Source organism: Paenibacillus sp. BK720 (assembly GCF_011761545.1).
In the GTDB taxonomy this organism is placed as follows: Bacteria; Bacillota; Bacilli; order Paenibacillales; family Paenibacillaceae; genus Pristimantibacillus.
In genome coordinates, this window is sequence record NZ_JAASRQ010000004.1 from 1 (window position 1) to 57,671 (window position 57,671).

The 57,671-nt window shown below is 51.8% G+C and carries 47 protein-coding genes and 1 riboswitch; of the genes, 11 read left to right on the forward strand and 36 right to left on the reverse strand.

Going from position 1 to position 57,671, the window contains the following annotated elements; all coding sequences use genetic code 11:
- Positions 1-697: 697 nt before the first annotated feature.
- Positions 698-6,391, forward strand: a complete 5,694-nt coding sequence (locus tag FHT67_RS15665) for a carboxypeptidase regulatory-like domain-containing protein (RefSeq protein WP_208403326.1) — start codon at positions 698-700, stop codon at positions 6,389-6,391.
- Between the two features lie 124 nt (positions 6,392-6,515).
- Here FHT67_RS15665 and queF read toward each other — a convergent pair whose 3' ends face one another.
- From queF to FHT67_RS15690, 5 genes are all read right to left on the reverse strand, one after another.
- On the reverse strand, positions 6,516-7,013 hold the full coding sequence (gene queF, locus FHT67_RS15670) for a preQ(1) synthase (RefSeq protein WP_015845875.1): 498 nt from the start codon (positions 7,011-7,013) through the stop codon (positions 6,516-6,518).
- 19 nt (positions 7,014-7,032) lie between these two features.
- Complete coding sequence (gene queE, locus FHT67_RS15675) at positions 7,033-7,761, reverse strand: 7-carboxy-7-deazaguanine synthase QueE (RefSeq protein ID WP_167199768.1); 729 nt, start codon at positions 7,759-7,761, stop codon at positions 7,033-7,035.
- Positions 7,754-8,197, reverse strand: coding sequence for a 6-carboxytetrahydropterin synthase QueD (gene queD / locus FHT67_RS15680; protein ID WP_132307185.1), 444 nt, complete (start codon positions 8,195-8,197; stop codon positions 7,754-7,756). Before queD ends, queE begins: the two co-directional genes overlap by 8 nt.
- Positions 8,194-8,859 (reverse strand): 7-cyano-7-deazaguanine synthase QueC, encoded by a 666-nt coding sequence (queC, locus tag FHT67_RS15685; protein WP_132307186.1) that lies wholly within the window; start codon positions 8,857-8,859, stop codon positions 8,194-8,196. Before queC ends, queD begins: the two co-directional genes overlap by 4 nt.
- A gap of 92 nt (positions 8,860-8,951) precedes the next feature.
- Positions 8,952-8,995, reverse strand: a riboswitch (PreQ1 riboswitch).
- Between the two features lie 75 nt (positions 8,996-9,070).
- Positions 9,071-9,748, reverse strand: coding sequence for a sulfite oxidase-like oxidoreductase (locus FHT67_RS15690; RefSeq protein WP_167199771.1), 678 nt, complete (start codon positions 9,746-9,748; stop codon positions 9,071-9,073).
- Between the two features lie 233 nt (positions 9,749-9,981).
- Between FHT67_RS15690 and FHT67_RS15695 the strand changes: the two genes are divergently transcribed.
- Positions 9,982-11,358 carry a hypothetical protein gene (locus FHT67_RS15695; RefSeq protein ID WP_167199774.1) on the forward strand — a complete coding sequence of 459 codons (1,377 nt, stop codon included), beginning with the start codon at positions 9,982-9,984 and terminating at the stop codon, positions 11,356-11,358.
- Positions 11,359-11,415: 57 nt separating this feature from the next.
- Here the strand turns inward: FHT67_RS15695 and FHT67_RS15700 are convergent, their stop codons facing one another.
- The 13 genes from FHT67_RS15700 to FHT67_RS15760 form a co-directional block, all read right to left on the reverse strand.
- The gene (locus FHT67_RS15700) at positions 11,416-11,877 is read right to left on the reverse strand and encodes a MarR family winged helix-turn-helix transcriptional regulator (protein ID WP_132307189.1); all 462 of its coding nucleotides are present in this window, start codon (positions 11,875-11,877) and stop codon (positions 11,416-11,418) included.
- A gap of 70 nt (positions 11,878-11,947) precedes the next feature.
- Positions 11,948-12,814 (reverse strand): urease accessory protein UreD, encoded by an 867-nt coding sequence (locus FHT67_RS15705; RefSeq protein WP_208403327.1) that lies wholly within the window; start codon positions 12,812-12,814, stop codon positions 11,948-11,950.
- Between the two features lie 2 nt (positions 12,815-12,816).
- Complete coding sequence (gene ureG / locus FHT67_RS15710) at positions 12,817-13,530, reverse strand: urease accessory protein UreG (protein WP_167199777.1); 714 nt, start codon at positions 13,528-13,530, stop codon at positions 12,817-12,819.
- A gap of 26 nt (positions 13,531-13,556) precedes the next feature.
- The gene (locus tag FHT67_RS15715; protein WP_243867251.1) at positions 13,557-14,222 is read right to left on the reverse strand and encodes an urease accessory protein UreF; all 666 of its coding nucleotides are present in this window, start codon (positions 14,220-14,222) and stop codon (positions 13,557-13,559) included.
- A 42-nt stretch (positions 14,223-14,264) separates the two neighbouring features.
- Positions 14,265-15,977, reverse strand: a complete 1,713-nt coding sequence (gene ureC / locus FHT67_RS15720; RefSeq protein ID WP_167199780.1) for an urease subunit alpha — start codon at positions 15,975-15,977, stop codon at positions 14,265-14,267.
- Positions 15,974-16,342, reverse strand: a complete 369-nt coding sequence (locus FHT67_RS15725; protein WP_132307193.1) for an urease subunit beta — start codon at positions 16,340-16,342, stop codon at positions 15,974-15,976. Before FHT67_RS15725 ends, ureC begins: the two co-directional genes overlap by 4 nt.
- A 28-nt stretch (positions 16,343-16,370) precedes the next feature.
- The gene (locus FHT67_RS15730; RefSeq protein ID WP_167199783.1) at positions 16,371-16,676 is read right to left on the reverse strand and encodes an urease subunit gamma; all 306 of its coding nucleotides are present in this window, start codon (positions 16,674-16,676) and stop codon (positions 16,371-16,373) included.
- 254 nt (positions 16,677-16,930) lie between these two features.
- Complete coding sequence (gene mglC, locus FHT67_RS15735; RefSeq protein ID WP_132307195.1) at positions 16,931-17,947, reverse strand: galactose/methyl galactoside ABC transporter permease MglC; 1,017 nt, start codon at positions 17,945-17,947, stop codon at positions 16,931-16,933.
- Between the two features lie 30 nt (positions 17,948-17,977).
- Positions 17,978-19,495: a sugar ABC transporter ATP-binding protein gene (locus FHT67_RS15740; protein WP_132307196.1), complete on the reverse strand. Its 1,518-nt coding sequence runs from the start codon at positions 19,493-19,495 to the stop codon at positions 17,978-17,980.
- Between the two features lie 138 nt (positions 19,496-19,633).
- Positions 19,634-20,650, reverse strand: a complete 1,017-nt coding sequence (locus tag FHT67_RS15745; RefSeq protein ID WP_132307197.1) for a galactose ABC transporter substrate-binding protein — start codon at positions 20,648-20,650, stop codon at positions 19,634-19,636.
- Between the two features lie 141 nt (positions 20,651-20,791).
- On the reverse strand, positions 20,792-21,775 hold the full coding sequence (locus tag FHT67_RS15750) for a substrate-binding domain-containing protein (protein WP_167199785.1): 984 nt from the start codon (positions 21,773-21,775) through the stop codon (positions 20,792-20,794).
- Complete coding sequence (locus FHT67_RS15755) at positions 21,772-23,532, reverse strand: cache domain-containing sensor histidine kinase (RefSeq protein ID WP_167199787.1); 1,761 nt, start codon at positions 23,530-23,532, stop codon at positions 21,772-21,774. Before FHT67_RS15755 ends, FHT67_RS15750 begins: the two co-directional genes overlap by 4 nt.
- On the reverse strand, positions 23,529-25,181 hold the full coding sequence (locus tag FHT67_RS15760) for a response regulator (RefSeq protein ID WP_167199790.1): 1,653 nt from the start codon (positions 25,179-25,181) through the stop codon (positions 23,529-23,531). The genes FHT67_RS15755 and FHT67_RS15760 overlap by 4 nt, the downstream gene beginning before the upstream one ends.
- A 243-nt stretch (positions 25,182-25,424) precedes the next feature.
- Here FHT67_RS15760 and ilvD point away from each other — a divergent pair, with 243 nt between their 5' ends.
- Positions 25,425-27,095, forward strand: a complete 1,671-nt coding sequence (ilvD, locus tag FHT67_RS15765; protein WP_132307998.1) for a dihydroxy-acid dehydratase — start codon at positions 25,425-25,427, stop codon at positions 27,093-27,095.
- Between the two features lie 507 nt (positions 27,096-27,602).
- On the opposite strand, the gene FHT67_RS15770 is transcribed toward ilvD, so the two are convergent.
- Positions 27,603-29,006, reverse strand: coding sequence for a polysaccharide deacetylase family protein (locus FHT67_RS15770; RefSeq protein WP_167199792.1), 1,404 nt, complete (start codon positions 29,004-29,006; stop codon positions 27,603-27,605).
- A gap of 141 nt (positions 29,007-29,147) precedes the next feature.
- On the opposite strand from FHT67_RS15770, the gene FHT67_RS15775 reads away from it, so the two are divergent.
- Complete coding sequence (locus FHT67_RS15775) at positions 29,148-30,299, forward strand: AI-2E family transporter (protein ID WP_132307202.1); 1,152 nt, start codon at positions 29,148-29,150, stop codon at positions 30,297-30,299.
- Here FHT67_RS15775 and FHT67_RS15780 read toward each other — a convergent pair.
- From FHT67_RS15780 to cymR, 14 genes are all read right to left on the reverse strand, one after another.
- Positions 30,285-32,114, reverse strand: coding sequence for a peptidoglycan D,D-transpeptidase FtsI family protein (locus tag FHT67_RS15780; RefSeq protein WP_167199795.1), 1,830 nt, complete (start codon positions 32,112-32,114; stop codon positions 30,285-30,287). The two genes, FHT67_RS15775 and FHT67_RS15780, sit on opposite strands and share 15 nt — an antisense overlap.
- Before the next feature lie 93 nt (positions 32,115-32,207).
- Positions 32,208-34,364 (reverse strand): methyl-accepting chemotaxis protein, encoded by a 2,157-nt coding sequence (locus FHT67_RS15785; protein ID WP_243711650.1) that lies wholly within the window; start codon positions 34,362-34,364, stop codon positions 32,208-32,210.
- A gap of 195 nt (positions 34,365-34,559) precedes the next feature.
- Complete coding sequence (gene mltG / locus FHT67_RS15790; protein WP_167199798.1) at positions 34,560-35,657, reverse strand: endolytic transglycosylase MltG; 1,098 nt, start codon at positions 35,655-35,657, stop codon at positions 34,560-34,562.
- A 272-nt stretch (positions 35,658-35,929) separates the two neighbouring features.
- A complete protein-coding gene (locus FHT67_RS15795) occupies positions 35,930-36,244 on the reverse strand; it encodes a DUF1292 domain-containing protein (protein ID WP_132307205.1) in 315 nt (104 codons plus the stop codon).
- A complete protein-coding gene (locus tag FHT67_RS15800) occupies positions 36,244-36,537 on the reverse strand; it encodes a DUF1292 domain-containing protein (RefSeq protein WP_132307206.1) in 294 nt (97 codons plus the stop codon). Before FHT67_RS15800 ends, FHT67_RS15795 begins: the two co-directional genes overlap by 1 nt.
- Before the next feature lie 8 nt (positions 36,538-36,545).
- Positions 36,546-36,962 carry a Holliday junction resolvase RuvX gene (ruvX, locus tag FHT67_RS15805; protein WP_015845906.1) on the reverse strand — a complete coding sequence of 139 codons (417 nt, stop codon included), beginning with the start codon at positions 36,960-36,962 and terminating at the stop codon, positions 36,546-36,548.
- A 16-nt stretch (positions 36,963-36,978) separates the two neighbouring features.
- The gene (locus tag FHT67_RS15810; RefSeq protein ID WP_015845907.1) at positions 36,979-37,236 is read right to left on the reverse strand and encodes an IreB family regulatory phosphoprotein; all 258 of its coding nucleotides are present in this window, start codon (positions 37,234-37,236) and stop codon (positions 36,979-36,981) included.
- 59 nt (positions 37,237-37,295) lie between these two features.
- Positions 37,296-39,929 (reverse strand): alanine--tRNA ligase, encoded by a 2,634-nt coding sequence (gene alaS, locus FHT67_RS15815; protein ID WP_167199801.1) that lies wholly within the window; start codon positions 39,927-39,929, stop codon positions 37,296-37,298.
- Positions 39,930-40,469: 540 nt separating this feature from the next.
- Positions 40,470-41,540 (reverse strand): AI-2E family transporter, encoded by a 1,071-nt coding sequence (locus tag FHT67_RS15820; RefSeq protein ID WP_132307208.1) that lies wholly within the window; start codon positions 41,538-41,540, stop codon positions 40,470-40,472.
- Between the two features lie 112 nt (positions 41,541-41,652).
- A complete protein-coding gene (locus FHT67_RS15825; RefSeq protein ID WP_132307209.1) occupies positions 41,653-43,377 on the reverse strand; it encodes a methyl-accepting chemotaxis protein in 1,725 nt (574 codons plus the stop codon).
- Between the two features lie 171 nt (positions 43,378-43,548).
- On the reverse strand, positions 43,549-43,746 hold the full coding sequence (locus FHT67_RS15830) for a hypothetical protein (RefSeq protein ID WP_015845916.1): 198 nt from the start codon (positions 43,744-43,746) through the stop codon (positions 43,549-43,551).
- 3 nt (positions 43,747-43,749) lie between these two features.
- A complete protein-coding gene (locus FHT67_RS15835) occupies positions 43,750-44,295 on the reverse strand; it encodes a PRC-barrel domain-containing protein (RefSeq protein ID WP_132307210.1) in 546 nt (181 codons plus the stop codon).
- 17 nt (positions 44,296-44,312) lie between these two features.
- Positions 44,313-45,470 (reverse strand): cysteine desulfurase family protein, encoded by a 1,158-nt coding sequence (locus FHT67_RS15840; RefSeq protein WP_167199804.1) that lies wholly within the window; start codon positions 45,468-45,470, stop codon positions 44,313-44,315.
- Between the two features lie 12 nt (positions 45,471-45,482).
- Entirely contained in the window at positions 45,483-45,902 is a 420-nt protein-coding gene (gene cymR / locus FHT67_RS15845; protein ID WP_132307212.1) for a cysteine metabolism transcriptional regulator CymR, read from the reverse strand.
- Positions 45,903-46,150: 248 nt separating this feature from the next.
- On the opposite strand from cymR, the gene mnmA reads away from it, so the two are divergent.
- Positions 46,151-47,284, forward strand: a complete 1,134-nt coding sequence (gene mnmA, locus FHT67_RS15850) for a tRNA 2-thiouridine(34) synthase MnmA (RefSeq protein ID WP_167199806.1) — start codon at positions 46,151-46,153, stop codon at positions 47,282-47,284.
- A 48-nt stretch (positions 47,285-47,332) separates the two neighbouring features.
- Here the strand turns inward: mnmA and FHT67_RS15855 are convergent, their stop codons facing one another.
- Complete coding sequence (locus FHT67_RS15855; protein ID WP_167200700.1) at positions 47,333-48,685, reverse strand: hemolysin family protein; 1,353 nt, start codon at positions 48,683-48,685, stop codon at positions 47,333-47,335.
- 243 nt (positions 48,686-48,928) lie between these two features.
- Here FHT67_RS15855 and FHT67_RS15860 point away from each other — a divergent pair, with 243 nt between their 5' ends.
- Both FHT67_RS15860 and FHT67_RS15865 read left to right on the forward strand, forming a co-directional pair.
- Positions 48,929-49,543 (forward strand): copper resistance CopC family protein, encoded by a 615-nt coding sequence (locus FHT67_RS15860; protein ID WP_132307213.1) that lies wholly within the window; start codon positions 48,929-48,931, stop codon positions 49,541-49,543.
- Entirely contained in the window at positions 49,540-50,625 is a 1,086-nt protein-coding gene (locus FHT67_RS15865) for a copper resistance D family protein (protein ID WP_167199809.1), read from the forward strand. Before FHT67_RS15860 ends, FHT67_RS15865 begins: the two co-directional genes overlap by 4 nt.
- Positions 50,626-50,675: 50 nt before the next feature.
- Here FHT67_RS15865 and FHT67_RS15870 read toward each other — a convergent pair whose 3' ends face one another.
- Positions 50,676-51,692 (reverse strand): ABC transporter substrate-binding protein, encoded by a 1,017-nt coding sequence (locus FHT67_RS15870; protein ID WP_167199812.1) that lies wholly within the window; start codon positions 51,690-51,692, stop codon positions 50,676-50,678.
- 193 nt (positions 51,693-51,885) lie between these two features.
- Here FHT67_RS15870 and FHT67_RS15875 point away from each other — a divergent pair, with 193 nt between their 5' ends.
- From FHT67_RS15875 to FHT67_RS15890, 4 genes are all read left to right on the forward strand, one after another.
- Positions 51,886-52,872 carry a FecCD family ABC transporter permease gene (locus FHT67_RS15875; protein WP_167199815.1) on the forward strand — a complete coding sequence of 329 codons (987 nt, stop codon included), beginning with the start codon at positions 51,886-51,888 and terminating at the stop codon, positions 52,870-52,872.
- On the forward strand, positions 52,869-53,912 hold the full coding sequence (locus FHT67_RS15880; RefSeq protein WP_167199818.1) for a FecCD family ABC transporter permease: 1,044 nt from the start codon (positions 52,869-52,871) through the stop codon (positions 53,910-53,912). Before FHT67_RS15875 ends, FHT67_RS15880 begins: the two co-directional genes overlap by 4 nt.
- A gap of 21 nt (positions 53,913-53,933) precedes the next feature.
- On the forward strand, positions 53,934-54,725 hold the full coding sequence (locus tag FHT67_RS15885; protein WP_132307218.1) for an ABC transporter ATP-binding protein: 792 nt from the start codon (positions 53,934-53,936) through the stop codon (positions 54,723-54,725).
- Positions 54,726-54,989: 264 nt separating this feature from the next.
- The gene (locus tag FHT67_RS15890) at positions 54,990-56,228 is read left to right on the forward strand and encodes a GHKL domain-containing protein (protein ID WP_243867253.1); all 1,239 of its coding nucleotides are present in this window, start codon (positions 54,990-54,992) and stop codon (positions 56,226-56,228) included.
- 39 nt (positions 56,229-56,267) lie between these two features.
- Here the strand turns inward: FHT67_RS15890 and FHT67_RS15895 are convergent, their stop codons facing one another.
- Complete coding sequence (locus FHT67_RS15895) at positions 56,268-57,578, reverse strand: replication-associated recombination protein A (RefSeq protein WP_132307220.1); 1,311 nt, start codon at positions 57,576-57,578, stop codon at positions 56,268-56,270.
- Positions 57,579-57,671 lie beyond the last annotated feature (93 nt).

Sequence of the window (57,671 nt, forward strand, 5' to 3'; positions counted from 1 at the left end):
AAAGTGTTTGACTTGCTCATTCATTTAAAAAATCGCTTTTCCGTTATTTCTAACGGGGCAGTTTCGCTCGTTGTTCAGTTTTCAAAGAACAATTTTCATGACAACGCGAAGTATCTTATCACGCTATCACTTTCAGTGTCAAGCTTTATTTCTCATCGACATTGTTCGATGAGATCAGCTTTTCTTCCGAACCGCTTGTCTCTCGCGGCCGGAATAAGAATATACCATGGATCGAAATAGAATTGCAAGCTTTATTTTTCGGACGGTGTAATCCCTCGTCAGCTTGCGCTCTAGCCACAGGAAAAGAATGAATCGAAGCCATATTTGTAAAAACGAAAAAATTGCGTAAAATAACGCCGTTGGCATACACCCAGCCTTCAACCCAAAGCATGCAGGAGGTGACACAAATGGCTAAACAGCAAGGTCATGCAAATAAAAATACGCAAACCAAATCATCGGATAAGAAAGGCAATTCTTCCGGGAACAACCACTAAAGGATCAAATAACGATTAACCGGCAACGGCCTTCGAGCAGAAGACCGTTGCTTTTTTACACCTGCATCTTATTACGTACATGTTCCCAAAAAGGGCGGAATTCATATACATGGAAATAGTATCTCTTCCCGCAATACTATAAACCCTTGTTATGGAGGTTTAGCCCCAGGATGCCATTTCCTAGCAACGCGCAGTTTGTTCCCTTGAAACAAAACAACATTAATGTTGTTGATCCAATCCGTGACGTTAACCCGGATGAAACGGACATTGTTGGTGACGCTCAGTTTCCGGCCGCTTATTACGCGTACGACGGAACTAACGTATATTTTCGCATGCGCCTTAACGCCGACCCCAGGTTCAAGAACAATTTCAGCAATTTCGCATGGGGCGTATTGTTCGACACCGATAACAATCCGGCTACCTACGAATGGGAACTGGTCGTAAACGGGTTGGAAAACGAAGTACAGCTTATTGTCAACTCGGTTAAGCTGCCAAATGTTATGACGGACCAAGCGGAAGGAACGGACGGCAAAGGAAAACCCAGTTATAGCGAAACCATTTGCAACTTCGATATCGCAAGGGCGCAACCTACCGATGATGGCTCTCAGCTAGGCAGCGCAACCAACTATTTTATCGATTTCTTTGTTCCTGCCGGAACCTTGTTCTCCCTCCTTGGCATCACCGATCAGTCTGCTATTCGCTTCTTGTTCTTCACGGCAACGAATAACAACATTTTCAATAAGGACTTTATTGGAACCGGACAAACGTTAAGCACTCTGTTTTGCGATCCGGTTACCATTGCCGGAGGCGACGTAAGAGCCAAGTTGTCCGTCACGCAAACGGTAAGCTCCTCTACAACCCCCATTATCGCCGGGCAAGCTTCTACCTTTACGGGAACGATAAATGTTACGAATACGGGACGAAGCCAGGCATCAACGATTTTCCTGCAGGTGCCGTTCTTGTTTGATAAGACTATATCCTTGTCCGCTACTCAAAAAACGCAAGGAACAACCGCATTCAACAGTACAACAAGAACACTGACCTGGAACGTCGGCAATCTTAACGCAGGCGTTACGGCTTCCCTGTCTTATCAGGCTTCCGGCCAATTCAATACATCCGGCTCAAGGACCGTGGACACCAAGACGGTAACTGCGGTCGACAGCTTTACGGGGGGAGACATCACCGCGCCCGCTTCCTCCGCAACGGTATCCGTTATAGCCATTGGAGGAGTAACCGGAACGATCATTGATAAATCAACCGGACTGCCGCTTTCAGGAGTTTCGGTTCAGGCTGCAACCGTGCCCGGAGGTGCAAATGTTGGACTGACCGTCTCTAACGGCGGCGGTCTGTATGGACTTCCCCAGCTTCCTGCGGGAAGTTACAATCTCACCTTCAGCCTAAACGGCTATCAAACGACAACGGCTGCTGCAACGGTTGCCGCGGGCACAGTTCAAACCGTAAACATAACTCTGGTACCGGTTCCTGCCGTTATTCAGGGTACGATTATTGCGTCAGTCGGCGGGAATCCAATTGCCGGCGCCGTCGTGCATGTCACGGATTCCATTGGTGTACTGACTGCTCAGGCAGTAACCAACGCGGCTGGCGCTTACGCAGTGACCGGGCTTACCCCCGGATATTACCGGGTCAGTTTTTCCGCTGATCAATTTCAGGCACGAGACTTTCCGGTAACCTTGTCGATCGCGGAGACCCTCACATTGAATGCCGCACTGGCACCGAATCCGGGAGCCCTTACCGGTACTATCACAAATGCGCAAACAGGCGACCCGTTAGCGGGCGTACTGATTGAAGCCCTGGATAATCGCAACAGCATCCTAGCCACGGCAACGACGAATGCTGCGGGCGTTTACACGCTATCTTCCCTGTCTCCAGCTACAAACGACCGGCTTCGATTATCCGCCGACACGTTTGTAGCGCAGGTGATAGGTTTCTCCATCGCTGCGGGTCAAACGAAAACAATTAATGCGGCCTTATCCCCGGTTGCGGGAGCGCTGTCGGGCATTATTACGGATGCCGTAACAGGAGCACCTCTTGCGGGAGCAAGCATCCGCGTTTTTACCTCGGAAGGAATAACGCTTCAGACCACTTCAACGGCTGCAGACGGAAGCTATACGATTCCTTCCCTCTCGCCAGGCTCTTATTCGATTGTCATTGCCGAAGAGGGATATGCGGGTCAAACGATCGGAGCCATGATTAATGCCGCTGCAACAACAAAACTAAATGTCGCGCTTGAGCAGCTTGCCGGAGCAGTCGCCGGACGGGTGACGGATTCGGTTACAGGAGCCCCTGTGGAAGATGCGATTATCCGCGTTTTTTTAAATAACATTATCGTTGTCAGAGTCGCCACACTCGAAGACGGAACATACGATATCGGCAATCTGTCGCCCGGGGTTTATTTCGTGACCATCCGGGCAGACGGATACGGCGGACAATCGTTTAGCGTTACGATTAATCCAGGTCAGACGACGTCCGAGAACTTCGTTCTTTTCCCCACTCAAGGCTCTCTTACGGGGATTGTAACGGATCCGTCGGGCACTCCCATTGTTGGTGCAATCATCTCCCTGAATGTTAACGTTGCAGGAGGCGGCTTGCTGCTTACCCGCTTTGTCACCCAAACGGATGGCCGTTATGTCATCGAAAATTTGCTGCCTTTGCAATACCTCGTAACCGCCGCTGCCAATCCTTATCAAAGCAGCTTCCAAAGCGTTGCCGTTGCGGCAGACACACGCTCGACGCTTAATTTCGTGCTCCAGCCAAACCCCGGGATTTTAAGCGGAACCGTCGTAGACTCGAACGGGGTACCGGTAGCCGGTGCTGCTGTCGCAGTCAAGATGCTGTCGGGAACAGGCGTTGTCATTGCGACCATTTTCACCGACAACGACGGGCATTTCCAAGTCAGCAGCCTGACTCCAAGCATTTATACCATTCTTGCATCGGCGACGGATTTCCAAACGGCATCTGCTACCGTTAGCGTTGCTTCAGACCAAACGGCAAACGTTATGCTCGTCCTCCTGCCGGATCCGGGAAGCATTGCAGGGCAAATTACGGATGCCTTTACTGGCGGTATCGTATTAGGAGTGGCCGTAACCCTCACCGACAGCAACAACTTCCTCATTGCTTCATTATTTGCCGATACGAAAAGCGGTTACCAGTTCAACGGCCTGCCTCCGGGCAGCTACACCGTGGCTGTTCACGCGCTGAATTATGAAGGAGAAGTGCTTGGCGGTATCGTCCATTCCAACTCGATTACTCCCGTTAATTTCGCTCTTCAGCCAAATCCGGGCACGCTTGTCGGCGAGGTTTCTCCGGCAATCGGCGGAGCGGTCGTTCAGTTATTCAATAACAACAATATCCTCATATCCTCAGTCTTTACGAGATCCGACGGGACATTTACTTTCTTTGCAGAAAAAACCGGCTCTTATTATGTAACGGCCGTCGCCATGGGGTATTCCTCGCAAGTCGCCGGAGCGACCATCCTTAGCGGACAAACGACCCAAGTGTCGATAAACCTGTCGCCAAACCCCGGTCAAATAACCGGAATCGTCGTTGATCCTGCGGGCAATCCGATACCAACGGCTGTAGTTAAAATATTGAACAGCAATGAGTCAATCCGCGGGATAGGCCCTGCGCAAGGAAACGGGAGTTATGTCATAGACGCCATTCCGGCCGGCGCCAAAACCGTCATTGCATCAGCTCCTAACTTCAGCACGCAGGTGAAGGGCACTTTCATCGATCCGGGCGAAATCGTAACCGGTGTCGACTTCGTGCTTAGTCCGGATCCGGGTACGATCAGCGGACAAATTACCGACCAATCGACCGGATTGGTTATACCCGGCGCAAGCATAGAAATTCGGATGGGCGAGGCTACAGGTCTGTCCGTCGCTTCCGCAACAACAACTCCGTTCGGCAACTTTCAAATTAGCGGCTTGCAGCCCGGTTCGTACACCGTCATTGCCAAAACCAATCAGTTTGCGACCGGCACAATCGGAACCTCCGTGGAAAGCAACGGCTTCTCTATCGCGAACCTGGCATTAAATCCTCTTTTTGGGGTAATCAGCGGCAGCGTAACGGATACAGCCGGCAATCCAATTGGAGCAAATGATACTAGAATTAAGCTCTACACCAAGGACGGAACTCTGATCGAGACCGCGTTTGTCGAAGTAGACGGAAGCTTCTTCATAAACGGCGTCTCTCCCGGTGAATATATTATTTCGGTTTCCTCTCCATTCTTCGAAACGGAAACCGTCGGTATTACGATTCGAGCTGGCATCACTACCTCTGTACAGATTCAATTAATCCCGCAGACGGCGACGGTTATCGGAACGGTCAAAAACAGCTTCACGTCAGCGCCGGTGAGCGGCGGTCTCATCATCCTTACGGATGTTGACGGTTTGCCTATCGATACGGCATTCACCGATGATACAGGCAGTTTCATTATATCGGGCATACCCGCCGGCAACTTCGCGATTTCTGCCGTGGCGCCGGGCTTTGGGACGGGAATTGCCGCTGTCGTTACGCGAAGCGGTCAAACTTCCGTTGCGGTATTGCTGCTGACTCCGCTGCCGGGGGGAGTCGTAGGATTCGTCAGCGACCTGACTAACGGAGCAAACATTGCAGGAGCGGAAATTCGAATTACCGACGCAACTACCGGCGCGGTCGTTGGTACTGTCCTTAGCGATAACGGCGGACAATATTCATTCCCGGCATTAGCTCCCGGCAGCTATAATGCGATCGTCACCGCGTCCGGCTATGCCGCAGAGTTTGGCGGCTTCACTATCGCATCGGGCGAGACTACCCGCTTCAGCTTTGCGCTGCAGCCGCTGCCCGGACGGTTAATAGGAAGCGTGTCTAATAAGGCAACAGGAGCACCTCTCCCAGGCGTTACCGTCCAATTGCTGCAGTATAACAATTTTGGGCCGGCACTTTCCACCTTGCTAACCGATACCAACGGCTTGTTTGATCTCGGCGAAGTCGCCCCGACCAACTATGCCTTGACGGCCTCGCTGCAAGGCTTCATTACCCAGCAATCCTCCACCCTGGTCAACCGGGGCGAGACAACGGTAGTTGCCTTTGCACTCCTTCAAATTAAAACATCCGTAGGCGGAACGGTTACGACTGAGCCTGGGCGCCAACCGCTGCCAAACACTTCGGTTACCATCATTGACAACAACGGAGTCATTGGCGGAAACGGGATTACCGACAGCAACGGCGAATATGTCGTACCTAGCATCCCGGCGGGTGAACAGACGATTATCGTGAGCCCACCTTCTGCAGGCACTTCTACAACCGTCATTCCGGAACAGCTTGGTCAAACCCAAACAGCAAACGTGACAATCCCGGCGATAGGTCAATCCTTCCCGATTACGGGCACCGTCACGAGCAATGTGGACGCATCACCGATTCCGGGCTCCGTTATTCATGTGCTGGATGCCTCTACAAAATTGTCCCTGCAAACGGCAATAACGGATCTTAACGGAGCGTATATAACGGATCCCGTAGCGCCCGGCACTTATACCGTAACGGGCTCCGCGCCTTCGTACGGTTCTGCGGCCCACTCCTTAACAACAAACGCAGCAGCCGCTGCAAGAGCCGACCTCACGTTAAGCGCAGCTTTCGGAACGCTTCGCGGAACCATAAGGGATACTTCGGGCAACCCGCTTGACATGGCGCTCGCCGAGATTGTTACGACCAACCGCGAATTGATTCGCCAAATCATTAGCAATAACAGCGGCCAATACGCTTTCACAAATATTGCAGCCGGCATGCCAACAGCCGAATTCTCCTTCCCGGGCAAGCAAACCGCGGTGCGTATGCCAACGATTTTTGACGGGCAGACGACCATTCTGGACATTGTGCTTATTGACGAGGAAGAGGAATAAGGAAAAGTTAATCGCGTAGGGATCAAATAGAAGGACCGGGAGTCCCCCATAAACAAAAAGAAGGACCACGAATACAAATCGTGGTCCTTCTTTGGCCTACCCCTCTTGAGATTTGCCCCTCCGATTATCGATTATCCACCTTCTCCGGATACATATCATGATTAAACAGCCGCTGCTCGGCCATTTGCTCATATTTGGTACCCGGCTTGCCGTAATTGCAATACGGATCGATCGAGATGCCGCCGCGCGGCGTAAATTTGCCCCATACTTCGATATAGCGGGGCTGCATCAGCTCGATCAAGTCGTTCATTATGATGTTCATGCAGTCCTCATGGAAATCGCCATGGTTGCGGAAGCTGAACAGGTACAGCTTGAGCGACTTGCTCTCCACCATTTTTACGTCGGGGATGTAGGAAATATAAATGGTCGCGAAATCCGGCTGGCCCGTCATTGGACATAAGCTGGTAAACTCCGGACAGTTAAACTTTACGAAATAGTCCCGGTAAGGATGTTTATTGTCGAAAGCCTCCAGCACCGCAGGCGAATATTCCATCGGGTAACGCGTTCCCTGATTGCCAAGCAGGCTGATTCCTTGCAATTCCTCTTCGTTTCTTCCAGACATCAGTTAGTCCTCCCTCTGCTTACACGCCGCGTTTGTTGCCCCATACCAGGGCATGAAGCTGCGGCAGCACTCTTACGTTCGTCATATCCTCGCGCTTCATCACTTGATCGATTAGCCATTCGTAACGTTCAATCAGCTTGGCCGCGAGCCTCCCGTTATCTCCCTCAACCAGATCGTCATTGCCCGTCTGCACAAAAAACGACACGTTCGGATAACGGTTATGCACCTTGGCGGCATAAGCCAAATCTTCTTCGTCAAACACAACAACCTTCAAGCTGAACGGGTTGCTTCCGTCCGATACCTTCGCAACGATCTCATCAAGCACTTCCCAATTCGTCGTCATGCCGGAGCTTGGCGGCTTAGGCGACAGGGTCAGCTCATCAATAGCAAGAAGCCAGTCCTGCCAGCGGCTGCCTTGCGTTTCCACCGCCACTCGAACGCCGTCTCGATGAAGGGCATCCACCAGTTCATCCGCATTTTTCAGCAGAGCGGGATTCCCCCCCGACAAGGTGACATGAGAAAAGGCATTCCCTCCGAGCTCCCGGAGCTCGCTTACAATCTCGCCTGCCGTCAGCATGCGGATATCGTCTTTCCCCGTTCCGTCCCACGTAAATGCGGAGTCGCACCACGAGCAGGAATAATCGCAGCCCGCCGTACGGACGAACATCGTCTTTTGCCCGATCACCATACCTTCGCCCTGAACGGTTGGCCCGAATATTTCCATCACCGGAATTCGTTTCTCAGCCATGTGTTACAACCTTCTTCGGACGGTAAATGCAATAGCTGGTTGGCGTCTCCCGCAGGAAAACCTGTACGCAGGTCGCCTTATTCGGCGTTTCGTCGAGAAAAGCTTGGACAATCTCGTAAATCGTTCGGGCGACAACCTCTGTGGTTGGAAAACGGTTCGGGTCGTTATTGTCGAATACGTCTGTATGATCATTCAAATACGTATGGTCAAAGCGGTTATGAATCAGCTTCTTCACCGCTGCGAAATTCACCAGAAATCCGGATGAATCCAGCTCATCGCCGGCAATCGTCACGTTAGCGAAATACGTATGGCCGTGCACGCGGGCGCAATGCCCCGCTTCCTCGGAAGGAATGGAATGCGCGGCCGCAAATTGCATATCTTTATTTAATTCATATTGAAAGGAATGCGGGACGCTTGGATAAATTTGCTGAATCATTCCGCTCTTCCCTCCTCTTTGGAGGCCAAGTAACGGTTCAGCCCCTGGCTCCGCAGCTTGCAGGCCGGACATTCCCCGCAGCCGTCCGCAATGACGCCGTTATAGCAGGTTAAGGTCTTGGTCCGCACGTAGTCAAAGGCGCCAAGCTGGTCAGCCAGTTCCCATGTCTGGGCTTTATCCAGCCACATGAGAGGCGTCTCGATCACAAACGGATAATCCATCGACAGATTAAGCGTTACGTTAAGCGATTTGATAAAAATATCCCGGCAATCCGGATAACCGCTGAAATCCGTCTCGCATACGCCGGTAACGATTGCTCTTGCTCCAATCTGCTTCGCGAGCACCCCCGCAAAGGAAAGGAACAATAAATTTCGACCGTCTACAAACGTAGACGGCAGGCCGCCTTCCTGCTGCTCGATCTCGATATCCGAGCGGGTCAGCGCGTTAGGGGCCAGCTGGTTAAGCAGGGACATATCAAGCACATGATGCTTGACCCCAAGCTCTTCGGCAATCTGCGCGGCGCATTCCAGCTCGAGCGCATGACGCTGCCCGTAGTTGAAGGTGACTGCTTCCACCTGTTCGAAGCGTTCCAGAGCCCAGAACAGACAGGTTGTGCTGTCTTGCCCGCCGCTGAATACGACTACCGCTTTTCCTTTTTTCATCTTTCTTCTCCTCCCTTAATGAAGGAGAGACCCTTCGAACAAAACCCTGTACACATGTCTCAAAACGAAAAAAATGGAATCAGAATAGATTCCAGTTCTTAGTTTTTTATAGAGGGAGTTCGCGAACCTCTCCTGAAGCTTGAAGCTTCAGCATTTATTCGAATGTACCTACGTACTATACCATATCTCTGGTTATCCGGCTATATGCCAATTAATCGAAATCCTTGTGATGCCATTCGTCTTCCGGCAAGCCAAGATCCTCGCCCGAGAAGCGCTGCTCGCGGAACGGGTCGGCATAATTGTGAAAGCCGTTTCTTTCCCAGAAGCCAGGGCGGTCTTCCTTCATAAATTCAATCCCTCTGATCCACTTGGCGCTCTTCCAGAAATACAGATGCGGCACAAGCAGCCGCAACGGCCAGCCATGCTTGGCAGTCAGCTGTTCGCCGTCGAAGCTGTGAGCCAGCAGGATGTTGTCATGCATAAGATCCTCGAGCGGAAGATTCGTCTCGTAATCCTGATCGGCATGAATCATGACATATTTGGCATCCGGGCTCACGTTAACCAGCTTCAACAGATCCGTGAAGCGTACGCCTTCCCATTCGGTATCCAGCTTCGACCAGCGGGTAACGCAATGAATATCGTTTGTCTGTTTGATTTGGGGAAGAGCCATGATCTGCTCGTAGGCAAGCACCTTTTCCTCTTCAACTTCCCCAAATATGCGCAAGGTCCATTCGGACATATCGTACTCCGGCACTTCTCCTTCATGCAGGATCGGGAAGCGGTCCGTCGTTGTCTGTCCGGGCGGTACGCGATGCGCCAGCTCGGGCGCGACATTCGCCTTGAGCGCAGGAGCTTTCTTCAAACGCTCAGCCTTCTTGCTTGTATTCATGTTGTTCCAAGCCTCCTGAAAAGAATGATCACACGAACAGCCATCGTTAGACTGTTCGCGATGATTCTTGCTGCCTAAGCCTAAGCTTATGTATTTCCATTCTACTATAGCAAGCAAAACAAGACCTGCGCCTTTCGGCTATTGACACCAATTTGTAACAATGATAATATTTCCATACAATTCCGAGTGGATTAATTGAAATAATCAATCTTTTATATCAATGGAGGTTTTGAATGATGAATTTGCGCAACAAATGGCTCCTTTCCGGGTCGCTCGCTTTATCCCTTCTTTTCACAGCAGCTTTACCCCTGTCCGCAGCCGAAGCCGCAGCAGTGACAACTTCCGCGGTCGTGCAGTCCTCCTCTACATTAATAACAGAATATGAGCAGTTCTTGCAAGAGAAATACGGCATTACTTTCCAGCAAGGGACGGTTACTAGGGGACAATTCCTTCAGGAGGTAGCCAAGGTTCTTCATCTCGGGCCTGCCGAGTCCAAACCGGTCTTTAGCGATCTCGGAGCCGACAGTCCTTATTATTCATCCGCAGCGGCATTATATGAGCAGGGTATCATCACTTCTCTAAAAATCGAGGCCGATAAGCCGCTCCAAGCGACCAGCGCGCTTTATATCGCCGTTAAAGCAGCCGGTCTGGCCGAGCTTGCCCATTCTTACCCGCTAAGCAAAACAACCGATGCGCTGAAGCAAATTGGCTACTCCCACGCAGGACTAAGCCTGTCCGCGTCGCAAGAGCTTGCGGCTGCCGTTCATAGCGGACTGCTCCCTTCTTCCTTCTATAAAGAAGTGAAAGGAAAAGCCGCATCTTCCGATCTGGCGGAAGCCCTTCTCGTACAGATTCTTTCCATTAAAGGAGAGTATAAGCATTATATCGGTTATACCTCCGATGCCGATATCTACGGCAAGCTCGCGGATGCCTACAACACCTCCGACATCATTCAGTCGCCTGAGCTTCAAACGGTAGTGGACACGGCATTGAAGCAAAATCTCGTTACCGGCTACAATCTGAAGGATAACCGTTTCGACGCCAACTTCGTCGATTCGCTCACTCTTACATACGGCCACGACAACTTGAAGCATGCGGTTCAGCTGATCGGCTTGCTCCGCAGCGAAGGAATCCGCGCCAAAGTACAGTTCGAGCCTAAAACTTCCGCGTTTATTTATTTGAAGGAGTGGGGCGAGCCTGTTCAAACGGAGAACTATAAGGTCGTCCAAATCGAGAACGGCAATTATATCGCTTACGCCAAAGAATACGATCTGAAATTCGAATTCGCGAATGCCGCGGACAAAGCCCGCTTCCAGCCGGTTATTCTGCAATACGCAAAGAAAAACAGCGAGGACCAGACCGGCCTTATCGCCAGCTCCTGGTGGCAGCCGCTTTATTACTCCTCGACCAAGCTCGATGATTATATCCAGATCACGAACAACAAAATTACGGGCGCCGGCCACTACTACGCGCAATCCTTCTCGTTAAACGAGCCTTCGGCCGCTATTGTAGAAGGATTCAAAAAACTTGGCACAGGACTCGACATCCAATCCTATTCGATCTGGGTCGATAAACCATTCTTTAATTATCTGAATGGCGAATCCCTATAAAGAGTAATGCAAAAAAAGGTCTGCCCCCAGCCACGTAACTAGGGGCAGACCTTTTGTCTATTCTTCCGTCGCATCGCTCTTCGGATCCAGATTCGCTGCCATCCGCATGAAGATGTCCGTTGCTTTCTCGATATCGTCAAGCTCGAAGCCGTCATACAGTTTAAACATAATGCGCTCGCGCATTTCCATCACATGATCCACCAGCTTGCGGCCTTCGTCGGTTACGCTAAGCATAACGATACGACGATCGTACTCGCTCCGCGAGCGCTCCACATAGCCAAGGTCGATCAAGCGATCCGAAATCCCCGTTACGGCGCCGCTTGTAATACGCAGCCATTCTGCCATGGCAGATGCCTTCTGGGGTCCATGCTGCGCAAGAATAATAACCATCTTGCCTTCCGTCATCCCAAGGCCGTGAACATTAAACCGGTTATATTCCGCGTTAATCAGCCTGCGGAGCTTGCGGAATACGTCATCCATCTCTCTTAGTTTAAGTAGTTTCTCCTGATCCAGGTTCATCCATCCACCCTCGCTAATACATTCATATCTATAAATATATCGTGTTTTGAACGCATAGCCAAGTCCAGCCCTAAGAATTAAGCAAATCAACCGATTCTTTGCCCAATACAATTTTCCTTGCTCCTTGCCAGAGAAAGCGCATAGCCTCTTGCAGCGGCCATGCCGCGGTAGAAGCAGCTGCAGCGACAAGACCGTGACGGTGCGTGTCGGACAGTCCTATCGCAACCGGATGAGAGCCGTATTCAGGCATCTCCTGAACAAGCTCTTTCATGGACTCAATCTGTGAAGCCGTTAATTGATCGGTAAACAGACAAAAGGTCGCCATATGCGTCATCTCCTCCCAACAGCCGGGAGCCGCAAGCATATGGGCGCTAGGCACAATCCGCTGCCGCTGGGCGAAGATCAGCTCATCCTCATAGTAAACGGACAAGCTGTTCCGAAACTCTGCGTATTGGAACTGCTCTTCGCGCAGCGTGCGTCCCGGACAAAGAATATCCGCCTGCATCCACACGGCTCCCGTTTCCAGATAGACATTTGTCTCGCTGCGCAGTCTCGCATCCTTATACAGCATAACCGGCTCCGGCATATGTTCAATAACCGCGTAATGACCAAGCCGGAAGGTCTGACAAATCGAGGATCCCACCGCCCCGCCCCCAAGCGGACTGGGATGAACCTTCAAATAAGACTGTGTCGTGATATAAGCCTGCGAGGAACCGTGCGCCTGCCATTCCATTTCGTAACGGTCCCCCTCCAGCAGACCGGGAGATGCATCCATTATCATGACGGCCAGTTGTTCTTGAAGCGGAAAGCTCTTGGCGATCTTGATAGGCGCGGTGTGATACTTATCCGAAAGACGGGTTACGCCTTCCGCACAATGAAAGCAGGCGCGCAGCACAGAGCTTCGTACCGCGCGCTCTTCCCGTAAATCCGCCGCCATTCCTAATGCTTATGAGGCATGGAGCCAAGCTGCGCGATATGGGTATGCGCCTCGCCACGCGCATGCGCAAGCTCATGCTCCAGCCAGCCAACGATTTCGGCTACCCCATCGCCGCCGAACATATTGGAGAAGACAAACGGACGATCGCCCCGCATCCGCTTCGAATCCGCATCCATCACTTCCAGGCTTGCACCTACGTACGGGGCAAGATCGATCTTGTTAATCACGAGCAGATCCGAACGCATAATGCCCGGGCCGCCTTTGCGAGGAATCTTCTCGCCTTGCGCAACGTCGATAATATAGATGAAGAGATCCACCAGCTCCGGACTAAAGGCAGCGGCCAGATTATCACCGCCGCTCTCGATAAAGATCAGGTCCAGCTTCTCGAATCTGCTCTGCAGCTCTTCAATGGCTTCGAAGTTCATCGACGCATCCTCCCGGATAGCCGTATGCGGGCAGCCGCCCGTCTCTACTCCAAGAATTCGTTCCTCGGGAAGCACTCCCGTATTGACGAGAATTCTTGCGTCTTCCTTGGTGTAAATATCGTTCGTAATAACGGCTAAGCTGTATTTATCGCAAAGCTCGCGTGACAGCTGCTCCACCAGCGCCGTTTTGCCCGAGCCAACCGGACCTCCGATTCCAATCCGGACCGGACGCGAAGAGTCGATAACCGGCTTCACCCATTCCTTATGCGTATGACCTTGACCTTGGCACATTGCAATTCCCCGCTTTCCTATTATGGTTATGACATAAATAAACGCGAATACAAACCTTCATGCCGGATCATGGCCAGCTCCGCCATCGGCATATTGGAATAGGCCTCCTCGGGCAGCATCGACATGGCCAGCTCCGTCGCTCCGTCTATCCCTAAAGACAGCCTTGCGATCAGCGATTGGCCTTCGGTCTGCCCGATGGACATCAGCCTTAGAGCGCTATTCACGCAAGTAACGACGCAGGTGTATAAATAGCCTTGAATAGCCCGTTCTTCCTCTACGCCAAGACGCCAGCATAGATAACCGTGCACCAGCGGATGGGTAGCCTGACATTCTTTTCGCCGTAATGCCTCATTTAATAAAGACCAATCCAGCTGAGGATGAATGGCAGCCGCAAGCTGCAGCAGACGCCGCCCCATCTTCTCCATGCCAACTCTCGTCTCTACCGCAATCCGCTGCACATGCACAAGCCGCTCGACTGCAAACAGCCTGCTCCAATCCCCATGCGGAGCATCCCTGTATACGGCCCGGATGATCATCGCATCGGAAGTCGCCCAGCTTTGCCGCATCATAACCGAAGCATACTCATATAGCTGCGCGCTATGAACGACCCGCCCTTCCTGAACCATCGTCTCGAGACCAAACGAGTGGGAAAATCCTCCGATCGGCAGGGCAGAGTCCAATAGCTGCTGCATGGCGAGCCAAGCTGCAGAGTACCCCATCAGCCACCGCCCTTCCTAGAATAAAAAGTAACGCTGAGCCATCGGCAGCGAATCCGCCGGCTCGCAGGTCACAAGCTCGCCATCCACGGTTACCTTATAGGTCTCGGGATCAACCTTTATCGTCGGCGTTGCGTCATTATGGATCATGTCCTTCTTCGTAACCGACCGGCAGCCCTTCACCGGCTCGATCCGTTTCTGAAGTCCAAGCTGCCGATCAATGCCGTTGTCAAACGCCGCCTGCGAGACAAACGTAATGGAGCTGCCGTAAACAGCCTTGCCAAAGGAAGCAAACATCGGCCGGCCGAACACCGGCTGAGGGGTTGGAATGGAGGCATTCGGATCGCCCATTTGCGCGTAGGCAATGCTTCCGCCCTTCAGTACCAAATCCGGCTTTACGCCAAAAAACATCGGCTGCCAGAGCACCAGATCCGCGAATTTCCCCACCTCGACAGAGCCTACCAAATGCGAAATGCCATGCGTGATGGCCGGATTGATCGTATACTTCGCCACGTAACGCTTTATGCGGAAATTATCGCTTTCCGTATCGGGAGACAACGGCCCGCGCTGCCGCTTCATTTTATCCGCCGTTTGCCATGTCCGTATAATGACCTCTCCAACTCTCCCCATAGCTTGGGAATCCGAGCTGATCATGCTGAAAACGCCAATATCATGAAGGATATCTTCCGCCGCTATGGTCTCCGGTCTGATCCTGGAATCCGCAAAGGCCACATCCTCCGGAATGCGACTGTCCAAATGGTGGCAGACCATCAGCATATCCAAATGTTCTTCAATCGTATTAATCGTAAAAGGCCTTGTCGGGTTGGTGGAGGAAGGGAGTACGTTCAATTCCCCAGCCGCTACGATAATATCCGGCGCATGGCCGCCGCCCGCGCCTTCCGTGTGGTAGGTATGAATCGTGCGGCCGCCAATCGCTCTCAGCGTATCCTCCACAAATCCCGCTTCATTCAACGTATCCGTATGAATGGCCACCTGAATATCGTAGCGGTCGGCAGCCTTCAGGCATGCGTCGATCGCCGCGGGAGTGGTTCCCCAGTCTTCGTGAAGCTTCAGCCCAATGGCTCCCGCCTCAATCTGTTCAATTAAAGGAGCCGTAAACGAAGCATTTCCTTTGCCCGTAAAGCCCAGGTTCATCGGAAAATGCTCCGCCGCTTCCAGCATTCTGCGCATATGCCAGGCACCCGGGGTAACGGTTGTCGCATTGGTTCCCGTTGCCGGCCCGGTACCGCCGCCAATCATCGTAGTAACCCCGGAGGAAAGCGCCGTCTCGATCTGCTGGGGACAAATGAAATGAATATGCGCATCCACGCCGCCGGCCGTAACCATCTTCCCTTCGCCCGCAATAATTTCCGTGCTTGCCCCTGCGATCATGCCCGGCGTAACCCCGTCCATAATGTCCGGATTGCCTGCTTTGCCAATCCCGACGATAAAGCCGTCTTTAATCCCGATATCCGCCTTCACAATCCCCCAATGATCGATAATAACAGCGTTTGTTATTAGAGTATCCAGCACGCCTTCATCCCTTAGAGCGCCGCTTGATTGCCCCATGCCGTCACGGATGACCTTACCGCCGCCAAATTTGCACTCGTCGCCGTAAACGGTATAATCCTTCTCGATCTCAGCCCATAGCTCGGTATCCGCCAGCCTTACCGCATCTCCTGTCGTTGGGCCGAACATGGCCGCGTATCTATGCCTGTCAATGACGCTCATCCGCCTTCTCCTTCCCATGCGTTAAGACGCGCCCGGACTTCCTCCGGCAGCTTGCCCGCCTCCGCCTTCCCTTGGGATAGTCCGTTTAACCCGTAGGACAGCTTGGAACCGCCAAGCTCAACCAGCGTGACCGGCTTTTCCTCCCCCGGCTCGAACCGGATCGCCGTTCCGGCGGGAATATGAAGACGCATGCCAAAAGCCGCTTCGCGGTCAAACGATAATGCCCGGTTTACTTCAAAAAAATGAAAATGCGAGCCTACCTGAACGGGGCGGTCGCCTGTATTCGCAACGATCGCTTTTACTGTCCGGCGTCCGGCATTAAGCACGATGGAACCGGGCGTAACCCGGTATTCTCCCGGTATCACTTAAGCATTCCTCCTTGGCACCGTCAGACTAGCCGGAGATGGGGTGGTGGACCGTCACAAGCTTTGTTCCGTCCGGGAAGGTAGCCTCTACCTGAACCTCATGGATCATTTCCGGAATCCCGCTCATGACATCTTCACGCCTCAACACCTTGGTTCCGTATTCCATTAGCTCCGCTACGGTCTTGCCGTCACGGGCGCCCTCCATAATCTCGGAGGTAATGAGCGCTACGCTTTCCGGATAATTCAGCTTAACTCCCCGGTTCAACCGTCTTCTGGCCAAATCTGCTGCTATGGTAATAAGAAGCTTCTCCTTCTCGCGTTCCGTCAGTTGCATGCTTACCACCTCTCCCAAATGTATTAGTTTCATTATAGACAGCCGCCTGTTTGAAGTAAATGGAATTATGTTAGGTAATATGACATATTAATGATCGTCACCAATGAATAAACTCCTTTTAATTCGACATATCTCACCTTTACATGACATATCCACGTCGTATCCATGGTTTTTTTGTCAAAAATAAAAAGAACCCGCAGGTTACGCGCTTTATGTAAGCACGTCCCTGCGGGTTCTCGTCGCAAATATTTGAACTATTTCTTCGCTACATATTTACGGATATCGAATGCTACGGCAACCACGATGATTGCACCCTTGATGATCAGCTGCCAGTAAGGGCTCACGCCGATGTAAGTCAGACCGTAGTTGATTACCGTAAAGATCAATACGCCCGCGATAACGCCTTTCACCCGGCCAACGCCGCCTGTCGTGGACACGCCGCCGACTACGCAGGCTGCGATCGCGTCAAGCTCGTACATGTTACCGTAGTTGTTTGTCGCGCCGCCCGTACGCGCTGCCTCAAGAACGCCGGCAAGGCCGTACAGAGCGCCTGCGATACCGTAAATCCACATGAGGCATTTGGCTACATTAATACCGGATACGTGAGCGGCTTGAATGTTGCCGCCGATCGCGTACATGTTTTTGCCAAGCGTTGTTTTGTTGAAGACAACCCATACGATAAACGCGACAAAGATCGCGATCAATACGATGTAAGGCAGAGACCAGTCACCGCTGCCGATGGAACCCGTGCCAAGATCGGAGAAATCTTTGCGAAGACCGCCGATTGGCTGCGATTGGTTAGGAGGCATATCGAAGTACAGGGAGTTCGCGCCGTATACGGCAACCATGGTACCCAGCGTTGCGATAAACGGCGGAACATTAAACTTCGAAACGATAATGCCGTTGATCAAGCCGACAATGAGACCTACAACGACCGCGATTAGGATCGGAAGAATCAATGGCAGATGCGGCAGGTTCGGGAAAAACTTGTTCGCGTAATCCGCGCTTTGCAGCATCGATGCGGATACAACCGCCGTCAAGCCTACCACGCGGCCGGCCGACAAGTCCGTTCCGGCCGTAATCAGGATAAACGCAGCGCCTAGCGCGATGATTAGACGCGTCGACGATTGAACGAGCATATCCCGGAATGTCGTAACGGACAAGAAATTCGTGTCCATGATGGTTATCGCAGCGATAAGAAGAATCAGAACGATCCAGATCGCGTTTTGTGAAAACATACTTCTAGCTCTTGAACCTTTTGTAGCTTCCATGAGTGTTAATCCTCCTTCAAATCCTCATCATTAGCCCGTCTGAGCGGCCAGCCTCATAATGCTTTGTTCTGTCGCGTCTTTGCCGTCGAGGATACCCGTTGCGCGGCCCTCCGACATAACCATAATCCGGTCCGACATACCAATAAGCTCCGGCATTTCAGACGAAATCATAATGATGCTCTTCCCTTGCTTCGCAAGATCGATAATGATCTGGTAAATCTCGTATTTGGCGCCGATATCGATGCCGCGTGTCGGCTCGTCCAGCAGCAGAATGTCCGGATCCGTCAACAGCCAGCGGGCGAGAAGCACCTTCTGCTGGTTACCGCCCGACAGGTTGCGGATCAGCTGGTTGACCGAAGGCGTTTTGGTTCTGAACTTCTCGACGCCTTTTTTCGCTTCAACGCGCATTTTCGATTCGTTCAAGAGGCCAAACGGCCCTTTGTACAAACCAAGGTTGGCGATCGCCGTATTCTCGGTAATGTTGAGCACCGGGAAAATACCGGTTACGCGTCGTTCCTCCGTCAATAGCGCAATCTTATGCTTTTTCGCATCGATCGGTGATTTGATCGTAATTTGCTTGCCGTCTTTGTAGATCGCGCCGGATTTCACGGAACGAAGTCCGAACAAAGCTTCGATCAATTCCGTACGCTGAGCGCCGACAAGGCCGCCAACACCAAGAATTTCGCCTTTGCGAAGCTCGAAGCTTACGTCTTTGAAGGATTTTGGATTAATGGACGTCAGGCCTTCGACCTTCATCATCACTTCCCCAGGTACGTTTGTACGCTCAGGGAAACGTTCGGACAAATCGCGGCCGACCATCCGCTGAATGATCATGTCGATCGTCAGCTCCTTGGATTCCCAAGTGCCGATATATTTGCCGTCGCGCATAATCGTTACGTCATCCGAGATCCGCAAGATCTCTTCCATTTTGTGGGAAATATAAATAATGGCTACGCCGCGTGCACGCAGCTTGTTAATTATCGCGAACAATTGCTCAACCTCGTTGCCCGTCAAGGAAGAAGTAGGCTCGTCCATGACGATGACTCTCGAGTTGAACGACACGGCTTTCGCAATTTCGAGCGATTGAATTTTGGACACCGACAATTCGCCGACAAGCTGGTTCGGATCAATGTCCATGTTCAAATCTTCAAACAAGGCGACTGTGTCTTTGTACATCTTTTTATGGTCAATAAACCGCAGCGGACGAACGCCCGTCATCGGAAATCTGCCAAGCCAAATGTTCTCCATCACGCTGCGCTGAGGCACCGGATGAAGCTCCTGGTGAATCATGGATACGCCGCTGTTCAGGGCGTCCTTCGAGCTTTTAATGTCTGCCTTTTGTCCATCGAGGAAAATCTCGCCCGCGTCCGGATGATAAATCCCGAACAAGCATTTCATTAGTGTTGATTTGCCCGCGCCGTTCTCGCCCATCAAGGCGTGAACCGTACCCGGCCGAACCTTCAGCGTTACGTTGTCAAGCGCTTTAACGCCAGGGAACGTCTTCGTAATATTGTTCATCTCAAGCAAATAAGGATGCTGCTCTGCCATTAATATAGCCTCCTTTAATCCGGCTCCCATCCAAGAAGCAAGGTACAAAAAAAACAGGGGGCGACGGAAGTGCGGTTGTCGCTCCCTGTTTTGTTTCGTTATTTTTATTTTTCTGATGCGGTGTTCGTGTCTATGCGATTACTTCGCGGACTCTTGCGTTACCTTTTGGTAAGGGATCCAAACGTACTTGCCGTCCGTGATGTCGTAGCCCGTGTTTTCTTTCGTAGGCGTTTCGCCTGCTGCCAGAACCTTCATCAGCATAACGGTTGCTTTGCCTTGGTTTTCGGCATCGTTCAGAACCGTACCAAGCATCGTGCCGTCTTTCAGAGCTTGCATGGCAGGGTCCGTTGCGTCAACGCCTACAACCGGCATTTTCTTGTCGCCTTTGAAGTAGCCAGCCGCTTTCAGAGCCTCGATTGCGCCAAGAGCCATGTCATCGTTGTTTGCGATAACCGCTTCGATCTTGTCGCCATGGGAACCAAGGAAGGCTGCCATTTTCTCTTGGCCTTTAACGCGGTCCCACATTGCTGTATCTTCCGCCAGCTTTTGAACCTTGATGCCAGCGTCTTCGATAGCTTGTACGGAGAACTTCGTGCGAAGCTCGGCATCTTGGTGGCCCGGCTCGCCTTTCAGCATAACGTACTGCAGAACGCCGTCGCCGTTTTTGTCGGCTTCAGGATGCGATTTCCAGTAGTCGGCAATGATTTCGCCTTCCATTGTGCCGGACTCTTCCGCTTTCGCGCCTACGAAGAACGCTTTGTCCCATTTCGCCAGATCGTCTGCCAGCGGCTCGCGGTTGATGAATACGACCGGAATGTCGGCTTTTTGCGCTTTGTCGATGATAACGCCAGCTGCCGTACGGTCAACCGGGTTAATCGCCATTGCTTTTACTTTTTTCGTGATGAACAAGTCAACTTTATCGTTCTGAGTCGGCTGGGAATTCTGGCTGTCAACGATATCGACCTTCACGTTGCCTTCAGCCGCTTTGCTGATCGCGTTGCGCACGCCGCTCATAAATGTGTCGTCAAATTTGTAAATCGCCACACCCGTTTTAGGAAGGCTTCCGCCGCCGGAACCGCCGTTATTCGAGTTCGAGCAACCTGCTGCCGTAAGTGCCATTGCTCCCGCAACGAGAGCCACTGTCCATTTTTTCATCTCTGTAATACCCCCCGAGTGAATTAAGTAATGCGAGCTTGCCGTATTGTTTGCTTGCTGCATCCTTATTATGTCGAAATTTGAAATGGATTCGAATCTAATATTCTCATCTTTTTTATTAATATTCTCATCAGTTTCTAATCATTGCACGACAGGGAACAACAGCTTCTGGTTGTCCTTCCAGAACATGTTTTTCTTGTCGATCAGCTTGTTTCGAATCTCGACACGGGATGGGACTTTATGACCAAGGGCGGCTTCCATTGCATATTTCATGCCGAGATACCCCATACTGAAAGGATTTTGTACGATAAGCTTCTGAAGCTGATTCTCCTGCAGCAGCTCCAGCAGCTCCGGCGAGCTGTCAAAGCCGATAAGCTTGATCCGGTCGGCTGCCTGCTCGTTCCTCAGCTCCTTCGCCGCGCCAATCGAGGCTTCCGTATTTAGCGCAATGATGCCGTCCAGCTGACGCTTATGCAGCTCCACTGCTACGGCGTTGCTGCAAACGTCATGATCGCCGCTGCATGGCACCTGGTCGACAATGCGGATATTCGGATATCTGGCGGCAGCATCAATAATCCCCTGGGCTCTAAGCCTGCCGTTAATCCCTCCTGCCGCATGGGAGACTATGGCGATTTCGCCTTGCCTTCCGAGCTGTTCGGCCAATTCGCGGAGTGCTTCCCCGCCCGCCTCGTAGTTGTCCATGCCGATATACGATCTCGTCTTCCCCGAAGTGAGCACGCTGTCGATGGCAATAACCGGAATATGCCGTTCGGCCGCTTCTTTCAGGAATGGGGCAAACAGCTCGTCATCGCTGGCGGCAAGCACAATCGCATCCGGCTTTGCTGCAAGCGCCTGCCTTGCGGCCTGCATCTGCCCGTCAGCATCCGTCTCATCGTACGAAGCGGTCGTATACATCGTAATGCCGAATTCCTTGACCGCAGCTTGTGCGCCAAGCATGACATTTTCCCAGTAATCGCCCTCGCTTGACCGCAAAATAACTTGAATGGCGATATCGGAAGGCTTCTTCTTCCTCTCCAGAAATCCGGGGTTAAACGCCGAAATCAGGAGAGCCAGGGCAGAAACCGCTAGCAGTATGCCAACAATCATTCTTTGTCTCCGGCTCATTCCCCCTGCTCCCTCCCTTCCGCCTGCTTCAATTCCATCGCCGGGAAACGAATCGTAACGGTCGTCCCTTCCTCAAGCTCGCTTTCGAACCGCAGGCCATACGTCGGTCCGTAAAACAAACGGATCCGCTCCTGCACGTTCATCACGCCCACTCCCGAGCCCTTGGAGCTGGTCACTTGACCGTCGTTCACCTGCTTCAGCCGCTCCTCGCTCATGCCAAGACCGTTGTCCCTTACTTCAATCACGATATCCCGGCCGTCCAGCTTAGCGTTAATCCGAATATGACCTTTATCAACCGAAGGCTCGATACCGTGGACAAGAGCGTTCTCAATGAGGGGCTGAACGATTAGCTTCAGAGTGGCGTAAGTCAAGACTTCCTCATCCGCCTCAATCGAAAAATCGAACTTGTTCTTAAACCTCATCTGCTGAATAACGAGGTAGTTCCGGGCATGCTCAAGCTCATCGGCTATCGTAATGACGCTTTTCCCTTTGCCAAGACTAATTCTGAAGAGCCTCGATAAGGAGGTAATCATCGTGGTCACTTCCTCGTTCTTGTTCATCCCGACCATGCGCACAACCGAATTCAGGGTATTGTATAGAAAATGCGGGTTAATCTGGGCCTGCAAAGCCTCAAGCTCATAGGTACGTTTGCTCTCCTGCTCGGTGACGATCTGCTTCATCAGCTTCTTGATCGTGCCGATCATAATGTTAAACCGGTCAGCCAGCTGCCGGACCTCGAGCGGTCCTTCTCCTATGGCCGTCTGCTCGAAATGGCCATGCTCCACATTTTTCATGGACAGCTCCAGCTGCTTGATGGGCTTTGATATCCGCCGCGAGACGATGCTCGACAGCAGCACAACAATAAAAATTAAAGCAAGAAGAAGCTGAAACATGGATCTGTTCAGCTCCGAAATGGAGGTCATGGCTTCATTCCTGTAGGATACGCCTACAACCTTCCAGCCTACGTTGCCGATCGTCTGAACGCTGATGATTTTGGGAGCGCTGGACGTTTTGTCGATATAGCTGCCATACGTATGTTTGAGTGCAAGCTCAACGTTCTCGTTTTTTAGCCCCGCGTAAATAAGCTGCAGCTGGGGGTGGTAAACAATGTTGCCGGCCGACTCGTCCAGAATGTAAACATAGCCCTTCTCGCCTAGACTAACCCTGTCGGAAAGCTCGTCAATCGTGTTGAAGTTAACGTCCAGCAGCAGAACGCCTTGGATGGGCTTGCCGTTATGGATAATCGTAATACTCTTGCTGAGCGAAACGACCCATCTGAACTGCTCCTTGTACAGGTTCTGCACATGCGGCAGCGAGATGGATAGATGGCCCGGCGTATCCAGCGCGCTTTGGAACCAGCTTTCGCTTGTTACATCAAGCGCCTTCTTCATCTCGACGGCCGGAAGATCCATAACAAGCTGTCCCTTATCATCAAACAGGGCTAGCGAGACCGTATCCGCGCGGGTAGACATCATTGTCGCCAGCTGCCGGTGCAGACTCTCCGAGTCCACGTCGCCGCTCTGCGTGATGGTATGGTACATCATGTTGAACAGGTCGGACGTTGCCTGCACGTTATTTTCCAGACTGTAGCTGACCTGATCGACAATCTGCTGCGAATTGCGGAAGGCGTTCTCCTCCGCCGTAGCGGCAAACCGGCTGTACAGCACCGTGCTGACGACGATAATAATAAAGACCGAGAATAAGATGAGGGAGACGGACAAAATGTATTGGATGCTTTTGCTGCTCCCGCTCTTCATCTGGAAGACTCCGTTAAGCCGCTTCGGTATTCCTTGGCGGATACTCCAGCGTATTTCTTGAAGCAAAGACTGAAATAGTTCGGGTCGGCGAAGCCAACCTTCTCCGCAATCTCGAAGGTCTTCAGATCGGTCGTTCTCAGGTATTCCTTCGCCGCTTCCATGCGAAGCTGCAGGAGGTAAGCGCCGTAGGTCATCTTCACTTCCTTCTTGAACAAGCTGCTGAAATAGCCCGTGCTAATATGAAGATGAGTGCAGACGACGTTTATCGAGAGCTCGCGGTCGTTGAAATGGCTTTTCGTAAATTGAATCGCTTCCTCTACGATATGCTTATACGAATGCTGCCTGCGGCTTGCAATCCGGCTGCGCACCTTGCCGCACAGCTCCGTGAACCAGGCTTTTGTCTCGTTCAGCGTATTCAGCTTCTGGTATTGATCCAATATGCCAACCGCAAAGATAGGGTCCTTGTCCGTACCGTCGTCGATCATTTTGGAAAGCTTGATAATAGCCGTTACCATTTCCAGCAGATAATGCTCGAAGTTATGCACCGGCACCGGCGCTTGCACGCGCGCGAGATCGTCAAAGAGCTCATCGATGACATCGGTCAGCTCCTGCTCAGTCCCCACCTTGATGGACCGGACGAGATTCTGCTCCTTCCACTCGTCAAAGATCAGCCTCTCCTGCACGCGTTCTTCCATATCGTCGATGCAAATAATTTGGTTGATTCCGAGAATTCTGCGGTAATCGAGCGCCACCTCCGCCGCTTCATACGAATACTTCAAGCCGCGGATATCCCGGGTAAACCTCCCGACTCCAATCATGACGGGAAGCTTCAGGAATCTTTCAATGCTCTGCAAAATTTCTTTCAACGCGTCCTGGGTAGCCTCCATTACTTCTTCGTCCTGGCCCCCTGTGCTAACCGTAAACAGGACAACCTGGTCCTGGTGAATAAACACTCTGCCCAGTTTGTGTCTGGACCAGATCTCGCTTGCGATGTTCGTAATGGAAAACAGCTTCAGATCAAGATCCTTGATCGAGGAGACCGCATGAAGAGGGTCAAGCTCCTCTTCCGGCTTGTCCGAATGGAGTACGGAGATTACCGAGACCACATAACCTTCGCCCTCCAGCTCCATGCCGTATTTATCCGCTTTTTCCCGGATGCTTGCCAGCGACTGATGCCTCGTTATTAAGGAAGACAGGAACTTTTCGCGGACGATCGGCAGCGTCATGCGGTAATGCTCCTGCAAGAGCTCGACGTTGTTGCGCATCTCCCTCTCTTCATCCATCCGGCGCTTCACTTGAAGCACCGTTTCCGTCAACTGGCTCCCCGAGAACGGCTTAAGCACGTAAGCCTCCACCTGCAGATTAATGGCCTGCTTGGCATATTCAAATTCGTCATGCCCGGTCAGAATGACGACACGGGTAATGGGATACATTTTTTTTACCCAATCGGCAAGCTCGAGGCCGTTCATATAGGGCATGCTAATATCGGTAATGAGCACATCCGGCTCCATTTTTTCAACAAGCTCCGTCGCTTCTTTCCCGTTCCCGGCGGTCTTCACCTCAGAGAAGCCGCAGCTCTCCCAGTCAATCTCCATCATGAGGCCTTCCGTTACTTCCGGTTCGTCATCAACAAGCAGAAGTTTATACATGACGTCTGTTTCCTCCTTCATCAAACCAGTACTCATTTTGCCACAAATAAAAAGACGATAACATTAAATTTATCGAAAATTGTAGGCAGTAAAAGCGTAATGACCATAATAAGCCTAATTTGCTCTGTTTTACAAGCATTTACGACCATTCACGGCTTCTGCTCTTGTAGCCAATGTTTGTCCGATATGATAAACTCAAAGGTATGACATTACATGGGAGGGACTAGCATGGCGCCTAAGAAAATGAGATCAGACATGATCAAAAAAGGATTTGACCGCGCACCTCACCGCAGTCTTCTGCGGGCAGCAGGCGTAAAAGAAGAAGATTTCGGCAAACCGTTTATCGCGGTTTGTAACTCCTATATCGATATCATTCCGGGTCATGTCCATTTGCAGGAGTTCGGCAAACTGGTTAAAGAAGCAATTCGCGAAGCGGGCGGCGTGCCGTTCGAATTCAATACAATCGGCGTAGACGACGGAATCGCGATGGGTCACATCGGGATGCGTTATTCCCTTGCTAGCCGCGAGATTATTGCGGACTCCATAGAAACAGTAGTTAACGCGCACTGGTTCGACGGTATGGTCTGCATTCCTAACTGCGACAAAATTACGCCTGGCATGATGATGGGTGCCCTTCGTGTTAACATCCCAACCATGCTCGTAAGCGGCGGACCAATGAAAGCCGGCAGAACATCCGACGGCCGTGCAATCTCCCTGACTAGCGTATTTGAAGGCGTAGGCCAATATATCGCTGGCACAATTGATGAAGTAGGTCTTACTGAATTGGAACAATTCGGTTGTCCGACTTGCGGATCTTGCTCCGGCATGTTTACTGCAAACTCGATGAACTGTCTGGCAGAAGGTCTTGGCCTTGCAATGCCAGGTAACGGTACGATCCTTGCTGTATCGCCCGAGCGTAAAGAGTTCGTTAAAGAATCGGCTCGCCAGCTGATGAAACTGATCGAACTTGGCATCAAACCACGTGATATCGTGACAAAAGAAACAATCGACAACGCATTTGCTCTTGATATGGCTTTGGGCGGTTCTACAAATACCGTTCTTCATACGCTTGCTATTGCGCATGAAGCCGGTATCGAGTATCCAATCGAACGCATTAACGAAATTGCAGAACGCGTTCCGCATCTTGCTAAAATTGCTCCAGCATCCGATTACCACATCGAAGATGTTCATGTTGCAGGCGGCGTAAGCGCCGTTCTTAATGAGCTGCTCAAAAAAGATGGCGCATTGGATGGTTCACGTATAACTGTTACTGGTAAAACCCTTCGGGAGAATGTTGAAGGCTGTGAAATCCTAGATACAGATGTTCTCCGCACGATCGATAACCCGCATAGCGAACGCGGCGGCTTGGCTGTATTGTTCGGCAACCTGGCTCCAGGCGGCTCGATCGTTAAAGTCGGCGCTATTGACAAATCGGTTGGCGGCTACCATAAAGGTCCAGCGATCTGCTTCGACTCCCAAGACGATGCACTTGCCGGCATCGCCGGCGGCAAAGTGAAAGAAGGTCATGTAGTCGTTATCCGCTACGAAGGTCCTAAAGGCGGTCCTGGCATGCCAGAGATGCTTGCTCCAACTTCGCAAATCGTCGGCATGGGTCTTGGCACTAAAGTCGGCCTGATCACCGACGGTCGTTTCTCCGGCGCATCCCGCGGCATCAGCATCGGCCACGTATCTCCGGAAGCGGCAGAAGGCGGTCCGATCGCCTTCGTTCAAGACGGCGACATCATTGAACTTGATATGAACAACCGTGGAATTAACCTTCTCATCAGCGACGAAGAGATGGAAAAACGCCGTGCCGCATGGCCTGGCTTCGAACCGAAAATCAAACGCGGCTACCTGGCTCGCTACTCGCACCTTGTTACGAATGCTAGTACGGGCGGCGTAATGAAGATGTAGTTCGCAGAAATTGTGGAGCAGCTCCTTTGGGGGCTGCTTTTCTTATTTTTTGGTTTGTTTTGTAGCGCCACAGCACTCCGCAGACGTATATCTCTTCCGATCGCTGTTGGTTCCGGATTCCTCTGATTCAACTTTTAGCAAAGTTGGAATCCGGTAACCAAAGGCGAACGCTCCGCTTCTCCAGAGATATACGTCTGCTCCGTTGGAGCAAACGGCAGCAGCAGAGGCGACGTCGCTGACTCCACATTCTGCTCCCTGGGGGAGAGTGTAATGTGCCTGATGACCCGGGCACAGGTGAATATCAGGCTGTTGCGCCTCCCTGTCGGAGAACCAACCCAATCCAACCACCCTAAACACTCAACGCCTCCTAACGGTAGTCGTTCCAGTAACATTTGCATCAGATCTTCTAGTTCATGCTATAGCTCTACAATAGCTGCGTTTGGGCTAGGTTAGGGTAGAAGAAAAAGGGACAAAAAAGCCAGGCAGTCATTGACTGCCCGGCTTCTGTTAAATAACTGATGGGTTGCTGTCCAGTTCGGAAGCATCCGAATTTTCTGGGGAAGGAGCCGATTTTGCGGCGGCCACTTCTTGATGAAGCTTTACTGGTTTGGTCGAGGAGGCATGCGCACCGTTTACGGCGAACATAAGAAGCTGCTCCAGCGGCATCAACAGCATATGGGGCTTGATGGAATCCCGCTTTGCTTTGCCTCTTGCATTGCGCTGCTTATTGGTAAGAACGCTTGTAAGAATTTTCAAGTATATCCGGGTTGACCGCGCGAACATGCCTTCCGGAAGCGGCTCCACCTGGAAGCCTAACCGGTCCGCGCCGCGATGGATCATGGTCACGCCATAGACCGCTCGCACGCCTTCGACCTCAGGGTCCTTAGCGAGCGTTCTCGCCAAAACCGGCAATGCCTGTTCCATTTCCCGGAGCAGCCGAATTCCCGTCGCTAACGGAGAACCCGACTGCAAAGCAATCGAAGAAAGCATTTTGTTGTCGAAATGCAGCTCGACAATCTTGTCGCCGTTCTTCAAGAAGCCGTTATCCGCCAGCTTAATGGGCTCACCATGATATTTGATAACTCGGTAATGAAAGGCCGAGTCTGCTCCCCCGACGTTTTTCAGCCGGAAAACAACGTGGTACAGCTTCTCGTAGAGCAGCCATGCTCCAACCAGCGCGTTCTTCAACACAGACCGTTTCGGCGTTCTCTCTGTCAATTTCATCATCTCCGCTATGCCGACAAACCGAAAGCCACGCTTCGTCGCTTCTTCCATGTAAGCTTCAAGAGCAATCAGCATATTGACCGGTGCTGTTGGATCCGCTCCCGGCGTGCGTCCGCAGTCGTGCAGCAGCAATACTTCTCCGGGATGCATCTTTTTCATCATTTTTTGCTTAAGTCGCTCTGCGCCAAGCTTAACGTTCCAATCGCCAAAAATGGCCGACCACAAAATGATTTGCATTTTATGGCGGTTCATGAAATCGAATACGTTAACGATCCCCCAAGGCGGCCGATAAAAAGCGGAACGGATTCCTATGGCCTCCCGTATTACGTCTGAGGTACGATCGATCTGGGCGCGAACGGTCTTTGGCCTCATAAACCAGTTGGTTTTATGAACATAATTATGAATACCGACGACATGACCTTCCTCTTGCATTCTCCGCAGAATTTCCGGATGCTTCTCTGCATGTGAGCCTACTACGAAAAACGTGGCTTTCGCCTTATAACGGGCAAGCAGATCAAGCAGCTGGGGCGTATATTCAGGATCCGGACCATCATCGAACGTTAAAGCGATCTCGCTTGTGACACGGCCTTTCTTGAATACACGAAATCCGAAAACACGGCTGATAAGCGCAGGGATAAAGGCATACAAGGACAAGAAGTAAAATGCCCAAAGCAGCAATTGTAACATTTTGTATTCCCCACCGTTTATGAAAGTTATAAACACGATACCTTTAATTGTACCATATGAGCATTAATTATAGGCATCGTTTTAAAAATTATAGTACAATCACAACAGGGATTTGATTCCTGTACGAGAGGAGATTATTGTATGCTTCCGTTTTACAAGAAATACTGGCGTACCGCATTCGACATAGCGCTTATTGCCCTTACGGTCTATCTGGTTATGTTCGCCTTCAGCTACCTTTACAAGATCGCAACGCCTATTTTCTTTGCCTTTGTGATTTACCTGTTCATCGAGCCGCTGGCTAGGTGGCTCAACAAGATCGGGATCAAAAAATCGATTGCTTCCGGCATATCGGTGCTCGTGTTCTCCCTAATTATTATCGGCATTTTTTCCGGACTAGCCTATATTATTACGAGCCAAGGCACCGACTTCATCAAGGTGAAACTGCCGCAATACCAACAGCTGTTCAAAGAACAGGTGCAGGACGATTCAAGCGTCTTCCAACAAAAGCTGAAAGCTCTGCCTCCCGAATGGGTGGAAAAAATTACCGAATACATAAACGGGGCAACGGAATATTTGCCGAAGCTGGCCAATATTATTTTCACCGGATTGATCGGATATATTTCCTCGTTCTCCACCTTTATATTCAACTTCGTTATCGGGATTATTCTGGCCTACTTCCTGAGCATCGAGATTAAAGTATGGAAGATAACCGCCAACAACAAGACGCCCAATACGTTCAAGAAAGCTTTCTTCTTCCTTAGAGAAAATGTATTTAAAGGTATTGGAGCTTATGTGAAGGCTCAGGCAAAAATGATGAGTATTACGTTCCTCGTTATTTTCGCGGCGCTGCTTGTTCTTAGAGTGGAGAATGCTTTCGCCATATCCTTTACGGCCGGGATCTTCGACGTATTGCCGCTTCTTGGCGTCAGTACGCTGTTTATCCCTTGGATCATTTATTTGTTCCTGGTTGGTCAAACCTCGCTTGCCGTATGGCTGTCGGTATTGTTAGTTGCCGTTGTGCTGACTCGCCATATCGTGGAGCCTAAAATCACGGGCGATACGCTTGGCGTATCCGCCTTCACGATGCTGTCGTGCATGATCGTATCGCTGCATTTGTTCGGCGTTGCAGGCGTTATCCTGTCGCCAATCATTATTATTCTGATCAAGGCGCTGTACGAGCAAGGCTTCTTCCACCGCTGGATCCGCACGCCGCAGGGCGAATATGACGTCAATCCGTTCCCGGCAGCTGCCGAGGAGGAAATCGATAGCAATCAACGTTCAACGGGAGTATAAAGCGAGAATATCCATTACGCCGCGAAAAAGCGCCGTCGCCTGGTTGCTGCTGCCCGGCGGACGATTCTCCGCCAGCACCGCAACCGCATAACGGGGCTTCCGGGCCGGACCGTATCCCGTGAACCATTGGTTCACGCGGGGCGCTCCGGCCTTTGTTATTTCCGCGGTACCGGATTTGCCGGCTACCGCCCACGCACCCTCCCGGATCGACCGCCCTGTCCCATGGTCGACAACCATCTCCATGCCGCGAAGCAGCTTGCGCGCGGTGGCCGGGCGAATTCGGCCGTCCTCTGCCGGAGCGCTCTTTGCGGGCATAGTAACCATCCGCTGTCCGTTGGCATAGCGGATTTCCCGGACGAGGCGCGGCTCCATTACGCGCCCGTGGTTTAGCAGCGTAACGACCAGATTCGCCGCCTGCAGCGGCGTCATCAATACATCACGCTGCCCAATGGCGGATTGCGCCATGACGCCGCCATCCGTCTTTACACTGGCCAAAGCCGGGAATAACCGCCCGGCTTCCTCTTCCCCAAGCAGCCGGAGCGGATGACGGAACGGACCAAAGGCCCGTTCCGAATGCCAGCCGGCTGGCTTCCCGATCCCAAGAGCAGCTGCCGTTCGCTGCAGCTGCTCCGCGCTTAACCGCTCGGCGATCGTCGCGAATACAATATTGCAGGACTGCGCGAGTCCCTCCTGCAGCGTGAGCGTGCCATGCCCGCCTTCTTTCCAGCAGGACAAGCCGTATTTGCCGTATTCCCCATTGCAAGTAAAACGCTCCTTCTCGTTTGTCACTCCCGCTTCCAGGGCAGCGGCCTCCGTAACCAGCTTAAAGATGGAGCCCGGAACAGCCGCTTGAATCGCATGATTGGCCCATTCCTTCTCATTGTCCAGCTGCAGCGGCTCCATCTGCGGCCGGGAGATCATTGCCACAATGTCTCCATTGTTCGCGTCCAGAACAACAACCGCCCCTTCCTTCAGCGGTATGGCATCGATATAAGCTTCAATCCTGTTCTGCAGCTCAAGGTCAAGCGTTGTCTGTACTTGAAGCGGATAATACGGATTTCCCGGTCCCGTAACCCGATAATTCAGCCCTAGCAGCGGCCCCTTGTTGCCGTCCGTAAAATAAGAGACGGATGTAGCGCCGGCGCCATGAAGCAGATCATCCAGCGACTTTTCAAGACCCGAACCGCCTATCAGCTCATTGATTTTCCGTTTACCCGACACTAGCTCCTTCGAATACGCCAATTCAAGATGCTCAGGATGCTGGCTGATATAGCCAATCGCCTGTTTGGCGGCAAATGCCGTTAAGTACCGGTTCCGGTAAGGCAATGCCCTTACTCCGTTCAAGTGAAGCTGAGTCAGCTTCTGAAGCTGCTTGTCCGATAAACGGTAAGGCAGCTTCTCCTTCCCTTTATGCCAGAAGGATGGCTCCCGCAGCTCCTGCCACCGGCTCACCAGCTCACTTTCCGTTACATTCAGAATCGCGGCTAGCTGCCGGGCATTCCGATGCCAGTTCTGTTCCGCTTCAGGATCTTCAAACTGCGTATTCACGGGAACGGGAAATAAGGCAAGCGTATAATACGTCTCCCCCGTAATGGATTTATTATTCCGGTCTACGAAATCTCCCCGGCCTGAATCCAGCACGAGATTCCGTTCACGCTGCATAACCGACATCCGCTTCCAGCTGGTTCGGCCCATGGCGGCAGCGGCGTTCTTATGCCCGTAGCCCGGGGTCAGTTGCAGCCAAGCAAGCCTAGCGATAAACCCGGACAAAATAAATACAAATAATAACCCGATTACGGCAATACGTCTTTTCATGTAAGGCGCCTCCAGTCATTAGACATTATCGCCCTTCCGAAGCACAAAAAAACCGTCCAAACGGATCTTTCATCCATTTGGACGGCTGCATGATTAATCGATTTTGAAACGGGACAACGACTCCTTCAGACCGCGGGATACGGCGTCCAGCTTCTCGGACAGGTTAACCAGCCCGTTGCTGATGCTAAGCTGCTCGGTGCTGAGCGACGCGACCTCTTCGGAAGTAGCCGAGGACTGCTGAGCTACCGCGCTCACATTCACCATTGCCTCCGTTAACACCACTTGCGATTGATCCAGCATGGTGATCGAATTCGTTACCGAATCGAGCTTCTGCACGAATTGCCCCATTTGGTTCTGCACCGTCAGGAACAACTGGTTTGCTTCTTTAACCGAACCGATCTGCTCCTGGAACAGCGGGTACGCATCCGACAATACCGTCACCGTCTCTTCGATCTGCGTCATAATCGTCTCCGTAATCTGGCCTACGACATCGATCGATTGACGGGATTGATCCGCCAGCTTACGGATCTCGTCGGCGACGACCATAAAACCTTTTCCTGCCGCTCCGGCCCGTGCCGCTTCAATGGTTGCGTTCAGCGAGAGGATATTCGTCTGCTTCGTCAGATTGTTCAGTACATCCAGAATTTTAACGATCGACCCCGTGCTAAGCTTGAGGCTGTCCACCTTCTCTACCATGGAACGGGTCATTTCTTCCGTCATGCCCGTCTTCTGGATAAGAAGACCCATATAAGCCGTACCTTGCTGGCTGGCCTTCTCCACTTCGCCGGCAGATTCAACCATATGACCGGTTGCTTCCATGACCGACTTCATTTGATGATTGATATTGCCTGTCAGATCGCTGCCTCTTTCAGCCTCTACCGCAAGGCTGGACGCGCCGCTTGCGATCTCTTCCGTCGCCACGGAAATCTCTCTTGCGGAGATCGCCGTCTTCTTCGACACATCGGTCAGCTCGCCGGCCGTAGACAATACATCATCGGCGGATTGGGTCGTTTGCTTGGCAAGCGCCGTAATCTGTATCATCATTTTATTAAAGCTGTCGCCAAGCTGACCGATCTCATCCTGACGATTCGTTATTTTCGAGCGAACGGTCAAATTGCCGCGTTCGCCTTCGTTCATCAGATTGCGCATCGCAATAAGCGGCATAGCGACTGTGCGGATAACCAGCATGCCGATCGCAATCGCAATAAACATCGCAACCAGCGCAATCAGCCAGGTCATTTTGTTAATAACGCCGGCGTCTTTCACAAGCTCGTTAACCGGGATGGTGCCGACCAGTCTCCAGCCGGCCGTATCCAGCGTCTTGAATACGGACAGAACCTCTTCCCCGTCAGTGGACTTCTCTTTCAACGAGCCTTCTTCGTCAATATTCAGCTTCACTACATTTCCTTTGCCGATCAGACTGTTATCCGGGGCTGAGATATACTTGTTGTCGCTGTCCACCAGGTAAATTTTGCTGCCTTCGCCAAGCGAGACGTCTTCATATTGCGCGCGGATATCCTCGAGGTTAAGCTCGAGTAACAGGATATAGGACGCCGCGTTGGTTGTCGTGTTGTTCATTTGCCTGCTGAGACCAATCGACGGCAGCTTGTCCTTTGTGCCGAAACCGGTTGGCTGCGTTTCGATCCAGTTCACGCCGCCCTTAGAGGTTTTCGTCTTCTCGAACCAATCCGATTTCATTAAATCAGGGGCAACGGCCACGGAGGCCGTCCCGTACGTAATCACCGGAAGTTTATCGTCCAGCGGCAGCAAATAAGCGCCGATAATCGCCTTGTTGCTCATCACCGCATTTTGCAGTCGGTCTCCCAAATCCTTCTCTGCCTCAAACAAATCAAAAGCTTCCGTGCTGTCTTCCAGGGTAGAAACCAGCTTATGGAATTCTTTATCGATCATGATCTGCATCGACAGATCCTCATACGTCTTAAGTATAATATCCAAGTTCGCCGAAGCCTGCGCAATCGTCTCGAAGCTTGCGCTTGATACTTTATCTTCAACGATGTTTTTCGCTTTCGAGTAGGCCATTTGACCCACAACCAAGACGCACGCGATAATGCTCACAAAGATAATCAGGAACAGCTTTGTACCTACTGACTTTAATGGGTTGGAGAAAATGGATGTGAATGTCTGCGTTACTTGCTTCGTTGTTTGAGCGGTAACCGCCTGCGCCTTTGATTGCGCTTTCATATTTTGCGGTTTCTCTTTAACTTTTTTAGGTTTGTCCGTTTTCTTCATGCAAGACACCGCCTCTTTATCGTTATGTAGTTTGTCGGTTGGATCGGTCTAGTTCTATTACCCTATTTTGGTATGTACAGTCCTATTATTTTATATCGGTCGGAAAATGTCAATTGATTAGTAGATTTCAAAAACTATTTTTCCCAATAAAAAACAAGGAAGGACATATGTCCTTCCTTGTCGATAATTTCCGCCTTATTTCGCGGCCGTTTCATTGCTTGTTTCGATATTTTTCAGATGCTCTTTGTAGGTCTTGGCAAACAGATGCGTCTGCGAGCCGTCTTTCTTGGTGACGTAATAGAAGTAATCGTTTTTCTCCGGATATAAAGCCGCTTTAATCGAAGCGAGACTTGGGCTTGCGATCGGTCCCGGCGGCAGTCCGTCAATCTTGTACGTGTTGTACGGACTGTCAATCTGCAGATCCTTCTCGTATAACCGTTCCTTTGGCTTATCCAGCAAGTATTGAACGGTCGCGTCGATCTGGAGAGGCATTCCTTTCGCCAGACGGTTATAGATGACGCCGGCCACAATCGGCCGCTCTTCATCGACAACCACCTCCCGCTCGATCAGCGACGCGATCGTGAGCAGCTGATGAAGCGTCAGCTTGCGCTCGGCAAGAACATCCGTCCAGCCCTCGGGCAAGGTATCCAGCTTCGTATCCAGCTCCGCCATCATCCGCTTGAGAATATCCTCTTCCGTGCTCCCCTTCTTCAGCTCGTAGGTCTCCGGGAACAAATACCCTTCCAGCCGGTGATGAAGCTTATCGTCGGCGGGTATCGATTTTACGGCCTCCGCGCCTTCCCAGCCCGGGGCAGAATCCGCAAGCGCCAGGAATTTTTCCTTGTCGATCAGCTTTTCCTCCGACAGCTTGTCGGCAATCTGAAGCAAAGTGAAGCCTTCTGGAATCGTAAACCGAATCATGGCTTCGGCTACCGTATCCCCGCTGTTTAGCTTTGCGATGATCTCGTCATTCTCCATTCCCGGGCTTAGATCATAGACGCCGGCCTGGAAATGCGAGCCTTCGTTTTTGGCCTTCAAGTAATATTTAAACAAAAAAGAATTCTTGATAATGCCATGCTCCTCCAGCGTATCGGATACCGCAATCGCCGAAGCGCCCTTTGCGATTTCAATTCGGACAGGTTCGCCGGCAGCTGTCGGCTTTAACCCGTTCCAAACATACAAAAAGACACTCCCCGCTCCAATAATAAGGAGAGCCAAGAGTGATAAAACGACCCACAGGGCAATCCGGCCTGCCGAGGGTCCTGATTTCGAATGCTGTTGTCTCGATTGCACCAACCGCGTTCCTCCTAAAATGAATTATCACCCTAATGGCCATATTCCGGCCATTGTGATGATTCATTGCATCGTAAGCATAATCTTAATGAATTATCACCCTAATGGCCATATTTCGGCCATTGTGATGATTCATTATTTCGTAAGCATAATCTTAAAAGTTATGACATAGACTCTAATTCATCAGTTTCATCCATTTTCCGACAATAATTTCCTTCGAAAGCCTGAGAAAAAGAGCGGTGGGAGCCGCTCTTTTTAACTAGCTTATGCAATTAAGGCATTTCGTCGTTTGCGAACAGAAGATCATCGTAGGCTTCCGCCGCAAGTTCCCACTCATCATCGTCCTCAATCGTTTCAAGCTGAGGCTCGCCGTTATCGGTCAGAATGACGCGAAACAGCTCGACCTCCTGCTCTTTCTTCATATCAGGCGATTGCAGAGCGGCATAAACGTACGGGCCCAGCTGAAACTCTGCTTTGATCTCGAATTTGTCGAGACTTCCGTGTTCAGAGACCAGCTCGATTACATTCCCGAACACTTCCCGAAGCCGCTCTTGCGGAACCGGAATAATGCGCTCGTTATCTGCCATTAATTTTCCTCCATCTCGCCGAGAAGCGTGTTGAAGGTTTCTTCAACCATGTTCCACTCTTCCTCGTCTTCGATCGTGTACAGCTTCAGGTCGTCGCCTTCTTCTTCATAACGGAAAGCGTATACTTCATCTTCCTCGTCACTTTCGCTTGCAAGCGGAACAACCATCATATATTTCGAATCAGAGCCATCCACTTCAAACTTCATGATGACTTCGAATTCTTCTTCGTTGCCGTCTTCATCCGGAATATAAATAATTTCCGGTTCTTCGAACTGCAGGTCATCCTTTGTCATCGCAACCCTCACCTTTTCGTTTTAGAATCGAGATAATTTTGCAAAATAAGCGTTGCCGCCATTTTGTCTATTACTAGCTTTCGCTTCTTCCGGCTAACATCCGCCTCAAGCAAAGTCCGCTCGGCGGATACCGTTGTCAGCCGTTCATCCCAAAGGTGAACAGGCAAGTTTAGTGTTTGCTGAAGCTGCTCTGCGAATGCCATACTTATTTCGCCGCGGGGGCCAATCGTATTGTTCATATTTTTCGGCAGTCCCACAACGATTTCCGTTACTTCATGCTCTTTCACCAGCTCGGCAATCCGATCCATTTCGCCGCCGTCCCTGCGCTTGTGAACGGTTTCCAGTCCCTGCGCGGTCCAGCCGAACGCGTCGCTGACCGCAACTCCGATGTTGCGGTCACCGTAATCCAAACCCATTGTTCTCATATCCGGCTCCCAATTCTTATTTCTTGTTGTTCAGATAAAACCGGACAAGCTCTTCAATGAGTTCATCGCGTTCTTTCTTGCGAATTAAGCTTCTGGCGTTGTTATGCCGTGGAATGTAGGCGGGATCTCCGGACAGCAAATACCCAACAATCTGATTGATCGGATTATACTCTTTCTCCAGAAGCGCCTCATGCACCGTAAGCAAAATGTCTTGTGAGGAAGATTCGCCTTCCGCCTTCACATTAAACTTCATCGTGTTGTCCATGGAATTCATCGCCAGCACCTCGCTTTCCAACCGCATTTATTAACTAGTTTATTACATTTACACTGCTATCATATCACATTTGATTGGTTAAGAACCAGTTCTTCGGCAAGTTTCAAAGCTTCGTCCAGCTTCGAAGCGTCTTTGCCGCCGGCTTGCGCCATATCCGGACGTCCGCCGCCGCTGCCGCCGCAATGCGCAGCCGCTTCCTTGACGATCTTGCCGGCATGGAAGCCTTTCTTGACCAGATCGGCCGATACGGCAGCAACTAGGCTCACTTTGTCCTCTTGCACGGCGCCGAGGATAATAACCGCAGAAGGCAGCTTCGCTTTCAGCTCGTCTGCAATGCCGCGGAGAGCATCCATTGTAGGCGCGCTGACCTTCGCGCTCAATACGGTTACTTCGCCAACGGTTTTCGCGCTTTGCTCAAGGGAGCCTGCTTCGATGCGGCTCAGCTTCGCCTGCAGCGATTCGTTCTCGCGTCCCAGCTCTTTCACTTGCGCGAACAGGGCTTCAATCCGTTTTGGAACATCGTTGTTGTTAGCTTTCAGAAGCGCCGAAGCCTGCTTCAGAAGATCAAGCTGACCTTCCGTATAGCCGTACGCATGGCGGCCGGTTACTGCTTCGATACGGCGTACGCCGGAACCGATGCCGCTCTCGCTTACCAGCTTGAACATACCGATCTGGGACGTATTCGCTACGTGACAGCCGCCGCACAGCTCGATGCTGTAAGTGCCGACTTGCACAACGCGCACGATGTCGCCGTACTTCTCGCCAAACAGCGCCATAGCGCCCATTGCTTTTGCTTCCGCAATCGGCTTGCTCTCGATTACAACAGGAGTTCCAATCCAGATTTGCTCGTTTACCTTGCGCTCGATTTCCGTCAGTTCTTCAGGCGTAATGCTGCCGAAATGGGAGAAGTCGAAACGCAGGCGGTCTGCCTGTACAAGCGAGCCTGCCTGGTTAACGTGGTCGCCAAGCACTTCTTTCAGTGCTTTGTGCAGCAAGTGAGTTGCCGTATGGTTCTTGATGACATCCTCGCGTACCGAACGGATAACGACAGCCTCCACAGTCTCTCCAGTACGAACGGTACCGGAAGCGACCACGGCGTGATGTACGCTTTGGCCATGCGGCGCTTTTGTTACATCTTCAACCTGCAGCGTAAATCCGTTGCCTACGATCGTGCCTTTGTCGCCGATTTGACCGCCGCTTTCCGCATAGAAAGGAGTACGGTCGAGCAGCACAAGCACGCGGCTGCCTTCGCCTACGAGGTCTACCAGCGAATCTTCATGGACGATAGCTGTGATTTGGGCTTCTGTTACCAGTTCATTATAGCCAACAAATTCACTTTTAACCGTAAAGTCGGCAAGCGGACCGCCTTGTACGTTCATGCCGCCTGTATCCTGGCGGGCTGCGCGAGCGCGTTCGCGCTGAGCTTCCATCGCAGAGTCAAAGCCTTCGCGGTCAACGGTCATGCCGTTCTCGGAAGCAAAGTCCTCTGTCAGGTCAAACGGGAAGCCGTACGTATCGTACAGGCGGAATGCGTCCTCGCCGCCGATCTCTGTTGTGCCCGCTTTGCGTGCTGCTGCAACCAGATCGGACAGCATGACAAGACCGTCGGACAAGGTTTCGTGGAAACGCTCCTCCTCCGTACGGATAACGCGCTCGATAAACTCGCGTTTGTCGACAACCTCCGGATAGTAGACGCCCATAATCTCGCCTACGACGGAAGTCAGCTCATACAGGAACGGACGGTCGATGCCGATTGTTTTTCCGTAACGCACGGCGCGGCGGAGCAATCGGCGGATAATGTAGCCTCGTCCTTCATTGGAAGGCATAACGCCGTCGCCCACCGCAAAGGCAACCGTACGGATATGGTCGGCGATTACTTTCAGCGCAACGTCATGCTCGGCATTGACATGGTACTTCACACCGGCGATTTCGCAGGTGCGCTCGATGATCGGAATAAACAGGTCGGTATCGAAGTTGGAATCCACATCCTGCAGGATGGAAGCGAAACGCTCGAGACCCGCGCCCGTATCGATGTTTTTGTTCGGAAGCGGCGTGTAGCTGCCGTCTTTGTTATGGTTGAATTGGGAGAATACAAGATTCCATACTTCAAGGAAGCGCTCGTTCTCGCCGCCCGGCCAGCATTCCGGATCGTTCAGGTCGCCGTACTTCTCGCCGCGGTCATAGAAAATTTCGGTGCAAGGTCCGCAAGGGCCCTCGCCGATATCCCAGAAGTTGTCCTGCAGCTTGTAGATGCGCTCGGCCGGAAGGCCGATTTTCTCGTTCCAGTATTTGTACGCTTCCTCGTCTTCCGGATATACCGTAACGGAGAGGCGCTCAGGATCGAAGCCGATCCATTCTTTGCTCGTCAGAAACTCCCACGCCCAAGTGATGACTTCCTCTTTGAAATAGTCGCCAATGGAGAAGTTGCCCAGCATCTCGAAGAACGTATGATGGCGGCGGGTTTTGCCGACATTCTCGATATCGTTCGTGCGGATACATTTTTGCGAGTTCGTGATGCGCGGATTGTCAGGAATGACGCGTCCGTCGAAATAAGGCTTGAGCGGAGCCATGCCCGCATTGATCCAGAGCAGCGACGGATCGTTATGAGGGACAAGCGACGCGCTTGGCTCGATATGGTGTCGTTTGCTTTCGAAGAAGGAAAGCCATTTGGAACGAATTTCACTTGCTTTCATGGTTAATAACCTCCGTTAAAATTTGAGTTGAGATCAGCATGATGGGCACTGCGAGAAAGGTTGAGCCTTTGGCCGCTGTTGTTTTTGAATTTCTTGAACGATATGTACAAGGTTAAAATTCAAAAACAAAGGCGGACGCTGTCGCTCCAAAAGCTTCAACCTTTCTCTCCGCGCGCCGACGCCGCTCACTTCTTCAAACCTTTAAAAGTTTGTTTTGGAACATAAAAAAGTCCCTGTCATAAGACAGGGACGAATTTAATATCGCGGTACCACCCTGGTTATTGCCCGAACGCACGCTTGCCGCCGCATTCAAAAGCAATCTCCTCGTATGGACGATAACGGGTCCTCCCGGTGAAGTTCGTTCACACTCCGAAAGTAGCTTTCGGCCATTCTTCGTCCCAAGAGCTCTTACAGCCGACGCCCTAAGGCGAAGAAGCTCTCTCTCTGATTGACGGGCTATGGCTTACTTCCTTCCATCAACGCTTTTGCATGTAGTAGTTGCTGCAACTGTCTAAAGTATATCGGCCAACGGATCGTCTGTCAAATGGTCTTTCGCCTGACATAATAAGCGAAAATATGCTGGACGATCACTTTAAGCGCCGCGAAGATCGGAACCGCCAAAATCATCCCTACAATGCCGGCAATCTCTCCTCCGACGAGCAAGGCGAAGATAATAGCAAGCGGATGAATATGGAGCGTACGCCCAACCACCTGCGGGGATACGACATTGCCCTCAAGCACTTGGCAGGCCATGTTGACGATGGCGACAAACAGCACCATTTTCATAGAGATTGTTGACGCAACGAGAAGGGCCGGAGCCGCGCCAAAGAATGGGCCCAAGTACGGGATAATGTTTGTCACGGATACAATGCTGGCAAGCAGAAGCGGATACGGAAGCCCAATGATGACGTACCCGATATAGGCGAGTATGCCAACGATGATGCAGACGATAAATTGCCCCCGGATGTAACTTCCGAGCGCCGTGTCGATATCCTTGAGCAGCCTGACGGTATGCTTGCGGTGCGACTTCGGAACGTAGGTGATGACCGTCCGCTCGAATAAATCGAAGTCCTTCAATATATAAAATGCCAGGAACGGGATGATAAAAGCGATAAATACCGCATTCACGACAGACCCGATATTGTTAATGAAATGGGAAACGGTATCCGACAGCTTCTTCTCCATCTGATAAATGGACTTGTTCATCCCGTCCCGGATACTGTCCGGCAGAAAAGACGTATTGTTCAAATCGGTCACGAGGCTTTCCGCTCGATAGGTCAAATCGGGAACATGTCGGTTCAGCTGGTCCATCTGTTCCTTGAACATCGGGATCACGTTAACTAAAATGACGGCCAGCGCCGCGCAAAATACGGCATAAATCAGCAGAACCGCTGCCGTTCGGGGAACCTTCCGCTCATGCAGCATCGTAACAATCGGATTCAGCACGTAAGATACGATCATGGCGATAATAAACGGGGCGAGAATCGACCTTAAAAACACGTAAAAATGAATGAAAATGGGCTTTACCAGCAGCAGTAAATAAAGGGCAAGCAGCCCCATGATGATATAGACCAGCCATACGAACAGACGGCTCTTCGTCAACCGTTCCACCGTCCTCACCCCCGCTTGTTTCATTACCGAAAGCCTAAAGATTGACAGAGCAATCTGCTTCAGTATATGTACAAGCAGTCCATTTCATCCATGAATGCCCTATAGAATATGGCTACACTTTAAATTTGCCGACAAGTAACTTCAATTCGATCGACGTATGGCTTAACAGCTGAGCAGACGCATAGATTTGCTGGATTCCCGCATATTGCTCCTCCACATGGGCGGAAACATCCTGCGCGCCTGCTGACGCTTCCTTGGCAACCTCGCGGATTTGCAGCATCGATTGAGCTGCGTTGTCCGCTTCCCCCGCTGTCGCTTCGGATATAACGGCAATCTGCTCGATCTGTCTGGCCATTTCGGCAACAGCCGCTGCAATACGCTCAAAGGAAAGTCCTGCCTCAGCAACGACCCGCGTTCCCGCCTGAACGGCATCGGCGCTTCCTCTGGTTGAGGCGACAACATCCCCCGTTTCTGTCCGGATGCTTGCGATAAGCTCCGCTATTTCCTGTGCAGCGCTTGCCGTCTGCGACGACAGCTGACGGATTTCGTTCGCAACAACGGTAAAACCCCGGCCGGCAGCGCCTGCTCGTGCCGCTTCAATAGAAGCATTCAAGGATAATAAGTTCGTCTGCCGCGCAATGCCTGCGATTAGCTCGATAGCAAGCTGGATTTTTTCAGAGCGTTCTCCAAGCTTCTGGACAGATCCCGTTAAAATACCCATGGTACTTGAAATGGCGCTCATTTGCCGGACAGCGGCATTCATTGCCGTACTCCCCTGCAACGCAGCCTCTTGCGCCGCTGCCGTCTTTTCTCGGGCAACACCAACGACCCCTTCCATCCGCGACATCGAACCCGACATGGCTTCGATTCGGACAGTACTGCGGTCTATGCTGTCGGCCTGCCGCTCGGTACCATGCGCGATTTCCTGAACGATAGTCGTAATTTGCTCGGAAGCCGACCGCAAATGTCCGGATCCAATGTTCGTCTGGTTCGCAGCTTCTGCCATTTGACTGGCATGTTTGCTCACCTCGGCTATCATGTTTCTCAAATGAAGATTCATGGTATGAAAAGCGGCCGCAAGATCGCCAAGCTCATCCCGCTTGTGCACATGCACGGTTTCGCCAGTCAAATCATATGCTGCTATTTGCTCTGCGGCTTTAACCAGGCGACGAGTCGGCTTTACAATGGATTGCGATAGAAAATAGCCAATCAGCACAGACAACAGAAGCGCCGCAGAACTTCCGGCAAGTAGGATCCGTGACAGCTGCGTCACCTGATCTGCATTAGCTGCCAATTTGCCCTCCATCGCCTTATTTTGCCCATTTTGAATTGTATTTGCAGTGACAGACAGCTGCTCTGACACCTGGATCGCCCACATCTTCGCTTCAGCTTGCGCAAGATTCGGGCGGTTGTCATGCATATATCCCGTTACTTTGCTTACCAGCCTCTTGAAGGTTTGGTTTGATTCATCCATGGCGGCGATCGAGCTGTCATCTTCGGCCAATAAACCTTCCAGCCGCTTAATTGTCGCTTCCAGATCTCCGTTTGTTCTCAACAACAGCTCTTCCAACTCACCGGAAGGCTCCAACAGATAATGAAATAACATCCCTTTCTGCTGCTCCGTCAAAGTTTCGATAGCCGCGGCCTGCTCCGCAATTTTCGTGTTCGTATGAATGATGGAGGAAGCCGACCGGTCGATTTGGTGAAGAAAAATATAAGCGGTGACGCTGACTGCCCCTACCAGTACGGCCACCCCGATAAAGGCAGCCATCATTTTTTGTCTGATTGCAATTCGGACGGCTGTTCTCTTTTTAATAGCCGCTGCCAGTTGTTTCATGCGAAGTTCCCCCGTTATACGTAGAATGTACTAAGATTATCGTTCGTCCTGCTCCGCATGAACATATAAATTTCTGATGATTTCCTATACGATTCTCCTGTGCTTCATCCAAGCACAGCAAAAAGGACGGCCCATAGCCGTCCTGAAGTCGTCACCTGATCTATAGAGCCGCTAATTGATTTGAATTTGCGGCATTTCCTCTTCAAAGAACAAATCGTCGAGCGAACTCAGCGTTCCGTCCTCTTCCACTTGATAGACCGACATTTTCTCACCGTTCACTGTCAGCTCTATGAAGCAGCCCCAGCAGTAGAACTGATGGGAACCGATTTTACCAATATCCTTTGAATTGCAGTTGGGACATCTCATCATCTTTCATTTCTCCCTATTTATCGAATTGGAAGCTGCGACAGGCTCCAATTCCGCTTCACTGACAGCAGGAACGATAATCGCGTCTTCCCCGAGCAGCACGGCATCCGGATCCTCCGGGGCCTTCAGCCATTTGCGCCCTTCCATCAGATCAGATATAAAGCCATCCGTAAGCTCATAGCCTACTATTTGTGTACCCTGAAACGGGTAAAAATAAACATCGGACACTCGTCCGAGCTGTATTCCTTGCACCGTTATCATAGGCAAGTCCTTCAGCTTCACGACGCCGGTCTCAAAAGAACGTCCGATCTCGGCGGCTTTAACCGGTTTTACGGCGGATTCTCTTGATATGAGTACGGCGTCTTCGCCGCAGGTTAACACTTCCGCCCATTCGACGGCTTTAACCGATGTCGCAAACCATTTTGCGCCTTCTACTACAAGACCGATTAACCGCCAATGTTCATCGAACCAAGCGTCTCGTACATTGCCGACATGCTTCCCGGAATGAATGACAAGCACCGGCAGCCCGATTAATTGCTGGAGTTTGATCATGGCGTGCCTCATGCCTCCTACTGATTGGTACGGATCCGCTCCACGATTGTCGCGATTTTGCGTGCAGCGTCTTCCAGTTCCTCCACAGTATTCCCCAAACCAAAGCTGAATCGTACAGCTGAATTCAAACGTTCCTCCGAAAGGTTCATTGCCTTCAGCACATGCGATCTTTCAAGCGAACCCGACGTGCAGGCAGAACCGCTTGCCGCGGCAATGCCTTCCATGTCCAGGTTCATCAGCATCGTTTCCGTATCAATTCCGATAAAGCTTATATTTACGATGTTCGGAAGATGATGCTCCGCATTCCCGTTAATAACGATCTCCGCTTTTCCGGATAGCGCAGCCTTCAGCTTGTCTACCCATTCTGTACGAAGCTTGTCCAGGAAAAGTTTCTTGCCGCCGAGATTGTTCACACAAATTTCAACAGCTTTAGCGAAACCGGCAATGCCGGCGACATTCTCCGTCCCCGGTCTCCGCTTTCGCTCCTGCGATCCACCGTGCGCGATCGGCTCAAACGGCGTGCCGTTTGCCAAGTATAAAGCGCCTACGCCCTGCGGGCCGTTTATTTTATGCGCGGAAAAGCTCATCAAATCAACCGGCAGCTCGGACAGCCGGTAGGCAGCCGTGCCAAAGGCTTGGACAGCATCCACATGGAACAATATGCCGTGAGCATGTGCCAGTTCGCCAATCTCTTCGATTGGCTGCAAGGTGCCGACTTCATTGTTGCCGTGCATAATGCTGATAAGCCCCGTTGCGGGCTGAATCGCTGCGGCAATATCTTCTACGGAGACGCGTCCCGTCTGATCCACCGGAACGAAAGTCACTTCGTAACCTGCCTCGGCCAAGGCTTCGCAGGTATGCAGAACGGCATGATGCTCCGCGCTTGATGTAATGATATGGGTTTTGCCCCTCGTTCTCATCGCCGCTGCGGCGCCGATAATAGCCGCATTGTCGCTTTCCGTTCCGCCGGAGGTGAAGATCAGCTCGGACGGCTTGCATCCAAGCGCGGCCGCGATCAAATCGCGCGACCGGTTCACCCTCTGCTTCGCCGCGCGCCCGAAGGCATGCATGCTGGACGGATTGCCGCCGGCTCCCGTCATCACTTCCAGCATCGCTGCCGCTACTTCCGGATGCATCGGCGTTGTTGCCGCGTGGTCAAAATAATACTTTTGCATACGAATCCCTCATTAAATATAGAACATATAACTGTCTGCAACGCCCGCATCCTGGTAGTTCACCAGATCGGCCAGGGTTGTCGAATCAAGCACGCTGGCGATGCTGTCGCGGATGCGCAGCCACAAATCGCGCTTGGCCGGATCATCCTCTTCCGTGAAATCTACCGGGGAAATCGGGCCTTCCAATATACGAATCACGTCGCCGGCCGTAATCGTCTCCGGCTCCTTGGACAAGATATAACCGCCGTAAGCGCCGCGAATACTTTTTACAAGTCCGGCATTGCGAAGCGGTGCAACCAATTGCTCCAGGTAGTGCTCGGAAAGCTGATTGCGCTCGGCAATGCTTTTAAGTGAAATCGGACCTTCGCCGAATTTTCCCGCAAGCTCCATCATAATGGTGAGGCCGTAACGGCCTTTCGTCGATATTTTCATATTCGGGCACCTCTCTTAAGTAGTAGTTGTTCCATTCGATAGCGCGTATGTTAGCGTGTTGTTTGTTTATAATTACGGGTATTCCCATATCATATCTATGTTAACACAACCTTTTGCGACATGCGAGAAAAGGATTGACTTTTCATGAAAAAGTTTCTCGACTATGTTACAATAGTACGAAGTCCGTTCGCGGAGAGTAAGTCTTGCGTAACGGTCTTAGAAGTGTGACGAACAAGGTGGTGTGCGTGATGGTGAAATCGAAGCAAGAAACACGCGTCGTTGTCGGGATGTCCGGCGGAGTTGACTCCTCCGTAACGGCTCTGCTGCTCAAGCAGCAAGGCTATGACGTGGTTGGCATATTTATGAAAAACTGGGATGACACCGATGAATTCGGTCATTGCACAGCGGAAGAGGACGCTGAGGATGTACGCCGGGTTTGCGATCAGATCGGCATCCCTTATTATACGGTAAACTTTGAGAAGCAGTATTTCGATAAAGTATTTACTTATTTCCTCGATGAATACAAGCGGGGCCGGACGCCTAATCCGGATGTGATGTGCAACAGGGAGATCAAATTCGGCGATTTCCTCAAAAAAGCGAACGAGCTTGGCGCCGATTATCTGGCAACCGGCCATTATGCCCGGGTTGAACGGACCGAAGACGGCGAGACCAGACTGCTCCGCGGCGTTGACGGCAATAAGGATCAAACCTATTTCCTAAGCGCGCTGAATCAGAAGCAGCTCGAGAAGGCCATGTTCCCGATCGGGCATCTCCCTAAGCCGGAAGTGCGCCGGATTGCCGAAGAAGCGGGTCTTTATACCGCGAAGAAAAAAGACAGCACCGGCGTTTGCTTTATCGGCGAGCGAAACTTCAAGGAATTCCTGAGCGGTTATTTGCCTGCCCGTCCCGGCGATATGGTCGATATCCGTTCCGGGGAGGTAAAAGGACGCCATGACGGTCTCATGTATTATACGCTGGGACAACGCCAGGGTCTTGGCATCGGCGGATCCGGCAACGGCGAGCCTTGGTTCGTGGCCGACAAGGATCTGGAGCGCAACATTCTTTACGTTGTGCAGGGCGAATCCCATCCAAGCCTGTATTCCACGGGTCTTACGGCAAGCGGCATGAACTGGATCGCGCCTCATAGACCGGAAGGCACCTTCCGCTGCACGGCGAAATTCCGTTACCGCCAGCCGGATCAAGGCGTGAGCGTAACGCTGCAAGCCGACGGCACCGCTGAGGTTGTATTCGACAATCCGCAAAAGGCGATCACGCCGGGTCAAGCCGTTGTCTTGTACGATGGCGACGTCTGCCTGGGCGGCGGAACGATCGATGCCGTTCACAAGATTGATGAAGCGGCGTTTGAAGCGTTGGCCAAATAAATCACGAAATCCCCCTTGCCGCTTGGACAAGGGGGATTTATTTTTTCCTCATGAGTGTCCCTCCGCCATATCTTCCTGCCCCGGTTTCCCTTTCCAATTGCCCTGCTTTGCTCCGGTGGTCAATTTCAGCACCAGAACGCGGGAAATCCGCAAATGATCCGTTTCCTCGATAATAAACGCATATTCGCCGCCATTATCTATCCGCTGACCGCTTGTAGGCGGAATCTCGATCTGGGAGTACATCCAGCCGCCGATCGTATCGTAATTGTCGCTTTCGATATCCATGCCGAAATAACTGTTCACTTCCTCGATCAGCATCATTCCGCTGATCGAGTAGACGGAATCGTCCCGCTTCTCGATCTCCGCCCGTTCTTCGTCGAATTCATCCTGAATCTCTCCCACGATCTCTTCCATGATGTCTTCCAGCGTAACAAGACCGGATGTCCCCCCGTATTCATCGATGAGAATGGCGATTTGCGCTTTCCTCTTCTGCATCAGAATAAGCAGATTGCTGATTTGCATCGAATCGGGAACCGTAGTCATCGCCCGCGTAATCTGACGAATATCGGTCAGGCTATGCGTCGTGTCCTTCAGCAAATCTTTTATATGAACGAATCCGATAATATTATCCTTGTCATGGTCGCAGACGGGATATCTCGTATGCATCTCGTTTAACGCGATAGCCTTGTTGTCCTCCAATGACAGATGGACGTACAGGCAGACCATCTCCGTGCGCGGAATCATAATCTCGCGGGCATTGGTCTCGGCAAATTCGAATATATTATCCACCAGCGTCAGTTCCGTATTGTTGATCAATCCGCTCTTATGGCTCTCTTGCATGAGAATGCGGATCTCTTCCTCCGTATGGGCGGAATGCTGCTCGGATGCCGGTTCGATGCCGAACCGCTTCAGGAGCTGGTTCGCAAGACCGTTTAATACCCAGATAAACGGATACATCATCTTGTGGAACAGGACAAGAGGCGTTGCGGTAAGCAGGGTAACGCTTTCCGCTTTGCGAATGGCCAATGTTTTGGGGGCGAGTTCACCGAGGACAATATGGAGAATGGTAATAAACATAAAGGCGATAATGAAGGAAATCGAATGAATCCAAACCGGATTGCCCCAGCCAAGCGCGAGAAACCACGGCTCGATCAAATCCTTGATCGCCGGTTCCCCTATCCAGCCAAGGCCAAGCGAAGCCAGCGTAATCCCAAGCTGGCACGCAGACAAATAAGCATCGAGATTGCTCGTCAACTGCGAGGCAAGCTTCGCCCGCATATGTCCCTCGGCCGCCAGCGTTTCAATCCGGGTACCCCGAACCTTGACCATGGCGAATTCCGCGGCAACAAACAGACCGTTCATAAACACCAGAAAAACGATAAGAACCAGCTGCATAACCATCGGAAGCGGATCACTCAATACAGTCCCCTGCAGCCGCGCGACCTGCACAGCAGCAGGTGCACCTCCTTCGAGAAGGGAATTTGCGATTCTGTAAAGATACGGTAATTCAAGTTTATTCCGCGCAAACCTTGCATTATGACGATTTATTGCCTTCGAATATTGTTCAAAAAGGCGAAGCCGAAACGAATGTCCGATCTGTTATAATGACATCAATTAATCCAATACACAAAGGGGAATGTCCTAATGAAACGTATCCTTTTTATCTGCTTGGCCGCCTTGTTCCTGCTGCCGGGCATCGCGATGGCCCATTCCAAAATCACCGTATCCACCCCTGCCAAGGAGGAGACCGTTACCGTTTCCCCTGCCGAGATTTCAATGACCTTTAACACCGATATCGAGAAGCTGAGCCAATTCAAGCTGCTCGATGAATCCGGCAAGCAGGTTCCGACCGGGGATATTGCGGTACATAAAGCGACAATGAGCGGTTCGGTGACCGAGCCTCTGAAGAATGGCGCCTACACGGTAAAATGGACGATTATCGGCGCTGACGGTCATGCGGTTGACGGTGAATACGCCTTTACGGTTAATGCTCCGGAAGCTACGCCTTCTCCATCGCCGGAAGCCACGGCAACCCCGGCAGAGACGTCTTCTTCTCCAAGCGCCGAAGTTACCGAGGCACCCGATGCAAGCGCATCCGCGGACGGCAACGTCTCCGAGGAACCCGCTCCCGCAGCTCCGGCAGAGGACACAAAGGCTGAATCCGGGAATGACAATGGCGTTAACACCGTGATCTGGGTTATTGCCGGCGTTATTGTGGCTGCCGCCGTCGTTATCGTGATCCGGAGGAACCGCAAATGAGTTATGTCAGCGAGGCTCTTCTCTATGTCTGCTTCGCCGTTCTGACCGGAACGTTTATACTGCGGGTTGTCCCGGAGCATAGACGTCCGGACATACATACGCCGAACTGGCTTCTCCTCGTTTGCACGCTTGCGATTCCGGTACTCGAATACGTGCCTATTCACGATTCTGCGGTGCTGTTTGCCAAGGATACGGACGTGACCTACGGTGAAATGGTGAAGAGCATCCTCTTGGAGCTGAACAACGGCAAAGCCTGGATCTGGTCGGCTGTTGCTTCCGTGGGCCTTGCTTTCCTGCTTGGACTCCCTTCCTTCCGGAACGATAAGCATATGCCGAAGGTCGGCTTGTTCATTATGTTCCTGCTCATTCTCTGGCTTGGTTATGCCAGCCATGCGACTTCGCTTTACGGCACCAAGGGCTGGCTGGTTCACTCCGCCCATTTCCTTGCCGTAACCGTGTGGATCGGCGTCCTGTTGATTGCCAGCTGGTTCTCCGCGAGCAGCCGCAACTGGGAGGCTTTCCTGGCCTGGTTCTCGCCGCTTGCGATCGGCTGCATGCTGATCACCTTTATCGCCGGCATTACGCTCATGACTTTTACGACGCCGCAGTATGTCAATTCGTGGATGCTGCCTTACGGTCAGATGCTTCTGCTGAAGCATTTGCTTCTTGCGCCGCTGCTTTTATTTGCCTACACGAACGGCTTTGGCTACCGGAACAAGCTTAAGGAGAACAGCGGCTTTAATCCACTTCCGTGGCTCAAAGCGGAGAGCGTCATCGCCTTGCTGCTCTTTATCGTCACCGGCGTGCTGGGACAGCAGACGCCTCCCCACAACGTGAAGGAAACGCTGCAATCGGTATCGCCTTCCAAGCTGTTCAGGGCGGTCTACAACGGGCATTTCAGTCCGGATTTGTCTTTGAAGCTTTCGATCGGGCTGGACAGCATTCTCATGCTTGCCGCGGCTCTCGTCATGATCTACGGACTTATTCAGATGTACAAAGAAAACAAAATTTTGCCGGCCTTTATTATGGGACTGCTCACTACGGCATTTGGATACTTTGCTTTGATGTTCGGTATTGGATAATGTTCAAAAAAAGCGCCGCTTCGTCATGGAAGCGGCGCTTTTTTGATCTATTATTTTACAAGCTTGATGCCATAAATTTCAGCCAGCTGATCCAGCATCAGGTTAGCTGCTTTGATGCCGCCGGCCGTATTCCAGATCGCGTCGTCTACCCGGTAGGCATGGCCTGCTTTCACCGCGCTGAGACCTTTCCAGATCGGATCGTTCGTCCACTCCTGCTCTTGAGCGGAGCCCTTGCCGTCACCCGTATCGTAAGTGAAGTAGAAGATTCGGTCCGCATCCGTTTCCGGCAAACGTTCCTTCGTGATTTCGTCGGCAAACGTTTCCTTCGAATTCAGCGTCATCTCGTTGCGTGCCAGACCAATCTGCGCCGCGATGACACCGGAGAAGGTGTCAGTGTGATAGACACGCGTTTTTCCGCCCATAAAGCGGACAAACGATACGGTTTCCTTCAATTTGTCTCCGGCTTGCGCTTTGAAATCCTCAATGCGGGCGTCAAAGTCTGCAAGCAGCTTGTTGCCCTCTTCGGTTTTGCCAAGCGCTTCCGCATACAGCTTGAAGTTATCCTTCCAGGCGCCGCGAAGCGTTTCGGCCTCCACCGTTGGCGCGATAGCTTTCAGCTGTTCGTAGATTTCCTCATGTCTCATTTTGTTCGCAATAATGAGATCCGGCTGAAGTCCGGCGATAAGCTCCAGATTCGGCTGGCCTTCTTCGCCTACTACCTCCACGCCTTCCATGTCCGCCGCGATATGGTCGTACCACGGGTTGCCCGTGAAGGATTTGACAGCGCCAACCGGCTTCACGCCAAGCGCCAATACGGCTTCCGTACCTTCATTCGTCAGAACAACAACCCGCTTCGGCGTGCCTTTAATCTCGGTTTCTCCCATGGCGTGCTTCACGATGCGGGTCTCGTTCGAAGCTGCCTGCTCCGAATTCCCTGCTTGATTATTGGTTGTTTCTGTTCCTGCATTATTATTCGAATTCGATCCGCAGCCTGCTGCCAGAACAGCGATAATCATTGTGCAAAGCGTCAGCCAAATTATTTTCTTTCCGTTGAAACGGTTCTTCATGCGAATAAGTGCCTCCCGATGATAATATTTCTCACTTGGACAATATAAAAGAAAACGACCTCATAGTCAATATAATTTTGATAACGATTCTCATATTCATTGACAGGCTATAACTCGTCCATTAAAATTCACTAGGTACATATTCATATTTATAATAAGTTGTCATCCGAGAAAAAGGAGTCCGCGCACAGCTATGAGACTAACAGGATTCATTATATCCCTTCTGCTCCTTGGAGCAGCGATTATAGGCAGCATTGCATTCGGCGTAACGGATATCCCGCTTGCGACTGTCTTTGATGCCGTTTTTCATTATCAGCCTTCCAATCAAGAGCATCTGATCATTCAGACGGCAAGAGTTCCGCGGGCTCTAGTCGCAGCCGCTGCCGGTGCCAGCCTGGCTGTTGCAGGCGCCTTGATGCAGGTCATTACCCGCAACCCGATCGCTTCCCCAAGCGTATTTGGCGTCAATTCCGGCGCTTCCTTTATGGTGGTTGTAGCATCCGGCTGGCTGGGCGTTAACGGCATGCAGCCCCTTACTCTCCTTGCCCTGCTCGGCGCGGCAATCAGCGGCGCTATCGTGTTTGTGCTTGGCAGCATCGGACGGGACGGTATGACACCTGTCAAAATCACGCTAGCCGGCGCTTCGATCGCCGCTTTCTTCGCGTCGCTCACCCAAGGCTTTATGCTCTCCAGCGGAAAAATGTTCGACCAGGTGCTTGTCTGGCTCGTCGGCTCGGTTGCCGGCCGCGACATGCACATGCTCCTCAGCGTGCTTCCTTACATGGCGGTCGGCCTTGTCATTGGCATGGCGCTTTCGCGTCACTTAAACGTCCTCGGGATGGGCGACGACATTGCCCAGACATTGGGCCAACGAACGGCGGTTGTCAAATGGCTGGCTTCCGCTGCGGTTGTTCTGCTGGCCGGCGCGTCTGTTGCCGTTGCCGGCCCGATCGCCTTTGTGGGCATCATCATTCCGCATATCGTCCGGTACTTCGTTGGCGCGGATTATCGCTGGGTTATCCCTTATTGCGCCGTTCTTGGCGGCGTATTGCTGGTGGCAGCCGACATCGGCTCCCGCTACATCGCCATGCCCCGAGAGGTGCCGGTTGGCGTTATGACCGCCGTAATCGGAGTGCCTTTCTTTGTCTATATCGCCAGGAAAGGAAGACAGACATCATGAGCAAATACAAGACGGTCCGGCTGAGCAGCCCCAAGCTATCCTATCTTCTCGAACGCAGAGCCTTATGGACGACGCTTATTCTGTTCCTGCTATGCGCTGCCGGCGCTATTGTCAGTACCGGAATCGGCAGCCAGTTCATCTCGCCGCTTGACGTGGTGAAATCGATCATCGGCAAAGGCAGCGCCATGCATGATGTTATCGTATTAAAGCTCCGGCTGCCGCGCATCGTAATCGCGATGCTGGTTGGAGCCGCATTGGCTTCTGCAGGCGCCGTGCTGCAGGGACTGATCCGCAATCCTCTGGCCTCGCCCGATGTCACCGGAATTACGGAAGGCGCATCGCTCGGCACGGTTCTGTTTCTCTTTTTCCTTGGCGGCCGTGTCTCCGTCCATTGGATGCCTATAGCCGCAATACTCGGCGCTTACGCGGTTACGTTTATTCTGTATATCCTGTCCTGGAAAAACGGCGCTTCGCCGCTCCGGATGGTTCTCATCGGAACCGGGTTATCGGCTGCGTTCAAGTCCGTCTCTTACATGTTTATCATTTCGAGTCCCTATTTCCTGGCGAACCGCGCAATGACCTTTATGACAGGCAGCATCTACGGCTCGTCCTGGGTGAAGGATGTTTATACGCTGCTTCCTTGGCTCATTGTCCTGCTCCCCGCGACGTGGCTGATGGCCCGCCATATGAATGTTCAGGCGCTTGGCGACGAGGTTGCCGGCAGTGCCGGCGCTCACGTGCAGAAGCACCGGTTCATCCTGCTGCTCCTAAGCGTATCGCTGGCCGGTGCCGCGGTTGCGATTGGCGGCGCAATTGCCTTTATTGGTTTGATAGCCCCGCATATGGCGCGGAGGCTTGTTGGCTCGTCCTTTGGCGGCTTGCTGCCGGTCAGCGCATTGATTGGCGCCTTGCTATTGCTTGTATCCGATTTGGCGGCCCGGACCGTATTCGCTCCGCTTGATATACCGGCCGGCGTCTTCACCGCAGCTATCGGCGCACCGTTCTTCTTATTTATGCTGTATCGCCACCGCAACCAATAACTGAGCTGGAGGAAGTCAACCATGAGCATGCTTGAAGCGAAAGGAATCTCCCTTTCTTACGGCGGAGCATCGATCTTCGAACAATTAAATCTATCCATCCCCGACGGTAAAATAACCGTTCTAATCGGAAGTAACGGCTGCGGCAAATCAACGCTTCTGCGGGCTTTGTCCAAGCTGCTTAAGCCAACGAAGGGCGAGGTGATGCTTAACGGCAAGGATCTGTCGTCCATGCCGGCCAAGACTGCCGCGAAGCAGCTTTCCCTGCTTCCGCAAGGGCCCGTCGCTCCCGAAGGATTAACCGTGCTGCAGCTGGTGAAGCAGGGGCGTTATCCTTACCAGACCTGGCTGCAGCAATGGTCGAAGCAGGATGAGGAAGCCGTTCAATCCGCCATGCGCGCTACCGGTATCGAAGAGCTTGCAGAGCGTTCCGTCTCCTCCCTCTCGGGTGGGCAGCGGCAGCGGGCTTGGATCGCCATGACATTGGCGCAGCAGACGGGGATTATCCTTCTGGATGAGCCGACCACCTACCTGGACCTGACGCATCAGATTGAGGTGCTTGACCTGCTCCAGGAAATGAACGAGCGGGATGGCCGGACCATCGTGATGGTTCTGCATGACATTAACTTGGCCTGCCGGTATGCCGATCATATCGCGGCCGTGAAGAACGGTGCCATCTACGCGCAAGGATCACCTTCCGAAATCGTTGACGCTTCGATGATCGAGGACGTGTTCCATCTGAAATGCGATGTCATTTCCGATCCGCTGTATGATACGCCGATGATTGTGCCCCACGGGCGGAAGAAAGCGAAGTAAAACCGGGAAGTGAATGGTTCCGACCTTTACACCGGCGCCATTCATTTTTAAAACTATAGAGAGAAGAAAAGGACCTCTGGGGGGTCTTTTTTGCTTTCAAAAAAATAAGGGTTGATGTAGGTATGAATTTGATTAATAATGAAGATTAGACGATTTTTACAAATACAAAATATGTATATTTATGCATACAATCTATTCTGAAAAGGATTATTACCAATGAATTCTCGAAGGCAACTCCTTTTTTTAGTTACCTCCTTTACTATATTGAGCCTTTTAACTTGCTCCAAACTCGTTCTGACTTACTACTCCACGGGGAACGCAACGCAAACGACCCTAGCGAAGCAGTATATGACCATTGCGCAGGATATGGCGGACGGACTGGATAAATCCGCGTATGAACGTTTTCTTCAAACCAAGCAGCCCGATTCCGCAATTATTCAATATCTTGAAGAATACCGTTCGCGGATCCATGCTTTGTACGTTTATACCCTGCTGTTGGACGATACGGATGTGGCCAAGGTGATGTTGTCGGCGGTTCCAACCGAGTCTGCGCTGCTGCCGATCGGCTCTCCTTGCACCGTGCCGCCCAAACAGGTCAATCAGGCGAAAGACGGATTGGAATACTATACCGGCATCATTAAGGATGAGACGCATGGCGTCTATCTGTCCATTGGCGTGCCTATTGTCAGCGAGTCCGGCAAGCTGCTGGGCGTGATGGCCATCGATATTGATGCCAGCCAGCTGGAATCCATCAGCCAAGAGGTCATTAACAGCAACAAGGTTGTCTTCACCATTGACATTCTTTTTGCCGTAATTCTGCTGCTCGCCTTCTTTGTTCTGAGAAAATGGCATAAGACGCGGCTCAAGCAGGATCTTTACGAATCCGAGCAAATATATATTTCCGAAATGGGAAAAGTCATCAACTCCATCAAATCCAGCCGTCATGACCGGATGAACCATCTGCAGGTGCTTCACGGCTTGCTGACCCTGAAGAAGTACGACAGGGCAACGGAATATTTGAAGGAGCTGGCAGCCGACTCCAAAGCCCTTGATCTCTCGATGAAAATCAATAACCCCGTTATTTTGATCTTGTTCCAGAGCAAATGGGAGCTGGCGCAATCCAAAGGCATTGAGATGCAGTTCGAAACCGATACCGATGAATTCAGCAAAATCGAATCGATGGATCTGGTTAAAATATTTTCGAACCTGCTAGACAATGCCATTGAAGCTGCCGAGGTTTACGAAGGCAAGCTGCCGCGGCGAATACTCGTTACCTCCCGCTCCAAAAGCGCCAAAACGGTCTATACGGTAGAAAATCCGGCGATATTGACGGCCAAGGATCAGAAGCACTTGTTCCACACCGACGGATACACAACCAAGACCAATCCAAACGCGATGCGGGGCAACGGGCTGTCGATTATTACGAAGACGGTTCATAAATACAACGGCGATATCCGCTTCCGTTACGAGAACGAAACGGTAAAAATTCAAATTACGCTATAAGCAAAGAAGAGGACCTTCCGTCGAAGGTCCTCTTTGCTCTTATTTTTTCCGCTGACGAAGCTCCTGGTTCTGGCGGATTTTCCCTTCCATTCCCTGCTCGGTCGCTTTGTAGATCGTTACGCCTTTTAAGTTATCCGGCAAATATTGCTGATTTACGTAATGGCCGGGGTAATCATGCGGATACTTGTAGCCCTCGTGGCCAAGCTGCTGGGCACCCTTGTAATGGGTATCCCGCAGATGAAGCGGCACCTCGGCTTGTCCCGCTCCCTCGATTACGGACATCGCTTTGCCGATAGCAACCGCTGCCGCGTTCGACTTCGGACTCTCGACGGCAAACAGGATGGCTTGCGCTATATTGTACTTCGCCTCCGGCCAGCCGATCTTATGGTACGCATCCATCGCGGTTACCGCCTGCACCATCGCCTGCGGATTGGCAAGACCGATATCCTCGCTGCAGGCCACGATAAGCCGGCGAAGAAAGGTCATCGGATCCATGCCAAGCTTCTCGACCGCGTACAGAAACCAGAACAAGGCCGCATCGCTCGAGCCCCGGATACTCTTATGGAACGCCGAGAGCACATCGTATTGCGTAGACGTATCCGCCCGGACGGTTGGCTTCCGGATCGATTCCTGCGCCACGTCCATCGTGATCCGGACCGAGCCGTCCGGCTCCGAAGGCGTTGTGACCGCTGCAAGCTCCAGCGCATTCAGCGCGCGACGGATATCGCCGCCCGCCATAGCCGCGATATGCCTCAGCGCTTCTTCCTCGGCATGCAGCGTCATAAAGCCAAGCCCGCGGTCCTTGTCCGTCAAAGCCCGCTTCATGGCCTCCAGCGCGTGCTTCTCATTAAGCGGCTCCAGCTGGAATAGCGTTGAGCGGGACAGGAGAGCCCCGTTTACATGATGAAACGGATTCTCCGTCGTTGCCCCGATAAATATAATGATCCCCTGCTCAACGGCCGGCAGCAGCGCGTCCTGCCTTGACGTGTTAAACCGGTGAACCTCGTCGAGGAACAGAATCGTTTTCTTTCCGTACATCAGCTTGTTTGTCTTCGCCGTGTCAATGACTTCCCTGACGTCCTTCACCGACGCGTCTACCGCGTTCAGCTTGACGAACTCCCCTGCCGTACGTTTCGAGATAATATTCGCGAGCGTGGTTTTGCCGCAGCCCGGAGGGCCGTACAGCAGAATCGACGATACCTGGTCGCCCTCAATCGCCCTGCGCAGCAGCTTGCCAGCTCCAATGATATGCTCTTGCCCGATATAGTCATCCAGCGTCTCCGGCCGCATCCGGTCGGCAAGCAGTCTTGCCCGCGGCGTCTCCGCCTCCTGATAGGAGAATAAGTCCATTATGAAGTCACAACCTTTGTACCTGCTTAAATACGATACTATGATGATAGCATACTCGCACATACGTTCGCTACCTTCCGGAAATGGGACTGT

Coding starts and splice junctions, on each gene's coding strand:
- queF (WP_015845875.1), bottom strand. CDS start 7,013: ATGTCTGGAAGAAACGAAGAGGAATTGCAAGGAATCAGCCTGCTTGGC.
- queE (WP_167199768.1), bottom strand. CDS start 7,761: ATGGCTGAGAAACGAATTCCGGTGATGGAAATATTCGGGCCAACCGTT.
- queD (WP_132307185.1), bottom strand. CDS start 8,197: ATGATTCAGCAAATTTATCCAAGCGTCCCGCATTCCTTTCAATATGAA.
- queC (WP_132307186.1), bottom strand. CDS start 8,859: ATGAAAAAAGGAAAAGCGGTAGTCGTATTCAGCGGCGGGCAAGACAGC.
- FHT67_RS15690 (WP_167199771.1), bottom strand. CDS start 9,748: ATGAATACAAGCAAGAAGGCTGAGCGTTTGAAGAAAGCTCCTGCGCTC.
- FHT67_RS15695 (WP_167199774.1), top strand. CDS start 9,982: ATGATGAATTTGCGCAACAAATGGCTCCTTTCCGGGTCGCTCGCTTTA.
- FHT67_RS15700 (WP_132307189.1), bottom strand. CDS start 11,877: ATGAACCTGGATCAGGAGAAACTACTTAAACTAAGAGAGATGGATGAC.
- FHT67_RS15705 (WP_208403327.1), bottom strand. CDS start 12,814: ATGGCGGCGGATTTACGGGAAGAGCGCGCGGTACGAAGCTCTGTGCTG.
- ureG (WP_167199777.1), bottom strand. CDS start 13,530: ATGTGCCAAGGTCAAGGTCATACGCATAAGGAATGGGTGAAGCCGGTT.
- FHT67_RS15715 (WP_243867251.1), bottom strand. CDS start 14,222: ATGCAGCAGCTATTGGACTCTGCCCTGCCGATCGGAGGATTTTCCCAC.
- ureC (WP_167199780.1), bottom strand. CDS start 15,977: ATGAGCGTCATTGACAGGCATAGATACGCGGCCATGTTCGGCCCAACG.
- FHT67_RS15730 (WP_167199783.1), bottom strand. CDS start 16,676: ATGCAACTGACGGAACGCGAGAAGGAGAAGCTTCTTATTACCATAGCA.
- mglC (WP_132307195.1), bottom strand. CDS start 17,947: ATGGAAGCTACAAAAGGTTCAAGAGCTAGAAGTATGTTTTCACAAAAC.
- FHT67_RS15740 (WP_132307196.1), bottom strand. CDS start 19,495: ATGGCAGAGCAGCATCCTTATTTGCTTGAGATGAACAATATTACGAAG.
- FHT67_RS15745 (WP_132307197.1), bottom strand. CDS start 20,650: ATGAAAAAATGGACAGTGGCTCTCGTTGCGGGAGCAATGGCACTTACG.
- FHT67_RS15750 (WP_167199785.1), bottom strand. CDS start 21,775: ATGAGCCGGAGACAAAGAATGATTGTTGGCATACTGCTAGCGGTTTCT.
- FHT67_RS15755 (WP_167199787.1), bottom strand. CDS start 23,532: ATGAAGAGCGGGAGCAGCAAAAGCATCCAATACATTTTGTCCGTCTCC.
- FHT67_RS15760 (WP_167199790.1), bottom strand. CDS start 25,181: ATGTATAAACTTCTGCTTGTTGATGACGAACCGGAAGTAACGGAAGGC.
- ilvD (WP_132307998.1), top strand. CDS start 25,425: ATGAGATCAGACATGATCAAAAAAGGATTTGACCGCGCACCTCACCGC.
- FHT67_RS15770 (WP_167199792.1), bottom strand. CDS start 29,006: ATGTTACAATTGCTGCTTTGGGCATTTTACTTCTTGTCCTTGTATGCC.
- FHT67_RS15775 (WP_132307202.1), top strand. CDS start 29,148: ATGCTTCCGTTTTACAAGAAATACTGGCGTACCGCATTCGACATAGCG.
- FHT67_RS15780 (WP_167199795.1), bottom strand. CDS start 32,114: ATGAAAAGACGTATTGCCGTAATCGGGTTATTATTTGTATTTATTTTG.
- FHT67_RS15785 (WP_243711650.1), bottom strand. CDS start 34,364: ATGAAGAAAACGGACAAACCTAAAAAAGTTAAAGAGAAACCGCAAAAT.
- FHT67_RS15795 (WP_132307205.1), bottom strand. CDS start 36,244: ATGGCAGATAACGAGCGCATTATTCCGGTTCCGCAAGAGCGGCTTCGG.
- FHT67_RS15800 (WP_132307206.1), bottom strand. CDS start 36,537: ATGACAAAGGATGACCTGCAGTTCGAAGAACCGGAAATTATTTATATT.
- ruvX (WP_015845906.1), bottom strand. CDS start 36,962: ATGAGAACAATGGGTTTGGATTACGGTGACCGCAACATCGGAGTTGCG.
- FHT67_RS15810 (WP_015845907.1), bottom strand. CDS start 37,236: ATGAATTCCATGGACAACACGATGAAGTTTAATGTGAAGGCGGAAGGC.
- alaS (WP_167199801.1), bottom strand. CDS start 39,929: ATGAAAGCAAGTGAAATTCGTTCCAAATGGCTTTCCTTCTTCGAAAGC.
- FHT67_RS15825 (WP_132307209.1), bottom strand. CDS start 43,377: ATGAAACAACTGGCAGCGGCTATTAAAAAGAGAACAGCCGTCCGAATT.
- FHT67_RS15830 (WP_015845916.1), bottom strand. CDS start 43,746: ATGATGAGATGTCCCAACTGCAATTCAAAGGATATTGGTAAAATCGGT.
- FHT67_RS15835 (WP_132307210.1), bottom strand. CDS start 44,295: ATGATCAAACTCCAGCAATTAATCGGGCTGCCGGTGCTTGTCATTCAT.
- FHT67_RS15840 (WP_167199804.1), bottom strand. CDS start 45,470: ATGCAAAAGTATTATTTTGACCACGCGGCAACAACGCCGATGCATCCG.
- cymR (WP_132307212.1), bottom strand. CDS start 45,902: ATGAAAATATCGACGAAAGGCCGTTACGGCCTCACCATTATGATGGAG.
- mnmA (WP_167199806.1), top strand. CDS start 46,151: ATGGTGAAATCGAAGCAAGAAACACGCGTCGTTGTCGGGATGTCCGGC.
- FHT67_RS15855 (WP_167200700.1), bottom strand. CDS start 48,685: ATGGTTATGCAGCTGGTTCTTATCGTTTTTCTGGTGTTTATGAACGGT.
- FHT67_RS15860 (WP_132307213.1), top strand. CDS start 48,929: ATGAAACGTATCCTTTTTATCTGCTTGGCCGCCTTGTTCCTGCTGCCG.
- FHT67_RS15865 (WP_167199809.1), top strand. CDS start 49,540: ATGAGTTATGTCAGCGAGGCTCTTCTCTATGTCTGCTTCGCCGTTCTG.
- FHT67_RS15870 (WP_167199812.1), bottom strand. CDS start 51,692: ATGAAGAACCGTTTCAACGGAAAGAAAATAATTTGGCTGACGCTTTGC.
- FHT67_RS15875 (WP_167199815.1), top strand. CDS start 51,886: ATGAGACTAACAGGATTCATTATATCCCTTCTGCTCCTTGGAGCAGCG.
- FHT67_RS15880 (WP_167199818.1), top strand. CDS start 52,869: ATGAGCAAATACAAGACGGTCCGGCTGAGCAGCCCCAAGCTATCCTAT.
- FHT67_RS15885 (WP_132307218.1), top strand. CDS start 53,934: ATGAGCATGCTTGAAGCGAAAGGAATCTCCCTTTCTTACGGCGGAGCA.
- FHT67_RS15895 (WP_132307220.1), bottom strand. CDS start 57,578: ATGGACTTATTCTCCTATCAGGAGGCGGAGACGCCGCGGGCAAGACTG.